Raw genomic sequence first — 55,529 nt, 5'->3', positions numbered from 1 at the left:
CGCATCAGCGTCCTGTTCGCCATGCTCCGCGACGGAACCTTCTACGAACCGAGAAGCCCTCGACTCGCTTGACGAAGGACATAGAGGCACCCCCCCGCTCCCTTCCGGTGCCCCGCCCCCTCTCGGTGCCCCGCTCCCTCCCGGTGCCCCGCTCCCTCCCGATCCCGGTCAACTGCCGGACCCCTTCCCTTGCCCGGCTGTTCACGGCTCAATACCAGGGTTGCGCGCACACCCCTGCACCACCCGCGCCACCCCTGCACCACTCATGCCAGCCCTGCACCACCCATGCCAGGTCGCCACGACACCTCGGGAGCAGCAGCATGTGCGAGGACCACACCGGGATCGGCAGACGCGCCGTGTTCGTGACGGGCGCCGCCGCCGCGCTTACGTTGGGAACCGTGAACTTCGCGTCGGCCGAGGGCCGGGACCGGGAGACGGAAGGAACGAGCGGGACGAGCAAGGCGAGCGGGACGAGCGAGACGAAGACGGTGCGCGGCACCCTGCCCCCGGGGTCGCCGGACTTCGTGTACGTGCCCGTGGAAGTCCCCTCGGGGGTACGGGAGATCAAGGTCGCCTACACCTACGACCGGCCGTCCGTGCCGGCCGGCACGCCGGGCAACGCGCTCGACATCGGCCTGTTCGACGAGCGCGGCACCGAGCTGGGCGGCCGGGGTTTCCGGGGCTGGTCGGGCGGGGCGCGCACGGAGTTCTTCGTCCGCGCCGACGACGCGACCCCCGGCTACCTCCCCGGACCGGTGCGGCCGGGCACCTGGCACATCGTGCTCGGGCCGTACACGGTGGCCCCGCAGGGGCTGTCGTACGAGCTCACGGTCACGCTGACGTACGGGGAGCCCGGTGAGGCCCGCACCCCCGTGTACCCGCCGTCCCGCGCGAAGGGCCGGGGACGGGCCTGGTACCGGGGCGACTGCCACCTGCACTCGTGGTACTCCGACGGCCGCCGCACCCCGGCCGAGATCGCGGCGCTCGCGCGGGCGGCGGGGCTGGACTTCATCAACTCCTCCGAGCACAACACCCACTCCGCGCACGCCCACTGGGCCGACGTGGCCGGGGACGACCTGCTGGTGATGCTGGGCGAGGAGGTGACGACCCGCAACGGGCACGTGGTGGCCCTCGGCACCGATCCGGGCACCTTCGTCGACTGGCGCTACCGGGCCCGCGACAACCGCTTCGGCCGGTTCGCCCGGCAGATCCGGCGGGCCGGGGGCCTGGTGGTCCCGGCCCACCCGCACGCCACCTGCATCGGCTGCACCTGGAAGTTCGGCTTCGGCGAGGCGGACGCGGTGGAGGTGTGGAACGGGCCGTACACGCCCGACGACGAGGTGGCGCTGGCCGACTGGGACGGCATGCTCGTGGCGTCGGTGCAAGGCGGCCGGGACGGCTGGATCCCGGCGATGGGCAGCAGCGACGCCCACCGCGACCCGGACGTGGTGGGGCTGCCGCAGACCGTCGTCCTCGCCGACGACCTGAGCCGGGAGGCGATCCAGGAGGGCATCCGGGCCGGGCGGTCCTACGTCGCCGAGTCGGCGAAGGTGTCGCTGTCCTTCACGGCGTCGGGCCCGCGGGGCGAGCACGCCGGGATCGGCGGGCGGCTGCGGGTGGAGCGCGACGCCCCGGTCACCGTCCGGCTGGAGGTGGCCGGGGCGCCCCGCTGCACCGTCCGCCTCGTCACCGACCAGGGCGTCCTGCACACCAGCGCCCCGCTGCCGGTCTCCGGCTCCGGCACCGTCGAGTGGCGGACCACCGCCTCGTACGCGGCCTACGTCCGGGCCGAGCTGCGGCACGAGGCGGCGGCGGGCCCGGTGCCGGGGGCGCTGGCGGCGTTCACCAACCCGATCTTCCTGGGCCGCCGGTAGGAAAGTCCCGCGGGTCTCAGTCCTCCACGACCAGCGCGGGCGTGCTGGTCGTGAGGACCTCGCCGCGGAAGAAGGCCGGGCTGCGGCGCCGCATCACCAGCATGATCACCAGGCCGAGCAGCAGCAGCCCGACGCCGATGACGAAGACGGAGCCGACGCCGAAGACGGAGGAGCCGCTGCCGTACTCGGGGTTCCACATGTCGTACAGCGTCTTGCAGAAGACGGCGGTCAGGCTCACGCCGCCGAGCAGCGGCAGGACGCCCTTGAAGAACGCGTCGCGCGCGGAGCGGGTCAGCTCGCCCCGGAAGAACCAGGCGCAGGCGAAGGCCGTCAGCGCGTAGTAGAAGCAGATCATCAGGCCGAGCGCGTAGATCGTGTCGACGAGGACGTGCTCGCTGACGAGGGTCATGACCGTGTAGAAGACGGCCGTGGCGACACCGGCGGTGACGGTCGCGCGGCCCGGCGTGCGGAACTTCTCGTGCACGCGGGCGTAGGAGGCGGGCAGCGCCTCGTACGCGGCCATGGCGAGGACCGTGCGGGCCACCGGGATGAACGTCGTCTGGAGGCTGGCGGCGGCCGAGGCGAGCACGGCGACGAAGAGCAGGATGCCGAGGCCGTCGCCCATGACGGGGCCGGCGAGGGCGGCGAAGACGTTGTCGGAGGTCTCGGGGTTGGCCAGGCCCAGGCCCTCGGTGCCCGAGCCGACGGCCATCTGGGCGGCGACGGCGGTGACCAGGTAGGAGCCGACCAGCACGACCATGGAGATCAGGGCGGCGCGGCCCGGGGTCTTCTCGCTGCCGACGGTCTCCTCGTTGGCGGTCAGGCAGGCGTCCCAGCCCCAGTACATGAAGATCGACAGGGAGAGGCCGGCGCTGAAGGTGGCGAACGAGCCGACCTCGAAGGGGTTCAGCCAGGACCAGGAGAAGTCCAGGTGGCCCGGGAAGGACCCGGAGCCGGCCTTGCCGAAGGCGAAGACGACGAAAAGGGCGAGCACCACGAGCTGGAGTGCCACCAGCGCGTACTGCACGCCCTTCGTCGCCGTCATGCCCCGGTAGCTGACCGCCGTGGCGCCGGCGATCAGCGCCAGGCAGGTCACGATGTGGACGGCCTTGTTGCCGTCCAGGTCCGCGACCGCGTCGCTGCCGGTGAGCTCACCGGCCAGCAGCCAGAAGTAGGAGGTGGCGACACCGGCGAGGTTGGACAGGACGATCACCGTGGCGATCACCAGGCCCCAGCCGCACATCCAGCCGACGCTCGGCCCGAAGGCCTTCACCGTCCAGGTGAAGGAGGTGCCGCAGTCCGGCACCGCCTTGTTCAGCTCCCGGTAGGCGAAGGCGACCAGCAGCATCGGCAGGAACCCGACCAGGAAGATCGCCGGGAGCTGGACGCCGACCTCGCCGGCGGTGGAGCCGAGGGTGGAGGTGAGGCAGTACACCGGGGCGACCGTGGAGACGCCGATCACCGCGCTGCCGAGGAGGCCGACGGAGTTCCCGCCGAGCCCTTTGCCCCGTACGCCGTCGGCCTCGTCGCCGACCGGGGGCCGCGTTACCGCCTGTGTCATGGCACAGGACGGTAAATTGTGCGATTTCCATGGAAGGGGTGAGAAGTCAGAAGACGGAAACCCTTGGGATACCTGGGATTCGCAAGTCGATCCGAGAAACCTCCATGGATCATACGGCCAGAATTATCCGACGGTTCACACTTGCAAGGCCGTGCGACCTCCACGAGGAATGCGGGAATCGCAGCGCCGCCCGGAATGCCCGATTCCATTTTTCCCGTGTGAGCTGCGCCACACAGCGCCGGGAGCCGTTCCGGAGGCGCGCGCGGACCGCGATCGTGGGGGCCATGCCCGACCTCGCCGACCTCCGGTTCCGCGCCGCCACCACCTTCCAGCGCCGGGTCGCCAACCCGCTGCTGCGCCGCCTCCCCTTCCAGACGGTGCTGGAGACCACCGGCCGCGTCTCCGGCCTGCCCCGCAGGACCCCGGTGGGCGGACGCCGCGTCGGGGACTCCTTCTGGCTGGTGTCGGAGTTCGGCGAGCGGTCGCAGTACGTCCGCAACATCCGCGCGGACCCGCGGGTGCGGGTGCGGATCGGGGGCCGCTGGCACACCGGCACCGCGCACCCGCTCCCCGACGACGACCCGGTCGCCCGCCTGCGCACCCTGCCCCGGTTCAACAGCGCGGCGGTCAGGGCGTTCGGCACGCACCTGATGACGGTCCGCGTGGACCTGGACCGCTGACGGCCGGCCACTCCCCCCTCCGCTTGTCCGTGTCCGTGCGAAGAGGATGTGCAGACCTTGTGCCCTCCCCCCGCCCCGCCTGTGACCGGGGTCTCGCACGGCTGACGGAGTCGCCATGAACAAGGCAAACTGACGTAGTTGCTCAGGATGTCTAGGGGGACGGCATGGACGGTGTACCGCGCGTACCGGAGCAGCGAGGCCCCGGCTCCCCGGAGAAGCCGGGGGCAGCCCTGCGCTTCGGCGTGCTCGGCCCGGTGCGCGCCTGGCGCGGCGGCGAACCGGTCGCCACCGGTTCCCCCCAGCAGCGCGCCCTGCTCGCCGCCCTGCTGCTGCGCGAGGGCCGCACGGCCACCGCGGCGGAGCTGATCGACGCCCTGTGGGGCGAGGACCCGCCGTCACAGGCGCTGGCGGCGGTACGGACGTACGCGTCGCGGCTGCGCAAGGTGCTGGACCCAGGCGTCCTGGTCAGCGAGTCGGGTGGCTACGCCGTACGCGGGCTGGTCGAGGGCGCCCTCGACCTGGCCGCCGCCCAGGACCTGGCCGCCGAGGCGGAGAAGGCCCGCACCGCCGGCGACCTGTGCCGCGCCCGGGAGCTGCTGGGCCGGGCCCTGGAGCTGTGGGACGGGGAACCGCTGGCGGGCGTGCCGGGCCCCTACGCCCAGGCCCAGCGGGTCCGCCTGGAGGAGTGGCGGCTCCAGCTCCTCGAATCCCGCCTGGACATGGACCTGGAGCAGGGCTGCCACGCGGAGGCGGTCTCGGAACTGACCGCGCTCACGGCGGCGCACCCGCTGCGGGAGCGGTTCCGCGAGCTGCTGATGCTGGCGCTGTACCGCAGCGGACGCCAGGCGGAGGCCCTCGCGGTGTACGCCGACACCCGGCGGCTGCTCGCCGACGAGCTCGGCGTCGACCCACGCCCGGGGCTGCGGGAACTCCAGCAGCGCATCCTCCGGGCGGACCCTGGCCTGGCGGAGCCGTCGGCACCGGCCGCCGAACCGGCCGCAGCGCCGGTCCGCCCGGCCCAGCTCCCCGCGACCGTACCGGACTTCACCGGACGCGCGGGCTTCGTACGGGAACTGAGCGAGGTGCTCGCCCGTGCCGACGGCCGGGTGATGGCGGTGTCCGCGCTGGCCGGCATCGGCGGCGTCGGCAAGACGACCCTCGCCGTCCACGTCGCCCACCAGGCGCGGCCCACCTTCCCCGACGGGCAGCTGTACGTCGACCTCCAGGGCACGGGCCCGAGGCCGGCGGAACCGGAGACGGTGCTCGGGTCCTTCCTGCGCGCGCTCGGCACGGCGGACTCGGCGATCCCCGACTCCCTGGCGGAACGGGCGGCCCTGTACCGCTCCGTCCTCGACGGCCGCCGCGTCCTCGTCCTGCTCGACAACGCCCGCGACGCGGCCCAGGTCCGCCCCCTGCTGCCCGGCACCGACGGCTGCGCCGCCCTCGTCACCTCCCGCGTCCGCATGGTCGGCCTGGCCGGGGCCCACCTGGTCGACCTGGACGTGATGTCCCCCGACGAGGCGCTGGCCCTCTTCACCAGGATCGTGGGCGAGGAGCGGGTGGCGAGCGAACGCCAGGCCGCGCTGGACGTGGTGGCGGCGTGCGGCTTCCTGCCGCTGGCCATCCGCATCGCCGCCTCCCGCCTGGCGGCCCGCCGCACCTGGACGGTCTCCGTCCTCGCCGCCAAGCTCGCCGACGAACGCCGCCGCCTGGACGAACTCCAGGCCGGCGACCTCGCCGTCAAGGCCACCTTCGAACTCGGCTACGGCCAGCTCGAACCGGCCCAGGCGCGCGCCTTCCGGCTGCTGGGCCTGGCCGACGGCCCCGACATCTCGCTGGCCGCGGCGGCGGCCGTCCTGGACCTGCCGGCGGAGGAGACCGAGGACCTGCTGGAGTCCCTGGTCGACATGTCCCTGCTCGAATCGGCGGCGCCCGGCCGCTACCGCTACCACGACCTCGTACGGCTCTACGCGCGTGCGTGCGCCGAACGGGACGAGCAGCCGCCGAGCGAGCGCGAGGCGGCGCTGTCGCGGCTGGTGGACTTCCACCTCTCCACGGTCGCCGGGGTCTACCTGATCGAGCGCCCCGGGGACCGGCTGGTGGACCACCTGGAGCGCACCGACCATCCGGGGCTGGCGTTCGCGGACCGGCACGCGGCCCGGGAGTGGCTGTACGCGGAGGCGGTCTCGCTGCTGGCCTGCGCGCGGCAGGCGGCGGCCCGGCCCGGCACCCTGCGGCGCGCCGTCGACATGCTGTGGGCGGCCGTCGACCTGGCCGAGTCGGGCGCCAACTCCAAGGAGTACGAGGCGGTCGCCACGCTGCTGCGGGACGCCGCGCGGGAGGCGGGGGACCCGCGCGCGGAGGCGCGCGCCCTGACGGCGCTGGCCTTCGTCCACCACATCTCCGGCAGCCGCTTCGACGTGGCCCTGCGGGAGGCCGAGCGCGCCGCCGAGCTGGCCCGCACCGCCGCCGACCCGCTCACCGGGTGCTGGGCCGCCAACATCAGCGGCGTGGTCGCGCTCTACCAGAGCCGGCACGAGGAGGGCGAGGCGCACTTCAACCGCGCCATCGAGGACTTCCGCGCCCTGGGCGACCGTCCGGGCGAGGCCAGCGCGCTGTGCAACCTGTCGCGCATCCACCTGGCCACCGGCCGCACCGAGAGCGCGGTCGCCCTGGCCCGGCAGGGCGCGGCGATGTACGACGACATGAACCACGCCCTGAAGGGGGCCAACGGCCGGTACGCGCTGGGCCTCGCGCTCACGCAGAGCGGGCGGCTGGCCGAGGCGACGGAGTGCCTGGAGCGGGCCCTGAGCGTGTTCCGGGGCAGCCGCCAGCGCCTGTGGGAGGGCATGACGCTGTTCCGGCTCGCCGAGCTGGACCTGGCCGCCGGGCGCCCGGCGGGGGCCGCGGCCAACGCCGAGGCGGCGCTCGCGCTGCTGCGCGGCATCGGCGGGGACTGGCGCCACGGCAACGTCCTCACCGTCCTCGGACGCGCCCTCAACGGCATCGGCCAGCGCGACCGGGCCCACGTCTGCTGGCGCGAGGCCCTGGAGATTTTCGAGGCCCTGGGCGCGCCGGAGACCGACGAGGTCAGGAGCCTGCTGGCGCCGGCGTCCGTGGCCTGACCCGGCGGCACCGTCCGCCTGGGCGGCGGGCGTTCATCGTTCGTTTATCGCCTCCCGGCATCCTCAATCATGTCGAGTCGTCGCCTCGGGGGGAGCCTCGTGGGGGGGCAACAGGGGGCAGGCGAATCGGCCGGCGGCCGGACCTCTATGGTGTACCGGCCCGACGGGGGTCCGACCCGGCAGCCGCGGGGGTGCTGCCGGGCGGTCCCCGTCCTTCCGACGCACCGACACCACAGGGGAGCCGAGCAGATGACCTCGAACACCAACGGGAACGTCCACGCCACGGACGAGCCGGCCGCCGACGCCACCACGGACAACGTCCACGCCACCGGCGAGCCCCTCGCCGTCAAGAACGTGCACGCCACCAGCGAGCCGCTCAAGCCCACCGCCGCGAGCACCACCGGCGACGCCACCACCGACAACGTCCACGCCACCGACGAGCCGGTCTGACGGGGACCGGCTCCGCAGGGGGACCGGCCGCGGCGGCGCGGAGGGGGAGCCGCCGCGGCCGAGGCGTGTCCGGCCGGCCTCACGGCACCGGAGCAGTCTGAACACCCGGGCCTCGGCGAGGCGGTGAAACCTCCCTGGGCCTTGAAGACTGCCGCCCCTGCATCGATGTGGCGGCCAACGTGCACGGCGAGGAGAAAGCACATCTCGTCCTCCAAGCACTCAAGCGCATCTCCGGCAAGAGCCCTCACCTGGTGGAAGCCGGGCCCGGCGGTGGGACCGCCGTTGCCCACCGCGCCCCGCCCTGCGGCTCGTCGGCCCCTCCGAACCACCCGAGGAGCACCCGACCGGAAGCTCACGCTGAGCCTCCGCCTCAGGACAAGAACAGCCGTTTGGTGACAGTGACTGTCCGGCGTCCCAAGTCCGGGAACTGGTCCCGGTCGCCTGGAACTGCTCATCCGAAAAGGAGAGCAACTCCAGAGCGGTGATCATCGGCTTGGGGAGCCGGATGGTCGTCATGACGCCGGTGGGGCATGCATCGAGTACGGCGCACGGCGGCTGTGGCGTCTGGGCTGTCCCGACACCGCGGCTCTGCGGCGGAATTCGGCGCAAGGACCATAGAGGGAAACCTCATGGGGAGTAACGTTCCTAGTGGACGCTAGGAGGTACCGGTATGCCCCGATGGAGCGACTACACCACAGGCGAGCGCATCAAGATCCTTCGCGGGCGGGAAATTCGCCAGAGTGATCTCGCGGAGATGACCGGGCTGTCGCTGCCCACGATCCAGCAGGCCGAGCAGGACAAGCGGCTCACCCTTCAGACGCTCATGAAGATTGCTGCCGCGTTCGGCGTCGACACTTCCGTCATCCTCGGGCAGCAGGCCCCGCGCCGCGCCATGGAACAGAAGGACCGCGCCATGATGCGCGCCCTGTCCCGCGCCGTCCACGACACGGCCGCCGGCCTCCTTCCCGACGACGCGGACCCGGCCACCCTCGAAGACCTCGCCGAGATCACCTCGCGGACATGGGATCTGTACTGGGCCGGCCGCTACGCCGAAGCAGGGGCGGTCGCGGCTCCGTTCATCACCTCGGCGGCGGCCCGTCTGCGCGAGCAGCCCGTCGGTGAGCAGGCCGCCGCATGGGGTGTCCTGTCGGACGCCTACCGGCTTGCCGGGTACGTGGCGAACCTGATGGGTGGCCGGGACCTGGCGTATGCGGCGATCGGACAGGCACAGATGGCGGCGCAGAACGCGGCCGACGATCTGCGGCAGGCCCTGGTCGCCTCCGGGCGTGCCTGGGTGTATCTGCGGGACGCGCGACTGGCGGAGGCCCTGGCGCTGGCGGAGAAGGCGGCTGTGGACATCGAACCCCGGTTCTCCCGTGCCACGAAGGAGGAGCTGGTCGCGTACGGTTCCCACGTCAACTTCGCCGCGGTCGTCGCCTCCCGGATGGGCGACAAGGACCGGGCCGCCGACTACCTCTCCCAGTCCCATGCGACCGGGGTGCGGATGGGCGCCGAACACCGTGCCCATGGCACCTTGTTCGGCCCGGTGTCGGCCACCACCCAGGCTGTCGGAATCAACGTGGCGCTCGGTCAGACCGGCAAGGCGCTGACCCTGATCGACGGCCTGCACGACAATGACCTTCAGGCCCTGTCGGGTGCGGCCCGGAACCGGTACGCCATGGACAAGGCCATGGCACAGGCGGACGCGAAGATGTGGGACGCGGCGCTGGACACCCTGGAGCAGGCCCTGCTGGAGGCGCCCGAGTGGGGACGTCACCAGGCCCTGCCGAGCGTGATCGTGCAGAAGGTGGGCAAAGCCTCCACGGCGCGGCTGCGGCGCGTGTCTGAACTGATCGGGGTGACCCCGGCCGGAAGTGCGTCCGGATTTCTGCCGGCCACGGCAAAAACCGCTCTGTAACTCGTAACAGTGGTAACGGCGCCCGGGGAATCGGTGAGCAACGCTCGTATGCCACGTATTACCTGACAGTTCGTCGACCTCTACAGCCCCGCGCCCCGTACGGCTCGCGGATTGACGGATCCGCGAAGTCGTACGGGGCGCTTCTTCATGCCGACTCGCTGTAGCGAGACCGTTGCCGCATGCGGAGGACACCAGCCCAACGGGCCCGGCGCCGGGCCCTCGCCACCGCGGCCGACGGTGGCATCCAGCGCGTCAGCGTGGTCCTGTACGCGTGTGCCCCGGCAGGAGCCGCCGAGCGGATACTCACCGACCTGCGTAGGTACGCGAGTGCCCGTGACTGGACGTCGGCCGGAGAGTTCGTCGATCACGTCAGGATCTCCGAGCCGATCGAACAGCGCCCGGGATGGGCGGCACTCGCCGCGCTCATCGAAACCGGAAAGGCGCAGGGCATCGTCACTCCGACGCACCGCATGTGCGGGTTGCGCGACGCGGAACAGGTCCGGCTCGACAGCTGGCTCGCCGCGCACCGCGCGTTCGTGGTCAACGTCGGACACCCGGGCCGCCGGCTGACGGCCGGAGCCTGAACCCCACCACCATCCACTCGCCGCACACGGGACCCCGCACTCGACGAAGCGAGTGCGGGGCCTGACCCGGCTGCCGGGCGAACGGCCCCGGGGCGCGGCCAACGCTCAACGAGGGAGCGTCGACAGATGAAAGCTACAGCCCGCGAAAAGCGCGGCGCCAAGATGACCTTGCGCGTCTACCGGGTCGACGCCGACGGCGCGGTCGTCGAAGACCGCGGCACCGTCAGCGTGACGGACCGGACGGGACCGCCGCCGCTGCACTCCGGCTTCCCGCCGTGCGCGTGCCCGCGCCACCGGGACGAACAGGCGGAAGACCGGTGAGCACCGCACGTCAGCACAGCGAAACCGCGCCCGTCGACCTGGAGTTGATGCGCGAGACGGCCTCCCTTCTGGTGACTCCCGACGCCCTGGCGGTGGAACTGCCCCCGGCCGCGAGGGAACTGGACGCGGTCACCGCCAGACTGCGCGGCCACCTGGAGCTGCTCGTCCGGGAAGTGGAGGCAGCGGCCTGCGACCTGCCCGACTCCAGCATCCGGAAGTACTGCGCACTGGCCTGCGCCGGAGAGGCCCGCGGCAAGCTCCGGACGGAACCGACACCCCGGTACGGCGGCGAACTCGGCCACGCCCGGCGCCTGGCCCGCGTCCTGAACACCCTGTGCGACCACTACGAGGAGCTGGGCGCGCGGTGACGGCCCTGCCGGCCCGCCGAGTGGCGGCAGAAGGCCGCTGGGACGACCGGCCTTGACCAAGGAGACGTCTGAACGCACGAGGCACCCGCACCCTCAAGACCCCGATGACAGAATGAGATGCCGGGAGTTCACCCGGTGAGGCAGTGAAAGAAGTATTCGGGTGCAGTTCTCCGCGGTGCTTTCCTGGTCCGGTTTCAAGGCCTGGGTCTTCGGGCCCGACCATCACGCCGTCGCTCGTGAGGCGCGCGGGCTGGCCTCGTCCGCCCTGCCCGCCGGGGAGCGGCTGGTGGACTCCCACGTCGTGGTGATCGGTGAGGGGGTGCCGACACCACCGGGACGCCTGAGGGCGGACGTGTTCCCGGATGCCGGGTCGGCCACCGATCGCCGGCTGGATCGGGCGGCCAAGGCGGAGCGTTTCCTGGACCGCATGAATCCGGTGAACGCGGTGGTGGACGCGTTCGATGATCGCGGCGGAAGAGCAGAGCAGACGCTGTCCGGGGGCTGGGAGAGCGCTGCAGGGCAGTTGGCTTGTGCACTGCAACCCCGCGCAGGAAGCAATTTCGTGTCGGTCCTCCTCCTCGGGGACCGCGGTCTGCACGTGGTCCACGTCCAGAAGTCTCCGAACGGGCACAAGGCGGGGCCGGGGACGCACTACGGGTGGGGTGTGCCGCTGAGGCGTGTGACGTGGTTCCGGAAGCGGAACGGCGCGAAACACGGCACCCATGAGATCGGTTTCGACGACGGCTCCTGGGTGAGGGTCCTCTTTCCCGTTGCGGGCTGGGGAACGCTGGTGGAAGCACTCGCCGGTCTCGACGGCGGCTCAAGTCCGGTGCGATGAGAGCCGGTGGGCGTTCCCGCCTGCCCGACCCGCGCCGCCTGAGGGGCCGGCATCACCCGCTGTCGTACGTCCTGGCCCTGGCCGCCTTCGCGGCCCACCGAGTCGTGAAACACACCGGAAAAACAGCACTCGGCGCAGTCGGTCTCACCGGTGACCCTGTCGGGCAAACTTCCCAGGAGGGCTTGGTGGGAGTTGCGGGCATCGGCGCACAAGAAGTCGACGACCGACTGGCGGGGAACCGCAATCCCAGCACGCCCACCCGCGAAGAAATGGGAATCGCCAACCCCTCGAACCACGATCAGCAAACGGTGGAGCCTCGGTTCCGGAACAACCCCTTCGGCTGACCACTCGTCTGATCAGAGAGACACACAGGATGAACAAGGACTGCCGAGATCAGGTCCAACCGCACCTCCAGCACGGGGAACGGCTACTCGCGTTCTGCGAGTGCGAAATGGCACCCGGGGTGCCAGAGCGGCCCGTCTGGCTGCGCGCAGCCCCCCAGGAGTCGGAGCTGGAGCGCCGGATCAAGGCTCGACTTCCCAGGGTTGTACAGAGGTTCCTGCAGCCGAGTGCCCCGAAGTCCGCCACCCGGTTGGAACGGACCATGGAGAATGCCGACCAGGCGATCGACGATGCCCTTACACGGGCAGCCCACGGCAAAGGCATGGACGGTGGCTGGGAGAGCCAGGCCGGGCAATTTCTGGTGACGCACTACGCTGCCGCGCGTTTGCCCGCCTCGACGCTGGCGGTCGCGTTCACCGATCGCAGGATCCTCGTGCTCGCAGACCGCGCAAAACTCTGGCAGACCGATCGAGCGTTCGAACTGCAGTGGGAGGCTCCGCGGTCTACTGTCCTCGAGGTCCGTGCGGCCTCTAAGGGAGTTTTCCAGCGAGGCCGCTTCGAGCTCGTGTTCGCAGACGGTTCATGGATCGCGTTGGTGGCGTCAGTGCCGACGCATATGGAGTCGTTCGTTGCGCAGGTGGACGGCTGAATCACCTCCGCGCCCGCGCAGGACCGATCCGGACAGCGCCCCGGCGTGGAGATAGGGGGGTGAGGAGGCACCCTGCGCAGGGTGCCGTCGTTCTCGCGGCCGGTTCGACAGGGCCGGTATGGGCTGATATTCAGCTCGCCGTGTCCGATCCAGCCCGCCCCGATGAAGCGCCCCACCTGCTGGACCGGCTGTCCCGCCTGCCCGACCCGCGCCGCCTCCGGAGCCGGCGTCACCCGCTGTCGTACGTCCTGGCCCTGGCCACCTGCGCGGTCCCCGCCGGAGCGAAGCCGCTCACCGCAATAGCCGAGTGGGCCGCCGATGCCCCTGCCCGGCTCCCTCCCCGCTGCAGAGCCACGCTGCGCGCCCCGGACCGGCCCCACCAGGCGCCCAGCGAGGCGACCGCGCGCCGGACTCACCGGAGGCGGTCGCGGCGGCGCGGAGGGGGAGCCGCCGCGGCCGAGGGGTGCCCGGCCGCCGCCCGCCGTCGCCCGGATCACCGGTTCCCCGGCCCGAGCGCGCACCGGCCGCCCTTCGCGCCGCGCCCGCCCAGCTCGCACCACACCGTTTTGCCCTCCGCCCCCTGCCGCACCCCCCATCGCGACGCCACCGCGTCCAGCAGCGCCAGCCCGCGCCCTGACTCGTCCTCCTCCGACGCCCGCAGGAGGACGGGAAGCGCCCGCGGATCAGGGTCGGTGACCTCGATCCGCGTGCCACCGTCCGCGCGCACCACCCGCACCCACGTCCCCTCCCCCACGTGCCGGATGACGTCGCCGACGAGTTCCGTGACGCACAACTCGATGTCGTCGCACGGCTCACCGAACCGCTCGCGTACGGAACGGCGCAGCCCGGCCAGGGCCTTGGGCAGCGCGGGCAGCCAAACCCGCAGGCAGCGCTCCGTCACCGCCGCGCCGCCTTCCGCAGCACCGCCGCCAGCCGCCGGGCCGTCGCGGTGTTGCAGTTGCCGAGTGCGATCAGCCCGGCCGGGGGCCGGTAGGCCGCCGCGAAGCTCGGCAGGTCCACGCGGAGGGACGGAAGCGTGATGCCGTGGGCGGCGAGGGCGTCGCGGAGCTCCTCGGCGCAGCGGGACGTCTCGTCCCCCGTGGGACGGTCACCGGTGGGGTCCTGGGGCGATTCCATGGACGTACGCCTTTCCTGTACCGACTGTGATGGATCAGTCACACCCTGGCGTCCGGATGCGTACCGTGGAAGCGTTTCGGCTTCCCGCGCGTGAACGGCGGAAGCCCACGCGGCAGTTGTGGAATCGGTGGTGAGCGGCGGTGCGGCGCAAGGACATCGACGGGTCGGAGAGCGTCCCGAGCTTCTACGGCAAGGAGTTGCGCTGGAAACGGGAGCAAGCCGGGCTGACGCTCCAGCAGTTGGCCGAGGGCAGCTTCTACGGGCTGAGCCACCTCAGCGAGATCGAACGCGGTGAGCGCCGCATGCCCCGCGATCTCGCCGAGCACGTGGACCGGTTGCTCGGCACCGACGGGTTCTTCGCACGGCGCTGCGAGGACGTGCGCAAGGCACGGCGGAAGGGGCACGCCAAGTACTTCGAGAAGGTCCTGGAGTCCGAGCGGCACGCCGAGAGCATCGAGGAGTGGTGTCCCACCCTCTTCCCCGGCCTGCTCCAGACCGAGCCGTACATCCGCGCCGTCATCCGGGCCACCCACCCGCTGGAGTCACCGGAGAAGACCGACGAGAAGGTGCGGGCCCGGCTCGGCCGCGCCCGGATCTTCGACGACGACACGACTCCCGAGTACTGGGTCGTCCTCCACGAGTCCCTGATCCGGCACCCGATCCTGCCGCCGGCGGAGATGGCCGAGCATCTGGACCGCGTGGTGGAGCTGGCCCGGCGGCCCCGGATCACTCCCCAGGTACTGCCGTGGAACCGCGGGGCGCATCCGCTCATGCAGGGAACGGCCAAGGTCATGACGTTCCCCGATGCCCCGCCGCTGATCTATACGGAGTCCCCGTACAGCGGCGACACCATCGACGAACCGCCTCTCGTGAAGCAGTATCGCAAGGCATACGATCGGCTCAGGGCCGCCGCTCTGCCGCCGGAGGCGTCCCTCGCGATGATCGAGGAAGCGGCTGAGGACTACCGAAATGACAGACACCGTCATTGACTTGAGCGCCGCGCGCTGGCGGAAGAGCAGTCACAGCAACGGTGACGGCGGCGACTGCGTCGAGGTCGCCGCCAACCTCCCCGGCGTGGTCCCGGTCCGGGACACCAAGCACGCCGGGGACGGTCCCGTCCTGCTCTTCCGTACGGATGCCTGGTCCGCGTTCCTCGCCGGGACGGCACGCGGTCACCGGGGCTGATCAGTTCACCGGTGCCGCCTCCGGTACGACCTCGCAGTGGTCGAGCGCGGCCGTGGAGCCGTCGAAGGGGACCTCGGCCGTCCGGGTCTCCGCGGCGGACAGCGTGACGTCCTGATACACGGAGTCGAGGGTGCGGTGGGTCTCGTCGTCCGTGAAGTCCACGCGTACGCGGAAGGTGCCCCCGCGCGCGTTCGGGTTGGTGACCTCCACGACGGCGTAGGGCTTGGTCGCCGTCGCGCAGCTCACCAGTTCCGCCTCCGCGTCCCGCAGGTGCGACCGGCTGGAGCTGCCGCCGGTGCCGCCGGTCCCGTCGCTGACGTAGTCGTCGTCATCGTCGTAGTCCCGGTACGAGCCGCCGCCCCCGCCCGACGAGGACGACGAACCGTCGTGGTCCTGGCCGGAGCTGCTGCAGCCGCCCCCTCCCCCGCCGTCGCCCCCGTGGCCGCCGCCGTGCCCGCGCCCCGAGGAGAAGCCGGTCAGGGCGAGGGCCGCCAGGGCCGACACCACCGTGAACCTGAATGCTCGCCCGCGCCTGTTCATGCCGTCACGGTATCGGCGATCTGTCACAGACATGTCATAGGGCTGCCACGTGCTTTGCTCGAACACTGCGCGTGCCCTTCCGTCACTGTCGTACCGTGAGCGTGGTACAGCCCGCGGAAGGAGCAGCATGACCGCGCAGCACATCGAACCCGGTGGACCGCTGATCCCCCGGCCCGAGCGGACGCCGGCCGCCCTTCGCGTCGCGCTCGCGCAGGTCGCTCCGCACCGGCTGGCCGAGATGGAACGGCAGAAGGACGAGGCCATCGCACTCGCCGCGCGGACCGGCAGCCTCGGCCCGATCACCCAGTTCCTGGAGACGTGGGCCGTGGCCATCGAGATCGCGAGGACTCCCGTGACAGCCGCACGCCTGCGGGCGGCCGAGTACACGGCACAGAGCGTGGAGCGGTCCGACCCGGCCTGGCGCGCCGCCATGGACGAGATCCACGCCCTGCACGCCTGGGCCCGGAAGTCGCTCGCCGATGAGTGACTGGCGCTGGGAGTACGATCCGGACGAAACGCACGTCGTCGGCGGGGACTCGCCTGCACCACCCGCGTTCATCGCCGAGGTGGAGAAGCGCGCCGACGAGATCGTACGGGCCGCGGAGGCCCTGCACTTGGACGGCAGCGGCTATCGGGGCGTCGGAGAGGGAGTGCAGACCGCTTACGTGCCTGGCGGGATGTTCCTCTACCTGACCGTCCCCCGTCACGAATGCGTCTACATCCTCCAGGTCACCGTCTGGCCCGCCTGACCGTCCCTCCTCCCCGAACGATCCGAAGGGCCGACCCCGCGCCGGACACCTGCCCCTGGACGCAGGCGAAGCCCGGCACGGCCCCACCGGCCCCGCCGGTCAGGACGTGCGGGCCGTCCCCGTCCCCTTCTCCGCGTCCAGCGCGTACACGCAGCGGTCCTTGCTGCACGCGTACACGATGCCGTCCTTCACCACCGGGGAGCCGGTGATCTCGCCGCCCGTCGCCAGCTTCCAGCGCAGGCGGCCGTCGTCGGCCTTCAGGGTGTACAGGAGGTGGTCGGTGGAGCCGAAGTGGATGCGGCCCTCGGCCACCGCGGGCGCGCCCACGATGTCGCCGCCCGCCTGGAAGCGCCACTTGGGCGTGCCGGTGACCGCGTCCAGGGTGTACAGGCCCTTGCCGCTGCCGACGTGGACGTGGCCGGCGGCGACCAGCACCGGTTCGACACAGGCGCGGGACTCGGTGGCGATGCGCCAGCGGTCGCGGCCGTCGGCGGCGTCCAGGGCGTACACCGTGCCGAGGTAGTCGGCCAGGTAGACCCCGCCGCCGGTGACGGCCGGGCCGGGGACGAAGGCGGGCGGGGAGAGGAAGACCGCCGGGGCCTCGAAGTGCCACCTGACGCGCCCGCTCCCCACGTCCAGGGCGACGACGCGGGTGCCGGCGGAGACGTACACGCAGCCGTCCGGGCCCGGGGCCGGGCGGACCGGCACCCCGCCGCAGGAGGCGGCGTCGCCGATCGGGTACGACCAGCGCTCCTCGCCGCTGCGGGCGTCCAGGGCGCGCAGGCGGGCGTCCTGCCAGACGTACACCGTGCCGTCGTGGACGACCGGTCCGGCCTCCGGCGACTCGAAGTCGGTCTGGCAGCCGGTGAGCTCCCACAGCTTCCGGCCGGTCGCGGCCTCCCACGCCTGGACGCCGCCCCCGCGCGTGCCGGTGACGACCGTGCCCCGGTCGGCCTTGAGGGAGTACACCCAGGCGTCGGTGGGCAGGCGCCACAGGTCGGTGCCCTCGCGGGCGTCGAGCGCGAAGAGGGTCGGGCCGTCGGAGGCGTGGATGCGGCCGTCCGCCACCGCCATCGACCAGGCCACGTCCCGGGTCTTGAAGCGGCGGCGGCCGGTCGCCACGTCCAGGGCGTGCACCTCGAAGGAGGTGACGTAGACCAGGTCGCCGACGACGGACGGGGTGCCCCAGACGTCGTTGGACATGCGGAAGCGCCAGGGGCGCCAGCCGGGCACCGCCGTCTCGGGGGCGGGGGGTGCCGCCGGGGCGGGCGGGGCGGCGGGTACGGCCGCCACGGCGGGGTCGGCGCCGTTGACGCCGGGGCGGGGCTTGGACCAGGAGGCGGCCAGGGCGGACTCCGGCGCGGGCGCCCGGACGGCGGTGACGCGCATGTCGGCGACGCGCGGGCCGGGGCCGATGGGCACCATCGCGCCGGCCAGCCGGACCGGCCCGGTGTCGGGGGACCCGACGGGCTGCGGCACGGGCACGGGCGCGGGCGGCTGCGGGGGCGGGGCGGGCACGGCGGGTGCCGGGACCGCCGGGTCGTGGGAGGGCGGAGGCGGCACCGGGGGCCCTGGGACCGCTCCCCCGCTGCGGGCGCCGCCGCGGGTGGTCTGGCCGGGCGGGCGGCCGTTGCGGCGGGCCTCGATCAGGCCGACGGCCCGCTCGGGCAGCCACGCCGACGCCGTACCGCTGTCGTCGGTGCCGGAGCCGAACAGGTGCGGCGCGAGCTGGGCCTGGAGGTCGGCGGGGGTGGGGCGGGCCGCCGGTTCCATCTGCATGCAGGACTCGATCAGCGGGCGCAGCTCCTCGGGGAGCCCGTCCAGGTCGGGTCCCTCGCGCAGCAGCATGAAGACCGTCTCCACCGGGTTGGCGCCGTGGAAGGGGGCGTGCCCGGTGGCGGCGAAGACGAGGGTGGAGCCGAGGGAGAACACGTCGCTGGCGCCGGTGACGCTGCGGGAGTCCTTGGCCTGCTCGGGCGACATGTAGGCGGGGGTGCCGACGGCGACGTTCGTCATCGTCAGACGGGTGTTCGACACGCCGGAGGCGATGCCGAAGTCGATCACCCGGGGGCCGTCCTCGACGACGAGGACGTTGGACGGCTTCAGGTCGCGGTGGACGAGCCCGGCGCCGTGGATCGACTGGAGCGCCTCCGCGATGCCCGCCGCCAGCCAGCGCACCGCCTGCGCCGGGAGCGGGCCGCACTCGTTCACTATCTCTTCCAGGGAGGGCGCGGGCACGTACGCGGTGGCCAGCCACGGCACGGCGGCGCGCGGGTCGGCGTCGACCACGGCCGCCGTGTAGAAGCCCGAGACCGCGCGGGCCGCCTCCACCTCGCGGGTGAAGCGGACCCGGAAGAGCTGGTCCTCGGCGAGTTCCGTCCGCACCGTCTTGATCGCCACGCGCCGGCCGGACGCCGAGCGCGCCAGATAGACCAGCCCCATGCCGCCGGCTCCCAGCCGTCCCAGCACCTCGAACGGCCCGATCCGCCGCGGATCGTGCTGCGTCAGCTGATCCACCACTTGCCTGCCACCTCCCCGTACGAGCCGCGCCACCCACATATGTAACGCGGCCGAAGTGCAGCGTCTCACCACCGCACCGCCGTGGCGGCACGCACCCCGATTCTTCCTGTCCGGGCCGCTGGTGGCGAACCCGGGGAGGAAGGGGGTGTCCGGCACCATATAGGGGCATACGGCGCGTGAAGTGGCGTGATGCGGAGGCGGCCGGCGCCGGACCCGGGCCGTCAGCGCTGCAGCAGCGCGAACGACGCCCCCTGGTCGTCGGCGACCACGGCCGCCCGCCCGTACGAGGTGTCGAACGGCGGTACCTGCACCCGCCCGCCGAGCCGGACGGCCGCGGCGAGGGCGGCCTCGCAGTCCTCGACCCCGAAGTGGATGAGGAAGTGGGGCGGCATCTCGGCGGGGAAGACGCCGGAGAGGGGGGCGCGGCCGAAGTCGGGCTCGGCGACCGGGCCGAAGAGGGCGTCGTGGAAGAGGCCCCCGTAGAAGGCGTTGGCGGCCTCGGTGTCGGTCGTGTACAGCTCGGCCCAGGTGAAGGTGCCCGGCTCGTGCCGCCGCCCGAAGCCGGGGTGGGCGGCGGGCTGCCACAGGGCGAAGACGGCGCCCTGCGGGTCGGTGACCAGGGCGGCCGTGCCCAGCTCGCCGACCGGCAGGGGGGCGCTCACGACCTGCCCGCCGGCCCGGGTGATCCGCGCGGCCAGCGCCTCGGCGTCGGGGGTGGCGAAGTACACCGTCCATACGGTGGGGAGCCGGCCGTCCGGCTTGTGCGCGAGGCCGGCGACGGGCTCGCCGTCCAGCAGGGCCCACACCGGGGAGCCGGGCGCCCGGGTGCGGCCGTCCGTCTCCGCGCGGTCCTCGAAGGTCCATCCGAAGAGCTCGCCGTAGAACCGTCTGCCCGCCTCGACGTCGGGGAGCTGCGCGTCCACCCAGCACGGAACGCCCTCCGGGCAGCCGCCCTCCGCGGCCCGGGGAGCGCTGTCGCCGGATGCACTGTTTTCGGCCATGCCGTCAAAGTAACCGGGCGCCGCGCACCGCGCAGACCAGGCACACCAGCCCCTTCACGCCCGTGCACCCCATTTGCAGTCGGCCGAATAGCGCCCCGATGCCCCCTCGGTAAGCTGACGGCATGACAGGACAAGTGCGTACCGTCGACGGCCGCGTGGCCGGCCGGCGAGGGCAGGCGACCCGGCAGAAGCTGCTCGACTGCCTCAGCGAGATGCTCAGCTCCTCCCCCTACCGGGATGTCAAGGTCATCGACGTCGCGCGCAAGGCGGGCACCTCGCCGGCGACCTTCTACCAGTACTTCCCGGACGTCGAGGGCGCCGTCCTGGAGATCGCCGAGCAAATGGCCTCCCGGGGTGCCGGATTGGCGGGCCTGGTGGAGGGCCGGTCCTGGGCCGGAAAGGCGGGCTGGCAGACCGCGCAGGAACTCGTCGACGGGTTCCTGGACTTCTGGCGCAAGAACGACGCGATCCTGCGCGTGGTCGACCTCGGTGCCGCCGAGGGCGACAAGCGGTTCAACAAGATCCGCACGAAGATCCTCAACTCGGTGAACAGCTCTCTCGCGGACGCCGTCGCCGAGCTTCAGTCCAAGGGCCGGGTCGACAAGGACGTGAGCCCGGCGGCGATCGCGGGCGCGCTGGTCGCGATGCTCGCCGCCGTGGCCTCGCACCAGAAGGTCGTCTCCTCCTGGGGCGTGAAGCAGGCCGAACTGAAGCCCAACCTGGCGCTGTTGGTCCATCTGGGGGTCACCGGGAAGAAGCCGGCGAAGTAGCGCGGGCGCCCCGGGCCTCTCCGGGCCTCTCCGGGCCTTTCCCCCGCACCCCACCCCAAGTCCTGTCTGGCAGGCGGCGGTCCACCCGAGTGGGCCGCCGCCTGTCGCGTTGTGGCGGTGGGGCCGGTGATGTCCCCGGAGGGGAACACCGCGCCGCTCCCCCGGCGTTGCCGTGGCACCGGCACGACACCGATCCGCTGGAGGAGACCGCGATGGCCCTGACCCGCGAAGAGCGTGAACAGTTCCTGGCCGAGCCGCACATCGCCGCGCTGGCGGTCGACGCGGGAGCGGGCCGCGCCCCGCTGACCGTGCCGATCTGGTACCAGTACGAGCCCGGCGGCGAGGTGTGGATCATGACCGGGCTCGACTCCCGCAAGAACGAGCTGATCGGCAAGGCGGGCCGGTTCTCCCTGATGGTCGACCGGCTGGAGCCCACCATCCGGTACGTGTCGGTCGAGGGCCCCGTCGTCCGGACCGTCCCGGCCACCGTCGAACTGCTCCGGGAGATCTCGGCCCGCTACCTCCCGGCCGAGAAGGTCGACGGGTACGTCGACTTCGCCTGGAAGAACCACGGCGAGCAGGTCGTCGTCCACATGCGGCCCGAGCGGTGGGTGTCGTCCGACCTGGGTTCCGTGTGAGGGGTCTGGTGTGAGGGGTCTGGTGTGAGGGGCTCGGTGTGAGCGCTGCCGCCGGGGCCGCGACAATCGGGGCATGGGAACGGATCTGCACGAGCTGCTGAGGTCGCTGCGGGTGTGGGACCCCGAGGTCACCGAGCTGCCGCCGTTCGACCCGGACACCGCCCCCGCCGCTCCCCTGCCCCTGTTCACGCGGTGGTTCGCCGACGCGGTGGCGGCCGGGCAGCGCGAGCCGCATACCGTGTCGCTGGCGACGACGGACGAGGACGGCCTGCCGGACGTGCGGATCGTGATGCTGCACGGCGCGGACGAGGACGGCTGGTCCTTCGCCACGCACGTCGGCAGCCGCAAGGGCCGCCACCTCGCCGCCCGCCCGTACGCCGCCCTCGCCTTCCACTGGCCGGTGCTCGGCCGCCAGGTGCGCCTGCGCGGCCCGGTCGCCGTCGCCCCGCCCGAGGAGGCGCAGGCCGACCTGCACGCCCGCTCGGCCGGTGCCCTGGCCGCCGCCCTCACCGGCCGGCAGAGCCGGGAACTGGGCTCGCTGGAGGAGCTGGCGGAGGCGTCGGAGGCGGCGTGGGAGCGGGCCGTGCGCGCACCGGACACGCCGGTTCCGTCCTGGACGCTGTACCGGCTCCGCCCCGACGAGGCGGAGTTCTTCCAGGGCGAGCCCCGGCGCCGCCACGTGCGCCTCGCCTACCGGCGCGCCGGTCAGGGGTGGGACCGGCGGCTGCTCTGGCCGTGACCGGCCGGTACGGCGGGCGCTACGGCACCGCCGGCTCGGGGTCCGTGGCCAGCCGGGCGTGCAGGTGGGCGTCGCGGAAGGCGTCGCGGCGTTCCTGCTGGAAGAGCGCGCCGCGCATCGTCCCCTCGTAGCGGAACCCGCAGCGCTCGGCGACCCGGCAGGACGCCTCGTGGCCGAGGGCGTGGTCCAGCTCCATGCGGTGCGTCCCCAGCTCGCCGAACGCCCAGCGGGCCGCGAGCAGCAGCGACCGGGAGGCGACGCCCCGGCCGCGGGCCTCGGGGAGCACCCAGTAGCCGACGCACGCCCGCTTCAGCCCGTGGTCTATCTGGTTGACGCCTATGTGGCCGAGCGTCGTGCCGCTGTCCGCGTCCGTGATCCGGAACGACACCGACCGGCCGTCCGCCGCGTCCAGTGCCCGCGCGCGCAGCATCTCGCGCGCGCCGTCGATGTCCGTGACCGGCCTGAGCGGGGTGTTCCAGCGCCGGAAGTCGGGGTCCCGCACGCCCCGCAGCCACGCCTCGGCGTCGGCGTCGGACTCGGGGTCCCAGGCACGCAGGCGCAGGCCGTGGCCGTGCGGCTCGGGGACGGCGGAGGACAGGGAGCGTTCACATGTACGGGCCATCGGCTCATTCAATCCGGGTCGCACCCGGCGGCGTCAAGGCCGTGAGTCCCCTCTGCCTTCCGTCCGAATCCCCTCCCGGCCCTCCGTCCTCCGGCCGGTCGTCGCCCCTCCGTCGGCGTCCGGTCGCCGTCGGGCCGGGCGGCCCGCGACGGAAAAGACCACGACCACGGACAACGGACAACGGACCACGCCCCCGGATCTCAGTCCCGGGTCAGGATGTGCAGCTCCCCCGCGTCCGGGTCGCCGAACAGGACGAACAGCTCGGGCCGGCGCTCGGTGCCGCCGATCGTCCAGTAGGTGTCCTCCCCGCATCCGCCGCCCGGCCGGACGACCACGCCGTCCCGTTCCCCGGGGCCGTCCTCGGGGTAGGGGTCGGCGCGGCCCTCCCGGTCGAGGGACCAGGTGCCGGTGCCGTCGCACACGGCGAACGTGCCGTCCGCCCACGCCTCGGAGGAGCCGGACCGCTCCGGCAGCCGGGACAGCCCGGCCCGGCCGCCGGGATCCAGCCGCAGCACGGCCCCGTCCTCGCCGCGCCAGGTTCCGGCGAGCTGGGCGGCCGAGAGCACCGGGGGCTCGTACGCGTCGATCAGACCCATGCGGTCGGCCGCCAGCAGGCCGCCGAAGGCCACGGCGAACAGGGCGACGGCCGCTCCTCCCGCCCGGAACCAGACGCCCCAGCACCCCCAGGCCCGCCCCGGTGCGCGACCACGCCGTCGGACGTACGCGAGGGCGAGCACGGGCAGCACGCCGAGAGCCGTGAGCCCCACGGCGGTGGCGGCGAAGCCGCCTGCCCCCACGGCGTCCGCCAGGGCCGCCCAGGCGGACGCGACCAGCGCGGCCCCGGTCAGGTGCCGGACCCACTCGGGGCCGGGGACGCGGCGGCCCGCGGCGCGGGCGAGGAGGGCGGCCGGCGCGATGTGCAGGACCGTGTGGAGCAGCCCGAGGAACGGCAGGTACAGCGGGGCGAACAGGACCAGGCAGGCCAGGCCGAACGCCCCGCCGTACCCGACGCCGTAGTCGTCGCCGGTCGACGACACCACCCACCAGATCAGCCCGGCCGCCGGCAACTGCCCGGCGCACACCGCGGCGGCCGTGTACGTCTCGTCGTACGACCAGGCCGGCCCGGCGTCCCGCAGGCGCCGGCGCATGTCTCCCCACCCCACGGAGGGGGAGCGTACGCGGCGGCTCTCAGGCCGCGGTCACCGGTACGGCCCCGGCCGGCCGCCGCCGGATCACCAGCGCCATCAGCGCCGCCGCCGCGCACAGGCCGCCGGAGGCGTACCAGACCACGTCGTAGGAGCCGAACGCGTCGCGGGCGACCCCGCCGAGGAAGGCGACCAGGGCGGCGCCGACCTGGTGGGAGGCGAGGACCCAGCCGAAGACGATCGCGCTGTCGTCGCCGTACTGCTCGCGGCAGAGCGCCAGGGTGGGCGGCACGGTGGCGACCCAGTCGAGGCCGTAGAAGACGATGAAGAAGACCATCGGCGGGTGGACCGTGGGCGCCAGCAGGAGGGGGAGGAAGACCAGGGAGACGCCGCGCAGGGCGTAGTAGACCGCGAGCAGGCGGCGCGACTCGAAGCGGTCGGTGAACCAGCCGGAGGCGATGGTGCCCACCACGTCGAAGACCCCGATGACGGCGAGCAGCGAGGCGGCGGCCGTGACCGGCATGCCGTGGTCGTGGGCGGCGGGCACGAAGTGGGTCTGGACGAGGCCGTTGGTCGAGGCGCCGCAGATCGCGAAGGTGCCCGCCAGCAGCCAGAAGGGGCCGGTGCGCGCCGCCGAGAACAGGACGGTGAGCGCCCGGCGCGCGGCGCCGGGGACGGGCGCGGGCTTGGGGACGAACTCCTGGGCGCCGTACGGTTTCTGCCCCACGTCCGCCGGGTGGTCGCGCAGCAGCAGCCAGACGAAGGGGACGACCGCGAGCGCGGCGAGCGCGACGGTGACGGCGGCCGGGCGCCAGTGGTGCGTCTCGACGATCCAGGACAGCAGAGGCAGGAAGATGAGCTGGCCGGAGGCGGAGGCGGCGGTGAGGATGCCGCTGACCAGGCCGCGCCGCTCGGTGAACCAGCGGTTCGTCACCGTCGCGGCGAAGGCCAGCGCCATCGAGCCGGACCCGAGCCCGACCAGCAGGCCCCAGCACAGCACGAGCTGCCAGGCGGCGGTCATCCACACCGTCGCGCCCGCGCCGGCCGCGATCACCGTCAGCGCGACGGCGACCACCCGGCGGATGCCGAAGCGGTCCATCAGGGCCGCCGCGAAGGGGGCGGTCAGCCCGTACAGCGCGAGGTTGACGGAGACGGCGGCGCCGATCGTGCCGCGGGACCAGCCGAACTCGTCGTGGAGCGGGTCGATGAGCAGGCCCGGCAGGGAGCGGAAGGCGGCGGCGCCGATGATCGTCACGAAGGTGACGGCGGCGACGAACCAGGCCCGGTGGACGCGGCGCCGGCGGGCCGGGCGGGCGGTCCCGGACGCCGGGGCCGCGGCTGCGGATTCGGTTGTCTGGGTCACGTCATAGAGCTTCCGGGCCGCGCTCCGCCGCATCGAGTGGCCCGAGGGACAGCGTTCGCTAGGATCGGGCCATGACGGACCGAGCCACCTCCGAGGAGCGGGCGTCCCGGGCGCGCCCGCACCGCGTCGTCGTCCTCGCCCTCGACGGGCTGCTCCCCTTCGAACTGGGCATCCCGCAGCGCATCTTCGGCCGCGCCCGGGACGACCGCCGGCGCAGGCTGTACGAGGTCGTCACCTGCTCGGTCCGGCCGCCCGGCCCGGTCCGGACCGACGCCGACTTCGCCATCCTGGTCGAGAACGGCCCCGAGGCCCTGGCCACCGCCGACACCGTCGTCGTCCCGGCCTCCTACGAGCTCGGCCCGGTCTACGAGGAGGGCGTGCTGACCGAGGAGCTGGCCGCCGCGCTGGCCCTCGTCCGGCCCGGCACCCGGCTCGTCGCGATCTGCACCGGCGGGTACGTCCTCGCCGCCGCCGGCCACCTCGACGGCCGCCCGGCGACCACGCACTGGGCCGCCGCCGAGCACTTCCAGCGGCTCTTCCCCAAGGTCCGGGTCGACGCGGACGTGCTGTACGTCGACGACGGCGACGTGCTGACCTCGGCGGGGGTGGCGGCCGGGATCGACCTGTGCGTGCACATCGTGCGCCGGGACCACGGCACCGCCGTCGCCAACGACGTGGCCCGCCGCACGGTGGTGCCGCCCTACCGGGACGGCGGGCAGGCGCAGTACATCGAGCGGCCGGTGCCCGAACCGCAGCAGGCGTCGACGACCGGCGCCCGCGCCTGGGCGCTCGGCCGGCTCCACGAGCCGATCCAGCTGCGGGACATGGCCGCCCAGGAGTCCATGTCGGTCCGCACCTTCACCCGCCGGTTCCGCGAGGAGGTCGGGGTCAGCCCGGTGCAGTGGCTCGTCCAGCAGCGCGTCGAACGGGCCCGGCACCTGCTGGAGTCCACCGACCTGTCCGTCGACCGGGTGGCCCGGGACGCCGGTTTCGGCACGGCGCAGTCGATGCGGCAGCATCTGCAGGCGGCGCTGGGGGTCACCCCGACCGCGTACCGGCGGACGTTCCGGGCGCGGGGCGACCGCCCGTCCGCGGCCATGTCCCGGGCGTCGCGCGGAGGTTGACGCGGGAAGGCCCGTGACCGGGGCTGCCCGTGTCGCCGCCCGGCCGGCCGGCGGCGCGGTGCCGTCCGCCCCCGAGCAGGGCATCACGCGCCGCCATCCGACCCCGGCGTTCCCGCCCCGGTGCCGCCGGGGACCGGGGGAACCACGCCGAATCACGACCCGCACTCGCCGAGGGCTCCCGTCACCGCACCCTCGTCGTCCCCTCACGGCGAATCGCTGAACACCAGCGTGAGGAAACGGTCACGAACCGTCAACGGCGGGGGCGCCCTTCTTCCCTGGCACGGGGTTCACAAGGGCCGCGCACGGAAGCAGGGACCCGGCGCATCGGTGCGCCCCGCCACCGGAAGGCGCGGCTCCGCCCGCCCTGGCCGCTACACCGCCTCGAAGGCCGGCGTGGAGACCGGCGCCGGGGCGTCGCCGCCGGTCTCCGCGCAGGTCTCCGCGCCGGCCTCCACGCCGTACGCCGCGCCGCCCCGGCAGGCCGTCGCGGCCTTCCCGTCCCGGCCGCAGCGGTCGAGTTCGCACCAGATGCGCTTGCCGTCCCCCTCGCGGCTCCAGCCCCAGCGGTCGGCGAGGCCGTCGACCAGGGCGAGGCCCCGTCCGCCGGTCTCGTCGTCGTCCACGCACCGCGGCACGGGGGCCCGGTCGCTGGCGTCGGCCACCTCCAGGCGGACCGTCGCCTCGTCCGCGTCCGAGCCCGGCAGACACAGGCGCAGGACGGCGGGGCAGCCGGTGTGCACCACGGCGTTGGTGACGAGCTCGGAGACGAGCAGGACCAGCGTCTCGGCGAGCGGTTCGTCGTCCCGTATCCCGGAACCGGCGAGCCGCGAGCGGGCCCATTTCCGGGCCCGCCCCACCTCCGCGGGGTCGGGTCGGATCTCCAGCTGCACTTGAAGCACCTGCACCGCTCACACCATCCGAACCGGCGGACACTTAGGCTCGCGCCTCATGAGGGCCACGATCGTAGCCATCTTCTGCATGGCCAGAACGACGGCCGGGACGACAGGGGTCACGGAACGTGAGCCCCTTGTGGGACAGCATGGTTGACGTACAGTCACCCCAACAAGCGCTTCGGGCATATTCCAGCGCGAAGGAGTACCCGTGGGGCATACTGTGCGACGCTCGCCGCGAGGAGTCGAACAGACGACGGCACACGGCCGTCCCGCCCTGCGAACAACGGCACGCGCCGGCCGATCCGGAGCCGCCCAGGGGGCGGCACCGGCACGGTTCGCGCTCGGGGCCACTCGCATCCCACCCAAGGTACCGGAGCCCGGCGCCGACTCCGGACCGTGACCGGCCGCGAGCGGGAAACGATCCGGCATCTACGCTGCGTGACGACCCGGGCCGTACAGGGGTGCAGGAGGCTCACTCGGACACGGTGAAGTAGCGGGCGAAGGCCGGCACGACGTCCGGCTCCGTCACCGTCCCGTCGCCGTCGGCGTCGAGCGCGGCGGCGGCCGGCCGGGCCGCCTCGCGGGGCACCCCCAGCGCCACCAGCACGCGCACGGCGTCCTCGACCGTGACCGCGCCGTCGCCGTCGGTGTCGGCGACGTCCAGGGCCGCGTGCAGGAAGGGGCGGGCGATCTCGGTGAACCGGTCGGGGTTGTCGCGCAGCCGCTTGACCGCGCCGCTCACGAACTCCTCGCGCGTGATGCGCTGGTCGCCGTCCCGGTCCGCCATGCCCGCCATGCCCTGCCAGAACGCCTCGGCGCCGCCGTACAGCGCCTGCCCCTTGTCGGACCGGGCCGCCATGCCGAACTCCTGGAGCAGCGCCTTGGCCGCGCCGTTGAAGTCCTCACGGTCGATGTACCCGTTGCCGTCCTGGTCGAAGGTGGCGAACCGGTCGGCGATCCTGCGCTCGTACTCGCTGCTGTCCATCTCTCTTCGGGCCGCCTTACGTCGGAGGGGTGCGTCTCGGTCGGAGCGTACGTCGACGGGGGCCGTCCCGGCTCCGGAAAGGCGAGGGATGTACCGGAACCGGGGGAATTCCGGGACAGGGGTGCGGCGGAGGACGGGAACCTAGGCGGCCGGCGTGTGCGGCTCGTCACCGGTCGCGGAGGCGAGGTCGGGGTGGACGTCGAACAGCCGCCGCACGCCCAGCGCGCCGAGGACGCGGTTGACGTGGGATCCGTCGGCCGCGCCGCGGGCCGGCAGGATCAGGCGCAGCCGGCCCTGGCAGGAACGGATGAGGCGCCGGGCGGCGACGAGGACGCCGACGCCGCTGGAGTCGCAGAACAGGACCTCGGAGAGGTCGAGGACGAGGCTGTGGCGGCCTTCGGCCACCACGTCGTGCACCCGCTGACGCAGCACCGGCGACGTCACCAGATCCAGCTCGCCCGACACCTGGAGCACGGCCCATCCGCCCTGCTCGGCCGCGTTTACATTGAACGTCACCACCATGCCTTTCGCTCGCCGGGACGTCCGGTTCGGGCCCGCCGGGCCAAAACGGAAGCAGTACCTACGCTTCTTGGGCGCGCGCCTGCCCACCGGCCGTTCCCGCAAACACCGCGCTGGAAACAGACTCCGATCAAAAAAGTCTTGATTAAGTCGCTTTCGATCCTATTCGATCGAATCTGGTCATAGAGCGGGGAGGTGCGGGGAACCCAAGGAGCCTGCGGAGCACGCGCATTACCACCTACCGGGTCCCTGGGGGCGCGTATTGCCACAAAGGGGCGTGCGTTGTCGGACGTGCCGACTACATTCGAGGTGACGGCGGACACAGGCCGGACGCCGCGAGGTGAGCGGCCGGGCCGCCGGACACGGACAGGGGGTGAGGGGGCCGCATGACGGACGGGAACGCACCGCTGCACTGGGACCGCAAGATGCAGCAGCGGCTCGCGCGCGGGGAGGCCGCCGCCCTCGGCGAGCTGTACGACAGGTTCGCCTCGCTCGTGCACGGCCTGGCCCACCGCGTCCTCGGCGACGAGGGGGCCGCCGACGCCATCACCCGCGACGTCTTCGCCCACCTCTGGGAGCACCCGGACGCCTACGACCCCCGGCAGGGCCCCCTGCGGACCTGGGTCGCCACGCTCACCCACCGCCTGGCCGTGCAGCGGCTGCGCGCCACGGAGACCGCCGCGCTCGCGCGCGGGGGCCCGGGCAGCGCCGAGGAGCTGGAGCACAAGGTGCGCCGCGCCTCGGTCGCCGCCCGCGCCGACTACATCGTCCAGGCCATGCCCGCTCCCCTGCGCGCCGCGCTGGAGCTGGCCTACTTCCAGCGCCGCGACTACCGCCAGGCGGCGGCCGACCTGGGCGTCACGGAGGACGAGGCCCGCCGCCGCCTGCGCCTGGGTCTCCAGCTGCTCTCCACCGCGCACGAGGCCGGCGGCTCCGGAACGCCGCCCGGGTACGGAGGCGCGGCATGAGCGGAGCGGAAAGCTTCGAGACGTACGACGACGAGCACCCGCCCGGGGGCGGCGTCCCGGAGCAGTGGGGCGCACCCGCCGTCCGGGCGGTCCGGGACGGCCGCACCCCGCCGGCGCGGACCGCGCCCGCCGTGCTGGAGCACCGGGTGCTCCAGTCGCTGCTGGGGGCGTGGGCGCTGGCCGCCTGCTCGGCGGAGGAGGCGGCGGCCGTCGAGGAGCACCTGCGCGGCTGCGGCGCCTGCGCCGACGAGGCCGGGCGGCTGCGTGACGCGGTCGGGCTGTTGCAGCGTCCGGAGAGCCTCGACCTGGACCCGGCCCTGCGCACCCGCGTCCTGGAGAGCTGCCTGGAACGGCGCCCGCCGCGCATCCCCGTGCCCGGGTGGGCGGTCCCCTACGACGCCGAGACGGCCCGGCTGGACGCGCTGCTCCAGGACATCGGGGACGCCGAGTGGCACGCTCCCGTCCGGCTGCGCTGGTTCGGCGCCGACGGCGCGACGAGCCGCCGGACGACCGTCGCCGGGGTCATCGCCCACCTGCTGTCCGTCGACGGGCTGGTCGCGGTCGCCCTCGGCCTGCCCGATCCGCTCGGCGGCATCCCGGCACCGGCCCCGGCACCGGCGTCCCGTACGGAGGCGTACTGGCGGGCCTCCCGCCTCCCGCCCACCCGCGCGGTGCGGGCGCCCTGGCGGGAGCAGACGCACGCCCTCGTCCGGACGGTGTCGTTCACGGGGAGCGGGACGGGCCGGATGCCGGTCTCGTACGGCGACTTCGAGCTGCCGCTGCACGACGCGATGCTGGACCGGGCCTTCGAGTGCTGGGTGCACGCCGAGGACATCGCGGACGCGGTGGACTACCCGTACGAGCCGCCGTCCCCGCGTCACCTCAACCGCATGATCGACCTCGCGGCGCGGATGCTGCCGACGGCGCTGGCCGCGCGGCGCCGGGACGGGCTGGCCGCGCCCGGCCCGCGTCGGCACCTGGTTCCGGCGGGCGAGCCGGGGCGCAGTCTGCGGCTGGAGATCGAGGGGTCCGGCGGCGGCGAGTGGCTGATCCCGCTGGACTCCCCCGCGGCGGTGGGCTCCGCCGCCCACGAGGTGGCCCACGTGGCCCTGGACGGCGTGGAGTTCTGCCGCCTGGCCGCGGGCCACGTCCCGCCGGAGGAGGCCGCCGCCGGGAAGGTCGGGGACCGGGAGGCGATCCGGGACGTGCTGTTCGCGGCGGCGAGCCTGAGCCGGATGTAGGGAGCGGAGCCTCTGCCCCTCGGGCCCCTGGGCCTTCAGGCCCTTGAGCCCTTGAGCCCTTGAGCCCTTGGCCCTTGGCCCTTGGCCCTTGGCCCTTAGGCGAACACCACCGTCCGGCGCCCGTTGAGGAGGATCCGCCGCTCGGCGTGCCACTTCACGGCCCGGGCCAGCGCCTGGCACTCGACGTCCCGCCCGATGGCGACGAGCCCCTCGGGGGTGACGTCGTGGCCGACCCGCTCGACCTCCTGCTCGATGATCGGCCCCTCGTCGAGGTCGGCCGTCACGTAGTGCGCGGTGGCGCCGATCAGCTTCACGCCGCGCGCGTGCGCCTGGTGGTAGGGCTTGGCGCCCTTGAAGCTCGGCAGGAAGGAGTGGTGGATGTTGATGATCCGCCCGGCCAGCCGCTTGCACAGGTCGTCGGAGAGGACCTGCATGTAGCGGGCGAGCACGACGAGTTCGACGCCCTCCTCACGCACGATCTCCAGCAGCCGCGCCTCGGCCTGGGCCTTGGTGTCCTTCGTCACGGGGATGTGGTGGAAGGGGACGTCATAGGACGCCACCAGTTCGGCGAAGTCGGTGTGATTGGACACCACACCGGCGATCTCCACCGGCAGCGCGCCGATACGGGCCCGGAAGAGCAGGTCGTTCAGGCAGTGGCCGAACTTGCTGACCATCAGCAGGACGCGCATCTTCTCGTCGGCCCGGTGGATCTGCCAGTCCATGTGGAAGGAGTCGCCGATCGCCGCGAAGCTGGCGCGCAGCTTGTCCACCGTCACCGGCGCCTCGGCCGAGAAGTGGACGCGCATGAAGAACAGTCCCGTGTCGTGGTCGCCGAACTGCTGGCTGTCCTCGATGTTGCAGCCGGTCATGAACAGGTAGCTCGACACGGCGTGCACGATGCCCTGCTTGTCCGGGCAGGAGAGGGTGAGGACGTACTGGGCGGCCGGGGCCGCGGCTCGGGTGGACTGCTCGTTCATGCAGGACAGGGTCCCATATCCGGCGCCCGCGCCGACGGCCGTCCCGCTACGCGGACCGGGTCAGGACCCGCAGCGCCTCCAGGCTGCGCGGCGCCGTGTCCGGGTCGTCACCGTCGGCGGTGGCCAGCCGCAGGTGCGCGTCACGCGCCGCGCGCACCGCGTCCGGCCAGGACGGGTGGGCGAGGTAGGTCTGGACCGGGGCGTCCGGCCCGACCTCGTGCATGATCCGCAGCACGCGCAGCACGGCGGTGTCGACGAGCGCCGCCTCCTGCGAGTCGCGGAAGATCGTGCCGATGTACTTCTCCGCGGACCAGTGATCCAGCCAGGTGTCCTCCACCAGCCGGTACACCGCGTCGGTGACGTCGCCGTAGCCGTCCACCCCGGCCAGCCAGACGTCCCGCTGGAAGGCGGGGTCGGAGAGCATGTGCAGCGCGGAGCGCACATGGCTGCGCCAGCGCCACCACGGCATGTCGTTCAGTGGCATGCCGCCCATGGTGGAGGAGCGGCGGCCGCGACGGGAAGTGTTCTCCGAACCTTGCACGGTCATCGATCGTACGTTCCCCTCCACACGTTCCCCACCGGCCCCCGCAATTCACCTCCGTGTCACCACGCATTGACCGGAGGTCACTTCCAGGTTAGCCGTGTGACGGAATCGTGTGGGTCCATGACCGGAAGGCGACGCAAGCGCAGCACCACCCTTCTCCGCCTCCTCACCCGGCCCGCCAGAACCGGCGTCCTGACCGCGGGCGCCCTGGCGGCCTGCGCGTCGCTCGTCGCCGGCTGCGGGATCGTCCCCGGTGCCACGGGGGGCTCCGGGGACGCTCCGATCACCGTCATGACCTGGGCCCCGCAGGACACGGGCGCCACCAACAAACCCGGCATGCCGGCCTTCGCCCGCGCCTACGCCCGCTGGATCAACGCCCGAGGCGGCATCAACGGGCACCCGCTCCACGTCCTGACCTGCAACGAGCACAACGACAGCATCGCCGCCGCCCGATGCGCCCGGCGCGCGGTCAAGGAGAACGCCGTCGCGGTCGTCGGCTCCTACAGCCAGCACGCCGACTCCTTCTTCCCCGTCCTCGAAAGCGCCGGCATCCCCTACATCGGCGGCTACGGCATCACCAACACCGAGTTCACCAGCCCCCTGTCCTACCCGGTCAACGGCGGCCAGCCCGCCCTGCTGGCCGGCCTCGGCAGCGCGCTCGCCCCCCGTTGCGGCCCCGTCACCCTGGTGCGCCCCGACACCATCGCGGGCGACCACCTGTCCGCGCTGCTCGACTCCGGCCTGGCGGCGGGCGGGCACGCACCGGCCGGCGACCAGCGGGCGCCGGAGGACGCCACCGGGTACGGCGCCCAGGCGCAGCGGGCGCTGCGGGAGGCGACCGCCGATCCGCTGAAGGAGGGCTGCGTGGTGCCCGTCCTCGGGGACCGCACCGGCACCTTCATGGACTCCTTCCGGCGCGTGCGCGAGGACTACCCCGAGGTCCGCACCGGCACGGTGCTCGGCAGCGTCGACCAGACGACGATCACCGCGACCGGCGGCGCGTCCGGCCCGTACGAGGGGTCCTACGTCACCGGGTGGTACCCGGTCGCGAGCGATCCGCGCTGGAACGGGATGAAGCAGGTGATCCGGCAGGAGGCGTTCGGCGACAACAGCATCGACGCCGCGGACGCCGGGGTGCAGACCACCTGGATCGCGTACACCGTGTTCAAGGAGGTCGTCGAGGCGCTCGGCGACCGCGAGGTGACCGCCGACGCCCTCACGCGGGCCCTCGACGACGGGCTGAAGGTCGGCACGGGCGGGCTCACACCGGAGCTCCGGTGGCGGTTCCAGGACAAACTGGCCTCGGTGGGCTTCCCGCGCCTGGTCAACACCGACGTCACCGTTCAGGTCGTCCGGGACGGACGCCTGGTGTCGGCCAGGAAGGGCGCCGTCGACACGACGAGGACGCTGCGGGAGGCCGAGGTGGCCTGAGCCGGACCACCCCCCGGCTCAGGCTCGGTCAGAACTCAGACCTCAGAGCCCTGGGCCCTGGGTCCTGAGCCCTGGGTCCTGAGCCCTGGGCTCAGAGCTGGGACCCCTGGCGCTGGGTCAGGCCCATCTCCCGCGCGATCGCGTTCCACAGGCGGGCGGCTTCCTTCTTGTGGGTGTTCGCGGTCTCGCTCGCCTGGTTGCCGGCCTGGGTGCTGCCGGTGGTGCGGGCGTGGCCCTTCTTGCAGCCGTTCTTGCCGGCGACCTGGTCGGCCCAGGCGGCGTAGTGGTTGTCGGCCGAGGCCGACGCCTGCCACGCCTTGGTCAGCTCGCCGGTCAGCGCGGCGTGGTTCGGCAGCCGGTCCACGGGCAGCTGCCGCAGCCGGGTGACGAGGCCGGTGCGCTGCGCGGCCGCGTCCCGCAGAGCCTTGGCGGCCTGGGGGAGGTTGTCGCAGGACCGCACGTCGGCCACCGCCTTGATGACGGCGGCCCGGCTGCTGCCGCTGTCGGCGAGCAGCTTGTCCAGCTCCTCGGCCTGCTGCCGGGCCGGATCGACGGTCGGCGGCGCGGAGGACGTCGCGGCGGTCGCCGGGGCCGTCGCCGAGACGGGCTGCTTGCCGTCGTCCCCGTCGTCGTCCCCGCCGCCCCCGCCGGCGAGCAGCGCCCCGGCCCCGACGCCGACGACGGCGAGGCCCACCCCGATGGCCGCGAGCAGCGGCACCCGCGAACCGGTCCGGCCGCCGCGCCCGCCCCGGCCGCCGTCGCCGTAGCCTCCCGGACCCTGCGGGGCGTACCCGCCGGGGCCCTGCGGGGCGTAGGCGGCCGGGGCCGCGGCGTACGGGGGCTGCGGTGCGTCGACGAGCGGAAGCTGCTGGGTGGAACCGGCCGGGCCGTCACCGCCCGGGGTGTCACGGAAGAGGTTGTCGAACTCGGCGGGCGGATGCCGGTCCGCGCCCCCGCCGGGCGCGGCACCGTACGGCGCGCCGGCGGGCTGCCCGCCGGGCACGGGCGCGATGTACTGCGTGGCCTCGGCGTCCGGCCCGGAGGCGGGCGGCACGGGACCGGCCGCGGCACCCGGCGGGGAGCCGTGCGGCACCCGGCCCAGGAACCGGGTCTCCTCGGACGGCGGGCCGGCCGGTCTCTCGGGCGGCAGCACCCCCGGGGAGACCGGCGGTATGTACTGGGTCGCTCCGTCGTCCGCGGACGGCGCGACGGGCCGCAGGTACTGCGTGGCCGCGTCGGTCCCCGGGACCGGCGGCAGGTACTGGGTGGCGCCCTCGTCGGCGGGCGGCAGGGGCGCGGACGCCGGCCCGCCGTACCCCTCGCCGCCCGCACCGCTCGCGCCGTTCCCGCCGTACCCGGGAGCGGGCGGACCGTACGGCTGCCCGGCGGCGCCCTGCGCCTGACCCGCGGTCCCGTACGACGGACCGGCCGCACCGTAGGGCTGCCCGGCGGCACCCTGCGTCTGCCCGGCGCCTCCGTAAGACGGACCGGTGGCGCCCTGCGCCTGGCCCGCGGTCCCGTACGGCTGCCCGGCGGCACCCGGCGCCTGACCCGCGGCGCCGTACGACGGGCCGGCGGTGCCGTAGGCCGGGCCGCTCTGTCCGTACGCCGGGCCGGGCGCGGGGGGCGGCGCCGGGGTGCCGTACGCCGGGGGCTGCGCGCCCTCCGGGGGCAGCGGGCCCGGGCCCGGCTGGTCCCAGGGCTGGGCGGGCGGCGCCTGCCAGCCCTGGTCCGGGGCGCCGGGGGCCTGCCCCTGCTGCCGGTCCGGGGCGCCGGGGGCCTGGTTCTGCTGCTGGTCCGGGCCCCACGAACGGTCCCAGGACGGTCCGCCGGCCGGTCCGCCGGCCGGGCCCGTCCCTCCCGGCGGCAGGGGGCCGCCGCCGGAGGGCAGCACGACGCCCTCGCGCACGGGGCCCGCCGAGGGCTGCTCGCCCTGTCCACTCTGCGTCACCGGGACTCCTACGAATGGGGGATCTTCGGAAGCGTCGGCTCACGCTACCGGGTCCCCGGAGCCCCGTGCCAAGCAGTACGGGCGTGATCTTGTCCCCTGCGAGCCCTGTAACGGAACCGGGCCGCCGGACGCTGTTTATGCCTCCTCCCTCACATCCCGTGCACGTTTTCCACGGGTTCACTCACCGGCACCCGGAATGTTCACCACCCGGGCGCCGGTGCGGTCACGCGGCCACCTGGAGGTCGAGCCGGGCCCCGAACTCCCGTACCACCGGCTCCTCCCGGTAGGGCTCCAGGCGCTGCTGGAAGTCCTCCAGGTACTCGGCGCCGCGGTTGGAGCGCAGCGTCTCCAGCAGCTCCACCGCCTTCAGGCCGGTGTCGCACGCCTGCTCGATCTCGCGCTGCTGCACCTGCGCGGTGGCCAGCAGCACGTAACCGATCGCCCGCCTGCGCGCCCGCGACTCGGGATGCCCGGCCAGGGCCTCCCGGGCGTTGCGCGCCGCCGCCTCGGCCTGGCCCAGGTCCCGGTGGCAGTGCGCCAACTCGTCGGCGAGATAGGCCTCGTCGAAGTGGGCGATCCACGCCGGGTCGTCACCGGAAGCGGCGTCGGCCGCCTCCAGCGCGCTCACCGCGCGCCCGGCCGCCGCCTGGGCCGCCCGCGCGTCGCCCATCAGCGCGTGCCCGCGCGCCTCGGCCGCGTGGAACATCGACTCCGCGCGCGGGGTCACCCGCCCGCGCGCTCCCTCCTGCGCCGCGCGCGCCAACTGCGCGATCTCGCGCGGGTTTCCGAGCTGCGCGGCGAGGTGGCTCATGGAGGCGGCGAGCACGTACCCGCCGTACCCGCGGTCGCCCGCCGCCTGGGCCAGGCGCAGCGCCTGGATGTAGTACCGCTGGGCGAGCCCGGGCTGTCCGGTGTCCACGGCCATGTACCCGGCGAGCTCGGTCAACCGGGCGACTGCGGCGAACAGTTCGCGCCCCACCGCCTCGCGGTAGGAACCCGCCAGCAGCCCGGAGACGACGCTGTTGAGGTAGTGCACGACGACCGGGCGCACATGCCCGCTGCCGTACTGGTGGTCCAGCTCCACCAGGGCCTGCGTCATCGCCCGCACCGCCGCCACGTCGGACTGGCCGACCCGCGGCCCGGCCGCCCGCGCCACCTGGGAGTCGGGCGCGGAGATCAGCCAGTCGCGGCTGGGCTCGACCAGCGCGGAGGCGGCGACGGACGCCCCGGACAGGAAGTCCCGGCGCCCGACGTCGCTGCGCCACAGCTCGCAGACCTGCTCGATGGCCCCCAGCACCGTCGGCGAGAACTGGAGGCCGACGCCCGAGGCGAGGTTCTTGCCGTTGGCCATGCCGATCTCGTCGATCGTGACCGTACGGCCCAGCTTGCGGCCGAGCGCCTCGGCGATGATCGCGGGCGCCCGGCCCCGCGGCTGCTGTCCGCGCAGCCAGCGGGCGACGGACGTCTTGTCGTAGCGCAGGTCGAGGCCGTGCTCGGCGCCGACCATGTTGACCCGGCGGGCGAGCCCGGCGTTCGAGCAACCCGCTTCCTGGATGAGCGCCTGCAGCCGTTCGTTCGGCTGCCGCGCGACGAGAGGCCTTGCGGCCATGGCGTACCCCCTGAGGCTGCGGTGCCTGCCCACGCACCGGGTTGTCGTGTTCTTCCGCGGCCGAACCCCTCGCGTCCCGGCGAAAGGATCCGGCTGTGAAGATCAATGCCCCGTCCATGTGCCGAAAATGCGAAGCTTGCGAGTATTGCCGGGGTAACGGCTGGTGCCGCCCCAGACGTGGTTACCCAGCCCCGGCCACGGACCCTCGCGCGCGCCCCCGCACGTGCAACCATGCGCCCCGAGAGCCGAATCGGTGCTCCTCCCCCGCGCAAAAGGGCACGGTGCAGGCCCGAAGGGCCTTCGCCGCACGGGTGGTGGCGGGAGACGGGCGGGCGCCCGTAACCCCGGATGGGCGCGGGAGTTGAGTTCCACGTGGAAGAGACGATCCCGGGAACCCAAGCCGCTCAGATTCCGCAGCAGCGCGGTACGTCGCTGCTGGAGGCCGCCGTCCGCTACGCCGAGGAACGCCACTGGGACGTGTTCCCCGGCACCTGGCTGGAAGCCGCCGACGGGACACAGCGCTGCTCCTGCGGTGACCCGGCGTGCGCCGTCCCCGGCGCACACCCGGCGCGTGCGGACTGGGCGACCCAGGCGACGGGCAGCGCGACCGTGGCCCGCCGCATGTGGCAGAAGCAGCCGGCGGCGTCGATCCTGCTGCCCACCGGGCGGACGTTCGACGCGATCGACGTGCCCGAGACCGCCGGCTTCCTCGCGCTCGCGCGGATGGAGCGGATGGACCTGACGCTCGGCCCGGTCACGCTGACCCCGGACCGGCGGATGCAGTTCTTCGTGCTGCCAGGGGCCGCGGCGAAGGTGCCGGACCTGGTGCGCAAGCTGGGCTGGTCCCCCTCCTCCCTCGACCTGACCGCGCTCGGCGAGGGCGCGTACGTGGCCGCCCCGCCCACGCGGTTCGGCACGCGCGGGGCGGTGCAGTGGGCGTGCCGTCCGACACCGGCGAACCGGTGGCTGCCGGACGCGGAGGAGCTGATCTCGCCGCTCGCCTACGCGTGCGGCAGGGACCGGTAGCCGGCGCCAGCCGCCCCGCCCGGTCACGGCGTCCCGCCCGGTCACGGCGTCCCGCCCGGTCACGGCGTCCTCGCACTCCCCCGGGCGGCGCCGTCCCGCCGTAGGGTTCACCTCGACGGAGGGAGAACGCGGTGAGCGGTAGTGCCGTACGGGTGCGGGGGCTCTGGAAGCGGTTCGGGCAGCAGGTCGCGGTGGCCGGGATCGATCTGGAGCTGCCCACGGGGAAGTTCATCGGGCTGGTCGGACCGAACGGGGCCGGGAAGACCACCACGCTGTCGATGGCGACCGGACTGCTGAGGCCCGACCAGGGCACCGTCGAGATCGTCGGGCACGACGTGTGGCGGGACCCGGCCCAGGTGAAGGCGCGGATCGGGGTGCTGCCGGAGGGCCTGCGGCTGTTCGAGCGGCTGTCCGGGCGGGAACTGCTCGCCTACACGGGCCGGTTGCGGGGCCTGCCCGGCGCGGAGGTCGACAAGCGGGCCACCCAGCTGCTCGACGTCCTCGACCTGGCCGGGTCCCAGCACAAGCTGGTCGTCGACTACTCGACCGGCATGCGCAAGAAGATCGGGCTGGCGGCGGCGCTGCTGCACAACCCCGAAGTGCTCTTCCTGGACGAGCCGTTCGAGGGCGTCGACCCGGTCTCGGCACAGACCATCCGGGGCGTCCTGGAGCGCTACACCGCCTCCGGCGCCACCGTCGTCTTCTCCTCCCACGTGATGGAGCTGGTGGAGTCGCTGTGCGACTGGGTGGCCGTCATGGCCGCCGGGCGCATCCGCGCCACCGGCCCGCTCGCCGAGGTGCGCGGGGAGGCCGCCTCGCTCCAGCAGGCGTTCCTGGAACTCGTCGGGGCGCGGGGCCGGGACGCCGGCTCCGACCTGGACTGGCTGGGCGGCGGGTCCCGATGAGCGCCGCGGAGTCCTCCCTGACGCCCGTCTTCGTCCGGCTGAAGCTGTCGCTGCTGCGCAACGGGCTGCGCCAGTCGAGCGGGCGGCGGGCGGCCTACGTCGCCTCCGTCGCCGTCACGCTGCTGTTCACCGCGCTCCAGTTCGTCGGGCTGGTCGCGCTGCGCGGGCACGCGCACGCCGCGTCGCTGATCGTGCCGCTGGTGGCGGTGCTCGCCCTGGGCTGGGCGGTGATGCCGCTGTTCTTCCCCGGCGGGGACGAGACCCTCGACCCGACCCGGCTGGTGATGCTGCCGCTGCGGCCCCGGCCGCTGGTGCGGGCCCTGCTCGTGGCCTCCCTGGTCGGCATCGGGCCGCTGTTCACGCTGTGCGTGCTCGCCGGTTCCGTGATCGCCGTCGCGCACGGCGGGGCGGCGTTCGCCGTCGGCGCGGCCGGCGCCGTGCTGGCGCTGCTGGTGTGCGTGGCGCTCGCGCGGGCGGTCGCCGCCGCCAACGTACGGCTGCTCACCAGCCGCAAGGGGCGGGACCTGGCGGTGCTGAGCGGTCTGGTCGTCGCCGTCGGGGCGCAGGTGGTCAACTTCGGCGCGCAGCGCATCGGCGCGTCCGGGCTGTCCGAGCTGGACCCGCTGGGCGACGTGCTGCGGTGGGTGCCGCCCGCGTCGGCGATCGGCGCGGCGGACTCGGCGGGCGACGGCGCCTACGGGGCGGCCGCCGCCCAGCTCGCGCTGAGCGCCGCGGCGCTGGTGGCGCTGGTGTGGGTGTGGGCGCGGCACCTGAACCGGCTGATGACCGCGCCCGACGGCTCCACGCTCCAGGCCGGGGAGCGGCCCGCCCGCGAGCGCGGCCCGTCGGGGCTCGCCCGGCTGCTGCCCCCGGGCCGCACCGGCACCGTCATGGAGCGCAGCCTGCGGTACGTGTGGCGCGACCCGAAGACCAAGGCGGCGTGGGTGACCTCGCTCGCCATCGGCCTGATCGTGCCGGTCTTCAACGCCTGGCAGGGCACCGGCTCGGTCTACTTCGCCTGCTTCGCCGCCGGGATGCTCGGCATCCAGATGTACAACCAGTTCGGGCAGGACACCTCCGCGTTCTGGATGGTCGCCCTGACGATCTCCTCGCGGCGGGACGCCTACGTCGAGCTGCGCGCCCGCGCGTTCGCCCTGCTGCTGATCACCCTGCCGTACGCCGTCCTCGTCACCGTGGTGACGACGGCGATGCTCGGCGACTGGCGGTCCCTGCCGGAGGTCCTCGGCCTGTCCTTCGCGCTGCTCGGCGCGATGCTGGCGACCGGCGCGTGGACCTCCGCCCGCTTCCCGTACTCCATCCCGCAGGAGGGCTACAAGAACGTCGCTCCCGGGCAGACCGGGCTCGCCTGGATCTCGATCTTCGGCGGGATGGTCGCCGCGGCGCTGCTGTGCGCGCCCGTCATCGCGCTGACGGTCTGGCTGAACGCCGGCGCGGGCGGCGACGCGTGGCTCTGGCTGCTGCTGCCGGTGGGCGCGGTGTACGGGGCGGTGCTCACGGCGGCCGGGCTGCGGCTGGCCGCGCCGCGGACCGCCGACCGCCTGCCGGAGATCCTGGCGGCGGTCAGCAAGGGGTGACGGCGCCGGCGGGCGCGCGGGGTCAGCTCTCCCGGAGGCCGTCCAGGAACGGCTCGATCGCCGCCCGCCAGGCCTCCGGCTGGTCGTAGTGGACGAGGTGGCCGGCGTCGGCCACCTCGGCGTACTGCCCGCGCGGCAGGACGCGGACCATCTCCTGCGCCTCGGCACGGCCCAGTTCGCCGTCGAGGCCGCGCACCACCAGGGCCGGGCACCGGACCTGGGCGAGCTCCTCCCAGTGGGCGTCGTAGACCCATGCCTCGCGGGAGCGGAGCATCTGCTCCGGGTCGAAGACGGGCCGCCAGCCGTCCGGGGACTCGGCCATCACCTCGGCGTAGAACTCGCCCCGGGCCGGATTGGGCCGCTCCACCCACGGGTCGTCCTCGCCGAACCACTTGCGTACGTCGGCGAGCGTGGCGAAGGGGACGGGCCAGGCGCGGAACCACTCGGCCCACTCGCGCTGCGAGGCGGCGCCGAGCGCGGAGGCCCGCATGTCGCAGATGATCAGCCCGCGGACGAGGTCGGGGCGTTTGGCGGCGAGCTGCCAGGCGGTCAGCGCGCCCATGGCGTGGCCGATGACGACGGCCGGGGCGAGGCCGAGCTGTTCGAGGGCGGCCTCGGCGTCCTCGACGTACGCCTCCCGGGTGTACGCCCCTTCCGGGGGCTTGTCGCTGCGTCCGTGGCCGCGCTGGTCGAGCGCGACGGCGCGGTGGCGCCCGGACAGCCAGCGGGCCGTGGGCGCCCAGTGGGAGGCGCGGCCCATCAGGCCGTGGAGTAACAACACCCCCGGCGAGCCGCCCCCGTCCCCGTCTCCCTCCCCCTGACCGCCCCGCACCGGGTCGGTCTTGGGCGGGTCGCCGAACTCCCAGGCCGCGAGGCGTACGCCGCCCGCCCCGGTCACGTCGATGCGCCGCGCCATAGCTCCTGGCACCCCCAAGCTCCGCTCGGACCGCCCGTCCCGTCCGGACCGGCCGGTCCTGTGAACCGTGTCCTGCCTGCCGTGCTGTTGCCGTGGTCCCGCCGTGTCCGCTGCTCACGACGCCCGTGACGCCCGCGACGCCCGCGACGCCCGCAGCCTATCGAATGGACATTCGAAAAAGGCGTCCCGGTGGGCAACACCCCTCCTTCGAGTGACACCTCTCGGGGATTGGCCGCCGCCACCGGGGGGAGATCTTCCTCAGGAGGCGGACCGCTCGGGGAAACCGGTCCGCGGGGGATGACCCTGAGAGCTCGGGGCTCCGGGTCAGCACAGGGGAGGACAGGCCCCGGCGCCATGCGGCGCCGGGGCCTCCACCGTCTCGACGGTCCACCCTTCCCCCCTCCGGCAGGCGGCCCTCACGTCGTACGCCTCACGCGACAGCCTCGCACGCGAGGCGACCCGGCGCTGCGGTTCGGCGCACCGGATCCCGGATGCGACGGGACCGGAACCGTGCCGCAGCGTCCTCCGCCGCCACGGCGGCCGATGCCCGCGGCAGGCGGCTCAGCGCTTGGCGACGAACACGTGGGAGGCGACGTCCGCCTCCAGCTCGGCGGCCTCGCCGCCGCTGCCCACCAGGACACCGCCGGCCGACTCCGTCACGCTCACCACCGAGCCGGGCTGCACGCCCGCCCGGCGCAGCGTGTACATCAGCTGCGCGTCCGTCTGGATCGGCTCGCCGATCCGGCGCACCACGACCGTCTTGCCTTCCATGCCCGGGTCGAGCTCGGCGAGCGACACCATGCCCTCGTCCAGGAACGGATCGGCGCCGTCCTTCTCGCCCAGCTCCTCCAGGCCCGGGATCGGGTTGCCGTAGGGGGACTCGGTGGGGTGGCGCAGCAGCTCCAGCACGCGGCGCTCGACGGCCTCGCTCATCACGTGCTCCCAGCGGCACGCCTCGGCGTGCACCTGCTCCCACTCCAGGCCGATCACGTCCACGAGCAGGCACTCCGCGAGCCGGTGCTTGCGCATCACGCGGGTGGCGAGCTGGCGGCCCTCCTCGGTGAGCTCCAGGTGCCGGTCCGGGGCGACGGACACCAGACCGTCGCGCTCCATCCGCGCCACCGTCTGACTGACCGTCGGGCCGCTCTGGTCGAGCCGCTCGGCGATCCGGGCACGCATGGGGACCACGCCTTCTTCCTCCAACTCGAGGATGGTGCGGAGATACATCTCCGTGGTGTCGATCAGTCCGGACATACGTGCCCCTCGATGAGATCTGCCGGAGGCTCGACGGCTCTCCGGCACGCGTGCGCTGGCCCTGCAGTCAATTCTGACGCATACCACCGACAACCGTGTCCCGTCGGTGGAAGGCCGGGGGCGGACGGGGGCGGACGAGGGCGGACGGGGGCGGATGAGGTCCGACGAGGTCGGACGAGGTCGGACGGGGTACGCGGGGGTACGGCGACGAGGCCGCCCGCCCTGCGCGGGCGGCCACCCGCGACCCCCTTTCCGGCCGTATTGACAGCGCACTGGTCCAGACCGCACCGTGATCCGCGACGCAGCCACACCGAAGGGGCCCCGCATGAGCGACCGCAAGCTGGCCGGCCAGTTCCTCGACGCGGCGATCGGCCTGCTGGAACGCGTCCGCGACGAGGAGGCCGAGCCGATCGCGGCCGCCGGCACGCTCCTGGCCGACACGGTCGCGGCCGGGGGCCGCCTGTTCGCCTTCGGCGCCGGTCACTCCTCCCTCGCCGCCCAGGATGTCGTCTACCGCGCCGGCGGCCTCGCCCTGATGAACCTGCTCGGCGTCCCGGGCACCACCGGTGTCGACGTGATGCCCGCGACCCTCGGCTCCGCCCTCGAACGCGTCGACGGCCTCGCGAGCGCCGTCCTGGACTCCTCCCCCGTCCGCGCGGGCGACGCCCTGGTGATCGTCTCCCTGTCGGGCCGCAACGCGCTGCCCGTGGAGATGGCCGTGAACGCCCGCGCGCTGGGGGTGAAGGTCATCGGCGTGACCTCGGTGGCCTACGCCCGCGAGACCAGGTCCCGGCACGCCTCGGGGACGTTCCTGAAGGACCACTGCGACGTCGTCATCGACTCCAAGATCGCGGTCGGGGACGCGGAGCTCACCCTCGACACCGTCCCCGCCCCCTTCGCCCCCGCCTCCACGGTCGTCACCACGGCCCTCCTCCAGGCCGTGCTGGCCACGACCGCCGGCGCCCTGGCCGACCGCGGCATCGAACCGCCGCTGCTGCGCTCCGGGAACGTGGACGGCGGCCACGACTGGAACGGGCGGGTGCTGGAGCAGTACCGGGACCGGATCTTCTACCGGCACTGAGGCCCCGGCTCCCTCCGGGCCGGGCGGCCGGTCGGTCGGGCGGGCGGCCGGTCGGGCGGGCTCGGGTGGGCGGTCGGGCGGTCGGGCGGGCTCGGGTGGGCGGCCGGTCGGGCGGTCGGGCGGTCGGTCGGGCGGTCGGGCGGTCGGTCGGTCGGGCTCACCGAAACGGGTTCAGCGGGCGGGGGCTAGGACTTGTCCAGCGCTCCGGCCAGGTCCAGCGCCACCGCGATCCGCACCGCCACGTCCTCCGCGTACGCCGTGTCGGACCGCTCGAACGGGCTGCGCCCGGCACCCCGCAGGAACGTCACCACCCCCAGCGTCCGCCCCCGGCTGCGCAGCACCGCGCACAGCGCGTGGACCGCGTCCGGCGGCCACTGCCGGGCCAGCGCCCAGGCGCGCGCCCGCTCGGCCGGGACCGCGCCGGCACCGGCCCGCACCGACCCGGCCCGCACCACGCACTGCACCGCCGGGTGCCCCTCGCCGTACCGCAGGGGGAGTCCCGCCATGCCGGGCTGCCGGCTCGGGCCCGGCGCGCCGGAGGGCGTGGCCGCCACCCGCACCAGACGCACCGGCTCCGCCTCCTCCGTGTCCGTGTCCGTGTCCGGTGGCGCCGCGCCCGCCACCCGGTCGATCAGGGCGTGGTCGGCGAATCCGGCGAGCGCGAAGTCCAGATGGACCGTCGCCGCCTCCACCGGGTCCTCGCACTCGGCCGCCGCCCGGGCCGCCCGGTGCAGCTGGTTGGTGCGGAACCGCAGCAGGGCCGCCTCCTGCTCGGCCTGCCGGGACTCGGTGACGTCCTGGAACAGCCAGCCCACCCCGAGCGGCACCGGCTCCTCCGCCAGCGGTGACGACAGCCGCAGGAAACCGCTGCGCCAGCAGCGCCGCCGCTCCCCCTCCGGGGTGCGCACGCCCACCCAGATCTCGGCGGGCGCGGGCGGCGGGCCCTCGGCCAGGACATGCGTCAGCGCGCTCTCCAGCTCCTCCACGCCCTGGGAGAGCAGCTCGCCGAGCGGCCGCCCCAGCACGGCCGAGCGCCGTACGCCCAGCGCCCGCGCGGCATGGGTGTTGACGACCGCGGGTCTCAGGTCGGCGTCGACGAGCACGACACCCCAGCTCGCGTCCTCCAGCAGGGCCTCGCTCAGCGCGATGGAGCGCTCCAGGTCGATCTGCGTGTGCACCTCGCTGAAGGCGCAGTACACCCCCGCGGGCTTGCCGTCCGGGCCGCGCACGGCCGCGGACTGCGTCCGCACCAGCACCCGGCCGCCGTCCTTGGTCAGCAGCGCGAACTCGTGCACCTGCCGCCCCGGGGCGTGCATGGCGGACATCAGCCGCTCCTCGACCTCACCGGCGTCCGCGCTGCGCACGGCCCATCCGGCGAAGCCCCGCCGCCCCACGGCCTCGGCCGCGCTCCAGCCGAGGATCCGCTCCGCCTCCCGGTTCCAGTGCGTGACGACGCCGTCGGCGTCGAAGGCGCACAGGGCCGCGTCCATGCCGTCCAGCAGCGCGGCGAGCAGGTCGGACCCGTCCCGCTCGGGCTGCTCCGGCCCGGTCCGCTCGGGCTCGTCCGGCCCCAGCTCGTCGGTGGTCCCACTACGCCGGGAAGCACTCACCTGGACCCCCTGCAGGCTGCGTCCGCCGTTCGGCACGTCGGTTCGCTCACTGGTCTTCATTCAACTCGAACGTGACCCAGCGCACATCAGGTTCCCGCAAGATTGCCGGGAATCGCGCGCGGGGGAAGCCGTCCCGCACGGAAAAAACGGTTGAGCGGCGGCCGGACCGGTTCCTAGGGTGTGAGGTACACGAGAAGGGAGGTGGTTCGGCAGATGTATGGAAACCGGACGCGTGAGGTGGCTGCGGGCTAGCGGCCCGGCACCCCACCGAGTGCGGTGCCGGACCCGCACGTGACAGACGCGTGCAGCCGGCCCAATCCCGAGCAGTCACCCGACCCGCGAGTCGCCGGTACGTCCGGCCGGCTCCTCCGCTGGAGGAACCCGACTCGCGGGTCGTCTGCGTCTACGGGGACCGTCTACGGGTTCCGTCTACGGGCCCGTGAGCGGGCTCGTCAGCGGGGCCCGTCAGCGGGCGACGGCCGTGATCTCGTCGTATCCCTCGATCTCGCGCGGGTCGCGCGGGCCGGGGCCGATGTAGCGGGCGGAGGGGCGGACCAGGCGGCCGGTGCGCTTCTGTTCGAGGATGTGGGCCGACCAGCCGGCCGTGCGGGCGCAGGTGAACATGGACGTGAACATGTGGGCCGGGACCTCGGCGAAGTCCAGGACGATGGCCGCCCAGAACTCGACGTTGGTGGCCAGGACCCGGTCCGGGCGGCGGTTGTGGAGCTCCTCCAGGGCCGCCTTCTCCAGGGCCTCGGCGACCTCGAAGCGGGGGGCGCCCAGTTCGCGGGCGGTGCGGCGCAGGACGCGGGCGCGGGGGTCCTCGGCGCGGTAGACGCGGTGGCCGAAGCCCATCAGGCGCTCGCCCCGGTCGAGGGTCTTCTTCACGTACGCCTCGGCGTCCCCGGTGCGCTCGATCTCCTCGATCATGTGCAGGACGCGGGAGGGGGCGCCGCCGTGGAGAGGGCCGGACATGGCGCCGACGGCGCCGGAGAGGGCCGCGGCGACGTCGGCGCCGGTGGAGGCGATGACGCGGGCGGTGAAGGTGGAGGCGTTCATGCCGTGCTCGGCGGCGGAGGTCCAGTAGGCGTCGACGGCGGCGACGTGCTTGGGGTCGGGCTCGCCGCGCCAGCGGATCATGAAGCGTTCGACGACGGACCGCGCCTTGTCGATCTCGCGCTGCGGGACCATGGGCAGGCCCTGGCCGCGGGCGGACTGGGCGACGTAGGACAGGGCCATGACGGCGGCGCGGGCGAGGTCCTCGCGGGCCTGCTCCGCGTCGATGTCGAGCAGGGGCTTCAGGCCCCACACGGGCGCGAGCATGGCGAGGGCGGACTGCACGTCGACGCGGATGTCCCCGGAGTGCACGGGGATCGGGAAGGGTTCGGCGGGCGGCAGGCCGGGGTTGAAGGCGCCGTCGACGAGCAGGCCCCAGACGTTGCCGAACGACACGTGGCCGACCAGGTCCTCGATGTCGACGCCGCGGTAGCGCAGGGCGCCGCCCTCCTTGTCGGGTTCGGCGATCTCCGTCTCGAACGCGACGACTCCTTCGAGCCCGGGTACGAAGTCGGACATCAGGCGGCTCCTCGTGATGTGGCGGTCGGCTGGCGGACGTGGTGGCCGTCCGGCGGATCCGCGGTCCTGCGGCGACTCGCGGTCCTGGACGGTCCCCCCTGTGATGCCCCGCACGGCCGGCGATCATCCCACCGGCCCGGGACCAGCACGATATCTCCGAGTGCCACTCTTGGGGAGGGTTCGCGGCACTCAGTGCCACACAGTGACGCGGACCACCGGACCACGCGGGAGCGTGACGGCAGGCCCTCGGAGGACATCTCGTCCGGCGAAGCCGGTGTGTTGTGCGACGTCGTGCCGGCGGGGCAATCGATCCCGGCGAGCCCGGCCTCCACGGTCCGCGCAACGGCATCCGTCCGGAGCCTCGCGGGTGGTGAGCTCCAGCCGGACCTCTCTGGCGAGACCCGTAGGCGAAGGTTCCCTATTGCCGCAGCGCGGCTGGGAACGTCCCGGGCCGAGTGAACTCACGCGATGGAGAAGCACTCTCATGGCGAACGGGGCCGGTAACTCAGGCGACAACATGGTGGCCGGCCGGACCAGCAGGAGCGAAGAGCGATCGCTGCTGGTAGCGACTAGGGGGCTTCTGACGGCGTGAACGCGCCGGATGGCTACAAGTCCGACTTCATGCTTCAGGTCAGCGCCGAGGGCAACTTCCGCCTTCGCGGCCCGGGTGGTGACACCGGCCTCGGGGCCCCTCCAGGGCATGAGGCAAGATGACCGCGTGACCGACCGAGACGCCGTTCCCTTCGATCTCGCCTCGATGCGCAAGCAGTACCGGGCCGAAGGGCTTGCCGAGGCCGACCTGGCCGCCACCCCCGTCGAGCAGTTCGCGCGCTGGTTCCGGCAGGCCGCGACGGAGGGCGGGATGTTCGAGCCGAACGCCATGGTCGTCTCCACGGCCGACGCCGCGGGGCGGCCCAGCTCCCGCACGGTGCTGCTGAAGCACTTCGACGAGCGGGGGTTCGTCTTCTACACCAACTACGGCTCCCGCAAGGCGCGCGACCTGGCGGAGAACCCGCACGTCTCGCTGCTGTTCCCGTGGCATCCGATGGCCCGCCAGGTCATCGTCACGGGCGAGGCGCGGCGTACGGGGCGGGACGAGACGGCCGCCTACTTCCGCACCCGGCCGCACGGCTCCCAGCTCGGCGCGTGGGCCAGCACCCAGTCGTCGGTGGTCGCCTCGCGCGCCGAGCTCGACGCCGCGTACGCGGAGCTGGCCGCCCGGTACCCGGAGGGCGAGCAGGTGCCGGTGCCGCCGCACTGGGGCGGGTTCCGGGTGGTGCCGCGATCGGTGGAGTTCTGGCAGGGGCGGGAGAACCGGCTGCACGACCGGCTGCGGTACGTGGCCGGGGCGGACGGGGGCTGGCGAGTGGAGCGGCTCAGCCCGTGACGCCCGGCGGGACTCCGTGACGCCCGGCGGATCTCCGAGACGCCCGGCGGATCTCTGTGACACCCGGCGGATCTCCGAGACGCCCGGTGGGTCTCCGAGACGCCCGGTGGGTCTCCGAGACGCCCGGTGGGCCTTTGTGTCGTCCCGGTGGGCCTTTGTGTCGTCCCGGTGGGCCTTTGTGGCACCCCGGTGGGCCTTTGTGGCACCCCGGCCGCGGGGCCGGGGTGGTGGCACCCCGGCCGCGGGGCCGGGGTGGTGGCACCCCGGCCGCGGGCCGGGACCGGGAAGGGCCCGTCCCGGGCCCGTGGCGGGGTGTCTCAGCCGTCCAGGGTCCGGTCGAGCAGGTCCGCCCACTGGGCGACCACCCGTTCCCGGCGGGCGGTGTCGTCGGTGAGGAGGTTGGCGAGGCCGAGGCCGCGGGCCATGTCCAGCAGGCCCTGCACGGTCTCGCGGACGCCGGGGCGGGATTCGTCGGCGCCGAGGAGGTCGACCGCGATGCGGTGGGTCTCGCGGCCGACGCGGGCCTCCAGCTCGGTGACGCGGGACCGCAGCTGCTCCTCGTTGGAGGCGGCGACCCACAGGTGGAGGGCGGCGCGGAAGAGCGGGCCGGTGTAGAGGTCGACGAGGGCGGCGACGACGGCCCGGCGGCCGTCCGCCGCGGCGCCCTGCGGGAACAGGGCGCGCAGGGCGAGGGAGCGTTCCTCGGCGACGTACTCCACCGCCGCGGTGAACAGGTCCTCGCGGGTGGGGAAGTGGTGCTGGGCCGCGCCTCGGGAGACGCCCGCGCGTTCGGCGACGACCGAGACCGTCGATCCCGCCCAGCCGTGTTCGGCGAGGCAGGCCACGGCGGCTTCCAGGAGCCGCTGCCGGGTGACCCGGCTGCGGTCCTGCTTGGGGACGCGTTCCGTGCGGTCGGCCGTCATCGCACCACCGGTTCCGGCCCCCGCCGTTCTGCTCACACCACCCACTGCGGATCCCGTCGTTCGAGGAATGCCGTCATCCCCTCGCGGGCGTCCGCGGAGGAGAACAGCCTGGCCGAGAGCGCGGTCAGGCCGGCCGCGTCCCGGTCGAAGGACTCCAGCACCCTAGCCGTGAGCAGCCGTTTCGTCGCGGCCAGGGCCTGGGGTGAGGCGCGGCGCACGCCGTCCAGGACGGGCTCCAGTACGGCGTCCACGTCGTCGCCGTACGCGGTGAGCAGGCCCATACGGGTGGCCTCGGCGGCGTCGAAGCGTTCCCCGGTGAGGAAGTGGCGGGCGAGGGCGCGCGGGTCGGTGCGGGGCAGGAGGGGGAGGGAGATCAGGGCGGGGGCGACGCCGATGCGGACCTCGGTGAAGGCGAAGGTGGCCGTGGTGGACGCGGCGGCGATGTCGCAGGCGGCGAGCAGTCCGAGGCCGCCCGCGCGGGCGTGGCCGGTGACGCGGGCGATGACGGGCCGGGGCAGCTCGACGATCTGCCGGAGCAGGGCGGCCAGCGCGTCCGGGGCGGGCGGGTCGCGCAGGTCGGCGCCGGCGCTGAAGGCGGTGCCGGTGTGGGTGAGGACGACCGCGCGGACGCCGTCGTCCCCGGCGCAGCCGGCGAGCGCGGCGGCGAGGTCGGCGACGAGGGCCGCCGACAGGGCGTTGCGGTGGCGGGGCGCGTCCAGGGTGAGGGTGACGACGCCCCGCGCGTGCGCGTGGCCGACGGTCGTCATGGCTGCTCCCTCGGGCCGGGTGCGGTCGCTGCTCGCACGGTTCCTCCTCTCGGGCGCCGGGGGCGGTCTCAGTACGACTTGGGCAGGCCGAGGGTCTGGTGGGAGACGTAGTTGAGGATCATCTCCCGGCTGACCGGGGCGATGCGCGCCACGCGGGCGGCGGTGATCAGCCTGGCGAGCCCGAACTCCCGCGTGAGGCCGTTGCCGCCGAGGGTGTGCACGGCCTGGTCGACGGCCTTCACGCAGGCTTCCCCGGCGGCGTACTTGGCCATGTTGGCGGCCTCGCCCGCCCCCGTGTCGTCGCCGGAGTCGTACAGGTACGCCGCCTTCTGCATCATCAGGCGGGCCAGTTCGAGGTCGATGTGGGCCTGGGCGAGGGGGTGGGCGATGGCCTGGTGGGCGCCGATGGGGGTCTTCCAGACGGTGCGTTCACGGGCGTAGTCGAGGGCGCGGGAGAGCGCGTGGCGGCCCACGCCGATCGCGAAGGCGGCGGTCATGACGCGTTCGGGGTTGAGTCCGGCGAAGAGCTGGAGGAGGCCCGCGTCCTCTCCCCCACTGCCGAAAGCGTGGGAGGTGCCCCCACCGACGAGCGCGTCGGCGGGCAGCCGTACGTCGTCCAGGGTCAGCTCGAACTGCTTCTCGGCGGCGTGCAGTTCCATCTCGATCGGCCGGCGCTCGAAGCCGGGCGTGTCGCGGGGGACGACGAACAGGCAGGGTTTGAGGCGGCCCGTGCGGGTGTCCTCGGTGCGGCCGACGACGAGGGTGGCGTCGGCGATGTCGACGCCGCTGACGAAGACCTTGCGGCCGGTGAGCAGCCAGTCGGTGCCGTCGCGGCGGGCGGTGGTGGTGATGCGGTGGCTGTTGGAGCCGGCGTCGGGCTCGGTGATGCCGAAGGCCATCGTGCGGGTGCCGTCCGCCAGGCCGGGGAGCCACCGCTGTTTCTGGGCCTCGGTGCCGAAGCGGGCGATGACCGTGCCGCAGATCGCCGGGGAGACGACGAGCATCAGCAACGGGCAGCCCGCGGCGCCCAGTTCCTCCAGGACGATGGAGAGCTCGGTGATGCCGCCGCCTCCGCCGCCGTACTCCTCGGGGAGGTTGACGCCGAGGTAGCCGAGTTTGCCGGCCTCGGACCACAGGGCCTCGCGGTCGTGGTCGCGGCCGTGGCGCCTGCCCAGGGCGGCGACGGCGGAGCGGAGGTCCTTCTGTTCCACGGATTCGAGGAGGGCGGTCATGGGGCTCCTTCTGTCTGTGGCTGTCTGCGGCGGTCGCGGCTGTCTGGGGGCGTATGGGGTGCCTGGAGTATCTGGAGTGCCCGAGGTGCTTGTGATGCCGGGGGTATCGAGGATGTCGGGGATGTCTGTGGGGGTTCGGTGGTCGCTCGCGCTCACGCGGCGGGGCCGTGTGTCCGGTGCGGCCCCGCGCCCCTAGGGCGACTTCACCACCGCCAGCACCATGCCGGGCTCCACCTGCTGCCCCGCGGTGACGTGCAGGGCCGACAGGGTGCCGGTGGCCGGGGCGGTGATCTTGTGTTCCATCTTCATCGCCTCCAGCCAGAGGAGGGGCTGTCCGGCCTGGACGGCCGCCCCCTCGGCCAGGCCGCCGGCGACCCGGACGACCGTGCCGGGCATGGGGGCGAGGAGGGAACCAGGGGCGTGCTGGGGGGCCGGGTCGGGGAAACGGGGCAGGGCGGTGAGGCGGGTGGTCCCGACGTGGATCTCGTCGCCGTAGCGGGCCACCTCGTAGCGGCGCCGTACGCCGTCCACGTCCAGGACGACGATCCGCGCGTCGGCGTGCACGACCCGTACCCCGTCCGCCTCCGGGCCGGTCCGGGTGTGCCGGTAGCGCACCTCGTGCTCCTCGCCGGCCAGGGCGTACCGCTTGACCTGCGGCTGCGAGGGCAGGTTGCGCCAGGCGCCGCCGAAGCGGGAGCGGCCGTGGGCATCGGCGAGGGCGGCGGCCAGGGGGGCGAGGGGGTCGGGGGCGGGCGCGGTCAGCGCGGGCAGGTGGCGGTCGTAGAAGCCGGTGTCCATGCGGGCGGAGGCGAACTCCTCGTGACGCAGGGAGCGGACGAGCAGGTCGCGGTTGGTGACCGGGCCGTGGACCGCGGCCCGCTCCAGGGCCGCGGCCAGCTTGCGGACGGCCTGGGCGCGGGTGGGGGCGTGGGCGACGGCTTTGGCGATCAGCGGGTCGTAGTGGACGCCGATGTCGTCGCCGTCGGTGTAGCCGGTGTCCAGGCGGACGCCGCCGGGGACGGCGAGGCGGTGCAGGCGGCCGGTCTGCGGGGCCCAGCCGTTCGCCGGGTCCTCGGCGTAGAGGCGGGCCTCGACGGCGTGCCCCTGCGCGCGCGGGGGGTCGCCTTCGAGGGCGTGGCCCTCGGCGACGCGGATCTGGAGGGCGACCAGGTCGACGCCGTACACGGCCTCGGTGACGGGGTGTTCGACCTGGAGGCGGGTGTTCATCTCCAGGAAGTGGGCCGTGCCGTCGGCGACGAGGAACTCGACGGTCCCGGCGCCGGTGTAGCCGACGGCGCGGGCGGCCCGGACGGCCTGTTCGCACAGGTCCCGGGTGAGCGGTGCGGTCAGTCCCGGTGCCGGGGCCTCCTCGATCACCTTCTGGTGGCGGCGCTGGAGGGAGCAGTCCCGGGTGCCGAGCGTCCACACCGTGCCGTGCGTGTCGGCGAGGACCTGCACCTCGACGTGGCGGCCGTGCTCCACGTACGGCTCGGTGAACACCTCGCCGTCGCCGAAGGCGCTCGCGGCCTCCGCGCGGGCGGCGGCCAGCGCCGCGTCGAGGTCGCCGAGCCGCCGGACCACCCGCATGCCGCGTCCGCCGCCGCCCGCGGCGGCCTTCACCAGCACCGGCAGGTCGGCCTCGGTGACCTGCCGCAGCGGCTCGACGCCCAGCAGTTCCTTGGCGCGGGTCTTGGACGCCATCGCCTCGATCGCCTCCGGCGGCGGCCCGATCCAGGTCAGGCCCGCCGCCAGGACGGCGCGCGCGAAACCGGCGTTCTCCGAGAGGAAGCCGTAGCCGGGGTGCACGGCGTCCGCGCCCGCCGCGACGGCCGCCTGCACGATCGCGTCGCCGCGCAGGTACGTCTCGGCGGGCGTCGCCCCCGGCAGCCGTACCGCCGTGTCGGCCACGCGCGCGTGGAGGGCGTTCTCGTCGGCGTCGGAGAAGACGGCGACCGTCCGGATGCCCAGCTCGGCGCAGGTACGGAAGATCCGGCAGGCGATCTCGCCCCGGTTGGCGACGAGGACGGAAGCGATCATGGGTTCCCTCACATCCGGAAGACGCCGAAGCCACCCCGCGCGCCCTCGTAGGGGGCGGTGTGGATCGCGGACAGGCACAGGCCGAGGACGGTGCGGGTGTCGCGCGGGTCGATGACGCCGTCGTCGTACAGCCGCCCGGACAGGAACATCGGCAGCGACTCGGCCTCGATCTGCCGCTCGACCATGGCGCGCAGCGCGGCGTCGGCCTCGTCGTCGTAGGGCCGGCCCTTGGCCGCCGCCGACTGGCGGGCGACGAGGGACAGCACGCCCGCGAGCTGCTGCGGGCCCATCACGGCGGACTTGGCGCTGGGCCAGGCGAACAGGAAGCGCGGGTCGTAGGCGCGCCCGCACATGCCGTAGTGGCCGGCGCCGTACGACGCTCCCATGAGGACGGAGAGGTGGGGGACCTTCGAGTTCGAGACCGCGTTGATCATCATGGCGCCGTGCTTGACGATGCCGCCCTGCTCGTACTCCCTGCCGACCATGTAGCCGGTGGTGTTGTGCAGGAAGAGCAGCGGGATGTCGCGCTGGTTGGCGAGCTGGATGAACTGGGCGGCCTTCTGCGACTCCTCGCTGAACAGCACCCCGCGCGCGTTGGCGAGGACGCCGACCGGGTAGCCGTGCAGGGCCGCCCAGCCGGTGGTGAGGCTGGTGCCGTACAGCGGTTTGAACTCGTCGAAGTCGGAGGCGTCGACGATCCGGGCGACGACCTCGCGCGGGTCGAAGGGGGTGCGCAGGTCGCCGGGGACGATGCCGAGCAGCTCCTCCTCGTCGTACTTCGGCGGCTCGGCGAGCGGCGGTTCCGGGTACGCCTTGCGGTGGTTGAGGCGGGCCACCACCCGGCGGGCCTGCCGCAGCGCGTCCGGTTCGTCGAGGGCGAAGTGGTCGGCGAGGCCCGAGGTGCGCGCGTGCATCTCGGCGCCGCCGAGGGACTCGTCGTCGCTCTCCTCCCCGGTGGCCATCTTCACCAGCGGCGGCCCGCCGAGGAACACCTTCGCCCGTCCCTTGACCATGATCACGTGGTCGGACATGCCGGGGATGTAGGCGCCCCCGGCCGTGGAGTTGCCGAAGACGACGGCGATGGTCGGGATGCCGGCCGCCGACAGCCGGGTGAGGTCGCGGAAGATCGCGCCGCCGGGGACGAAGATCTCCTTCTGGGAGGGCAGGTCGGCGCCGCCGGACTCGACCAGGCTGATGCAGGGCAGCCGGTTGGCGAGGGCGATGTCGTTGGCGCGCAGGGCCTTCTTCAGCGACCAGGGGTTGGAGGCGCCGCCGCGCACGGTCGGGTCGTTGGCGGTGATCAGGCACTCGACGCCCTCGACGGTCCCGATGCCGGTGACGAGGGAGGCGCCGACGGTGTACTCGCTGCCCCAGCCGGCCAGCGGGGACAGCTCCAGGAACGGTGTGTCCGAGTCGAGGAGCAGCTCGATGCGTTCGCGGGCGAGCAGCTTGCCGCGCTTGCGGTGCCGCTCGACGTACTTCTCGCCGCCGCCCGCGAGGGCCTTGGCGTGCTCGGCGTCCAGGTCGGCGAGCTTGGCGAGCATCGCGTCGCGGTTCGCCCGGTAGTCGGGGCCCGTGGTGTCCAGGGCGGAGGTCAGGACGGTCACAGGAGGGCCTCCGGGATGTCCAGGTGGCGGGAGCGCAGCCATTCGCCGAGCGCCTTGGCCTGCGGGTCGAAGCGGGCCTGGGCGGCGGCGCCCTCGCCGAGGAGGCCGTCCACGACGAAGTTGAGGGCGCGCAGGCCGGGGAGGGTGTGGCGGGTGACGGGCAGGTCGCGGGTCTCGGGGAGCAGCTCCCGGAAGCGGCCGGTCGTCAGCTCGTGCGCGAGCCAGCGCCAGGCGTCCTCGGTGCGGGCCCAGA

General features: G+C 73.7%; 52 protein-coding genes and 1 pseudogene (1 of these 53 cut by a window edge). 27 read left to right on the top strand and 26 right to left on the bottom strand.

Features of this window, described 5'->3' with window-relative positions:
- Positions 1–320: 320 nt before the first annotated feature.
- Entirely contained in the window at positions 321–1,874 is a 1,554-nt protein-coding gene (locus tag ABZ340_RS02560; protein WP_358779889.1) for a CehA/McbA family metallohydrolase, read from the top strand.
- Positions 1,875–1,890: 16 nt separating this feature from the next.
- Here the strand turns inward: ABZ340_RS02560 and ABZ340_RS02555 are convergent, their stop codons facing one another.
- A complete protein-coding gene (locus tag ABZ340_RS02555) occupies positions 1,891–3,435 on the bottom strand; it encodes an APC family permease (RefSeq protein WP_358779888.1) in 1,545 nt (514 codons plus the stop codon).
- Between the two features lie 284 nt (positions 3,436–3,719).
- On the opposite strand from ABZ340_RS02555, the gene ABZ340_RS02550 reads away from it, so the two are divergent.
- From ABZ340_RS02550 to ABZ340_RS02505, 10 genes and pseudogenes are all read left to right on the top strand, one after another.
- A complete protein-coding gene (locus ABZ340_RS02550) occupies positions 3,720–4,115 on the top strand; it encodes a nitroreductase/quinone reductase family protein (protein WP_358779887.1) in 396 nt (131 codons plus the stop codon).
- A 164-nt stretch (positions 4,116–4,279) separates the two neighbouring features.
- Positions 4,280–7,240, top strand: a complete 2,961-nt coding sequence (locus tag ABZ340_RS02545) for a BTAD domain-containing putative transcriptional regulator (protein ID WP_358779886.1) — start codon at positions 4,280–4,282, stop codon at positions 7,238–7,240.
- 249 nt (positions 7,241–7,489) lie between these two features.
- Positions 7,490–7,690: a hypothetical protein gene (locus ABZ340_RS02540; protein WP_358779885.1), complete on the top strand. Its 201-nt coding sequence runs from the start codon at positions 7,490–7,492 to the stop codon at positions 7,688–7,690.
- Positions 7,691–8,360: 670 nt separating this feature from the next.
- Positions 8,361–9,608 (top strand): helix-turn-helix transcriptional regulator, encoded by a 1,248-nt coding sequence (locus ABZ340_RS02535; RefSeq protein WP_358779884.1) that lies wholly within the window; start codon positions 8,361–8,363, stop codon positions 9,606–9,608.
- Positions 9,609–9,787: 179 nt separating this feature from the next.
- Positions 9,788–10,192, top strand: a complete 405-nt coding sequence (locus ABZ340_RS02530) for a hypothetical protein (RefSeq protein ID WP_358779883.1) — start codon at positions 9,788–9,790, stop codon at positions 10,190–10,192.
- 126 nt (positions 10,193–10,318) lie between these two features.
- Positions 10,319–10,513 (top strand): hypothetical protein, encoded by a 195-nt coding sequence (locus tag ABZ340_RS02525; protein WP_358779882.1) that lies wholly within the window; start codon positions 10,319–10,321, stop codon positions 10,511–10,513.
- Positions 10,510–10,881 carry a DUF6415 family natural product biosynthesis protein gene (locus tag ABZ340_RS02520; RefSeq protein WP_358779881.1) on the top strand — a complete coding sequence of 124 codons (372 nt, stop codon included), beginning with the start codon at positions 10,510–10,512 and terminating at the stop codon, positions 10,879–10,881. The genes ABZ340_RS02525 and ABZ340_RS02520 overlap by 4 nt, the downstream gene beginning before the upstream one ends.
- A 160-nt stretch (positions 10,882–11,041) precedes the next feature.
- Positions 11,042–11,719, top strand: a complete 678-nt coding sequence (locus tag ABZ340_RS02515) for a hypothetical protein (RefSeq protein ID WP_358779880.1) — start codon at positions 11,042–11,044, stop codon at positions 11,717–11,719.
- A gap of 604 nt (positions 11,720–12,323) precedes the next feature.
- Positions 12,324–12,710, top strand: a complete 387-nt coding sequence (locus tag ABZ340_RS02510; protein WP_358779879.1) for a hypothetical protein — start codon at positions 12,324–12,326, stop codon at positions 12,708–12,710.
- A pseudogene (locus tag ABZ340_RS02505) lies at positions 12,644–13,111 on the top strand (transposase family protein); the annotation flags it as partial. The gene ABZ340_RS02510 and the pseudogene ABZ340_RS02505, both read left to right, overlap by 67 nt.
- 92 nt (positions 13,112–13,203) lie before the next feature.
- On the opposite strand, the gene ABZ340_RS02500 reads toward ABZ340_RS02505, so the two are convergent.
- Complete coding sequence (locus tag ABZ340_RS02500) at positions 13,204–13,611, bottom strand: ATP-binding protein (RefSeq protein ID WP_358779878.1); 408 nt, start codon at positions 13,609–13,611, stop codon at positions 13,204–13,206.
- On the bottom strand, positions 13,608–13,847 hold the full coding sequence (locus ABZ340_RS02495; protein WP_358779877.1) for a hypothetical protein: 240 nt from the start codon (positions 13,845–13,847) through the stop codon (positions 13,608–13,610). Before ABZ340_RS02495 ends, ABZ340_RS02500 begins: the two co-directional genes overlap by 4 nt.
- A 140-nt stretch (positions 13,848–13,987) precedes the next feature.
- Here ABZ340_RS02495 and ABZ340_RS02490 point away from each other — a divergent pair, with 140 nt between their 5' ends.
- Both ABZ340_RS02490 and ABZ340_RS02485 read left to right on the top strand, forming a co-directional pair.
- Positions 13,988–14,836: a helix-turn-helix transcriptional regulator gene (locus ABZ340_RS02490; protein ID WP_358779876.1), complete on the top strand. Its 849-nt coding sequence runs from the start codon at positions 13,988–13,990 to the stop codon at positions 14,834–14,836.
- Positions 14,817–15,032, top strand: a complete 216-nt coding sequence (locus tag ABZ340_RS02485) for a DUF397 domain-containing protein (protein ID WP_358779875.1) — start codon at positions 14,817–14,819, stop codon at positions 15,030–15,032. Before ABZ340_RS02490 ends, ABZ340_RS02485 begins: the two co-directional genes overlap by 20 nt.
- On the opposite strand, the gene ABZ340_RS02480 is transcribed toward ABZ340_RS02485, so the two are convergent.
- Positions 15,033–15,572 carry a hypothetical protein gene (locus ABZ340_RS02480; RefSeq protein ID WP_358779874.1) on the bottom strand — a complete coding sequence of 180 codons (540 nt, stop codon included), beginning with the start codon at positions 15,570–15,572 and terminating at the stop codon, positions 15,033–15,035.
- Positions 15,573–15,699: 127 nt separating this feature from the next.
- On the opposite strand from ABZ340_RS02480, the gene ABZ340_RS02475 reads away from it, so the two are divergent.
- Both ABZ340_RS02475 and ABZ340_RS02470 read left to right on the top strand, forming a co-directional pair.
- Entirely contained in the window at positions 15,700–16,059 is a 360-nt protein-coding gene (locus ABZ340_RS02475; protein WP_358779873.1) for a hypothetical protein, read from the top strand.
- Positions 16,052–16,321, top strand: a complete 270-nt coding sequence (locus ABZ340_RS02470; protein WP_358779872.1) for a hypothetical protein — start codon at positions 16,052–16,054, stop codon at positions 16,319–16,321. Before ABZ340_RS02475 ends, ABZ340_RS02470 begins: the two co-directional genes overlap by 8 nt.
- A gap of 99 nt (positions 16,322–16,420) precedes the next feature.
- On the opposite strand, the gene ABZ340_RS02465 is transcribed toward ABZ340_RS02470, so the two are convergent.
- Complete coding sequence (locus ABZ340_RS02465; RefSeq protein WP_358779871.1) at positions 16,421–18,841, bottom strand: PQQ-binding-like beta-propeller repeat protein; 2,421 nt, start codon at positions 18,839–18,841, stop codon at positions 16,421–16,423.
- A 221-nt stretch (positions 18,842–19,062) separates the two neighbouring features.
- Positions 19,063–19,842, bottom strand: coding sequence for a VOC family protein (locus ABZ340_RS02460; protein WP_358779870.1), 780 nt, complete (start codon positions 19,840–19,842; stop codon positions 19,063–19,065).
- Positions 19,843–19,976: 134 nt separating this feature from the next.
- On the opposite strand from ABZ340_RS02460, the gene ABZ340_RS02455 reads away from it, so the two are divergent.
- The 3 genes from ABZ340_RS02455 (at position 19,977) to ABZ340_RS02445 (ending at position 21,989) form a co-directional block, all read left to right on the top strand.
- Positions 19,977–20,612 (top strand): TetR family transcriptional regulator, encoded by a 636-nt coding sequence (locus tag ABZ340_RS02455; RefSeq protein ID WP_358779899.1) that lies wholly within the window; start codon positions 19,977–19,979, stop codon positions 20,610–20,612.
- A gap of 212 nt (positions 20,613–20,824) precedes the next feature.
- Entirely contained in the window at positions 20,825–21,250 is a 426-nt protein-coding gene (locus ABZ340_RS02450) for a pyridoxamine 5'-phosphate oxidase family protein (RefSeq protein ID WP_358779869.1), read from the top strand.
- A gap of 73 nt (positions 21,251–21,323) precedes the next feature.
- On the top strand, positions 21,324–21,989 hold the full coding sequence (locus ABZ340_RS02445; RefSeq protein WP_358779868.1) for a pyridoxal 5'-phosphate synthase: 666 nt from the start codon (positions 21,324–21,326) through the stop codon (positions 21,987–21,989).
- 19 nt (positions 21,990–22,008) lie between these two features.
- Here ABZ340_RS02445 and ABZ340_RS02440 read toward each other — a convergent pair whose 3' ends face one another.
- The 3 genes from ABZ340_RS02440 to ABZ340_RS02430 form a co-directional block, all read right to left on the bottom strand.
- A complete protein-coding gene (locus ABZ340_RS02440) occupies positions 22,009–22,611 on the bottom strand; it encodes a GNAT family N-acetyltransferase (RefSeq protein WP_358779867.1) in 603 nt (200 codons plus the stop codon).
- 200 nt (positions 22,612–22,811) lie between these two features.
- Positions 22,812–23,774: a hypothetical protein gene (locus ABZ340_RS02435; protein WP_358779866.1), complete on the bottom strand. Its 963-nt coding sequence runs from the start codon at positions 23,772–23,774 to the stop codon at positions 22,812–22,814.
- Positions 23,775–23,799: 25 nt separating this feature from the next.
- On the bottom strand, positions 23,800–25,119 hold the full coding sequence (locus ABZ340_RS02430; protein WP_358779865.1) for an MFS transporter: 1,320 nt from the start codon (positions 25,117–25,119) through the stop codon (positions 23,800–23,802).
- Between the two features lie 71 nt (positions 25,120–25,190).
- Between ABZ340_RS02430 and ABZ340_RS02425 the strand changes: the two genes are divergently transcribed.
- Entirely contained in the window at positions 25,191–26,243 is a 1,053-nt protein-coding gene (locus ABZ340_RS02425) for a helix-turn-helix domain-containing protein (protein ID WP_358779864.1), read from the top strand.
- Between the two features lie 371 nt (positions 26,244–26,614).
- Here ABZ340_RS02425 and ABZ340_RS02420 read toward each other — a convergent pair whose 3' ends face one another.
- From ABZ340_RS02420 to ABZ340_RS02410, 3 genes are all read right to left on the bottom strand, one after another.
- Complete coding sequence (locus tag ABZ340_RS02420; protein ID WP_358779863.1) at positions 26,615–27,133, bottom strand: ATP-binding protein; 519 nt, start codon at positions 27,131–27,133, stop codon at positions 26,615–26,617.
- A gap of 475 nt (positions 27,134–27,608) precedes the next feature.
- On the bottom strand, positions 27,609–28,121 hold the full coding sequence (locus ABZ340_RS02415) for an EF-hand domain-containing protein (RefSeq protein WP_358779862.1): 513 nt from the start codon (positions 28,119–28,121) through the stop codon (positions 27,609–27,611).
- A 141-nt stretch (positions 28,122–28,262) separates the two neighbouring features.
- Complete coding sequence (locus tag ABZ340_RS02410; RefSeq protein ID WP_358779861.1) at positions 28,263–28,643, bottom strand: STAS domain-containing protein; 381 nt, start codon at positions 28,641–28,643, stop codon at positions 28,263–28,265.
- Positions 28,644–29,026: 383 nt separating this feature from the next.
- On the opposite strand from ABZ340_RS02410, the gene ABZ340_RS02405 reads away from it, so the two are divergent.
- Both ABZ340_RS02405 and ABZ340_RS02400 read left to right on the top strand, forming a co-directional pair.
- The gene (locus tag ABZ340_RS02405; protein ID WP_358779860.1) at positions 29,027–29,608 is read left to right on the top strand and encodes a sigma-70 family RNA polymerase sigma factor; all 582 of its coding nucleotides are present in this window, start codon (positions 29,027–29,029) and stop codon (positions 29,606–29,608) included.
- Positions 29,605–30,849 carry a maleylpyruvate isomerase N-terminal domain-containing protein gene (locus ABZ340_RS02400; RefSeq protein WP_358779859.1) on the top strand — a complete coding sequence of 415 codons (1,245 nt, stop codon included), beginning with the start codon at positions 29,605–29,607 and terminating at the stop codon, positions 30,847–30,849. The genes ABZ340_RS02405 and ABZ340_RS02400 overlap by 4 nt, the downstream gene beginning before the upstream one ends.
- Positions 30,850–30,944: 95 nt before the next feature.
- Here ABZ340_RS02400 and purU read toward each other — a convergent pair whose 3' ends face one another.
- Both purU and ABZ340_RS02390 read right to left on the bottom strand, forming a co-directional pair.
- The gene (gene purU / locus ABZ340_RS02395; protein ID WP_358779858.1) at positions 30,945–31,826 is read right to left on the bottom strand and encodes a formyltetrahydrofolate deformylase; all 882 of its coding nucleotides are present in this window, start codon (positions 31,824–31,826) and stop codon (positions 30,945–30,947) included.
- A 46-nt stretch (positions 31,827–31,872) separates the two neighbouring features.
- Positions 31,873–32,373: a hypothetical protein gene (locus tag ABZ340_RS02390; RefSeq protein ID WP_358779857.1), complete on the bottom strand. Its 501-nt coding sequence runs from the start codon at positions 32,371–32,373 to the stop codon at positions 31,873–31,875.
- A 117-nt stretch (positions 32,374–32,490) separates the two neighbouring features.
- Between ABZ340_RS02390 and ABZ340_RS02385 the strand changes: the two genes are divergently transcribed.
- The gene (locus ABZ340_RS02385; RefSeq protein ID WP_358779856.1) at positions 32,491–33,801 is read left to right on the top strand and encodes an ABC transporter substrate-binding protein; all 1,311 of its coding nucleotides are present in this window, start codon (positions 32,491–32,493) and stop codon (positions 33,799–33,801) included.
- Positions 33,802–33,892: 91 nt separating this feature from the next.
- Here the strand turns inward: ABZ340_RS02385 and ABZ340_RS02380 are convergent, their stop codons facing one another.
- Positions 33,893–35,752 carry a hypothetical protein gene (locus tag ABZ340_RS02380; protein ID WP_358779855.1) on the bottom strand — a complete coding sequence of 620 codons (1,860 nt, stop codon included), beginning with the start codon at positions 35,750–35,752 and terminating at the stop codon, positions 33,893–33,895.
- A 223-nt stretch (positions 35,753–35,975) separates the two neighbouring features.
- Positions 35,976–37,361 carry a transcriptional regulator gene (locus tag ABZ340_RS02375; RefSeq protein WP_358779854.1) on the bottom strand — a complete coding sequence of 462 codons (1,386 nt, stop codon included), beginning with the start codon at positions 37,359–37,361 and terminating at the stop codon, positions 35,976–35,978.
- A gap of 372 nt (positions 37,362–37,733) precedes the next feature.
- On the opposite strand from ABZ340_RS02375, the gene ABZ340_RS02370 reads away from it, so the two are divergent.
- From ABZ340_RS02370 to ABZ340_RS02360, 3 genes are all read left to right on the top strand, one after another.
- On the top strand, positions 37,734–38,387 hold the full coding sequence (locus ABZ340_RS02370) for a bifunctional DNA primase/polymerase (RefSeq protein ID WP_358779853.1): 654 nt from the start codon (positions 37,734–37,736) through the stop codon (positions 38,385–38,387).
- A 131-nt stretch (positions 38,388–38,518) separates the two neighbouring features.
- A complete protein-coding gene (locus ABZ340_RS02365; RefSeq protein ID WP_358779852.1) occupies positions 38,519–39,292 on the top strand; it encodes an ABC transporter ATP-binding protein in 774 nt (257 codons plus the stop codon).
- Entirely contained in the window at positions 39,289–40,887 is a 1,599-nt protein-coding gene (locus ABZ340_RS02360; RefSeq protein WP_358779851.1) for a transporter, read from the top strand. The genes ABZ340_RS02365 and ABZ340_RS02360 overlap by 4 nt, the downstream gene beginning before the upstream one ends.
- A gap of 22 nt (positions 40,888–40,909) precedes the next feature.
- Here the strand turns inward: ABZ340_RS02360 and ABZ340_RS02355 are convergent, their stop codons facing one another.
- Both ABZ340_RS02355 and ABZ340_RS02350 read right to left on the bottom strand, forming a co-directional pair.
- On the bottom strand, positions 40,910–41,803 hold the full coding sequence (locus ABZ340_RS02355; protein WP_358779850.1) for an alpha/beta hydrolase: 894 nt from the start codon (positions 41,801–41,803) through the stop codon (positions 40,910–40,912).
- A 561-nt stretch (positions 41,804–42,364) separates the two neighbouring features.
- Complete coding sequence (locus ABZ340_RS02350; RefSeq protein WP_358779849.1) at positions 42,365–43,057, bottom strand: metal-dependent transcriptional regulator; 693 nt, start codon at positions 43,055–43,057, stop codon at positions 42,365–42,367.
- Positions 43,058–43,382: 325 nt separating this feature from the next.
- On the opposite strand from ABZ340_RS02350, the gene ABZ340_RS02345 reads away from it, so the two are divergent.
- On the top strand, positions 43,383–44,138 hold the full coding sequence (locus tag ABZ340_RS02345) for an SIS domain-containing protein (protein ID WP_358779848.1): 756 nt from the start codon (positions 43,383–43,385) through the stop codon (positions 44,136–44,138).
- A gap of 185 nt (positions 44,139–44,323) precedes the next feature.
- Here the strand turns inward: ABZ340_RS02345 and ABZ340_RS02340 are convergent, their stop codons facing one another.
- Together ABZ340_RS02340 and ABZ340_RS02335 are read right to left on the bottom strand one after the other, a co-directional pair.
- The gene (locus ABZ340_RS02340) at positions 44,324–45,748 is read right to left on the bottom strand and encodes a PAS domain-containing protein (RefSeq protein ID WP_358779847.1); all 1,425 of its coding nucleotides are present in this window, start codon (positions 45,746–45,748) and stop codon (positions 44,324–44,326) included.
- Positions 45,749–46,213: 465 nt separating this feature from the next.
- The gene (locus ABZ340_RS02335; RefSeq protein ID WP_358779846.1) at positions 46,214–47,323 is read right to left on the bottom strand and encodes a citrate synthase 2; all 1,110 of its coding nucleotides are present in this window, start codon (positions 47,321–47,323) and stop codon (positions 46,214–46,216) included.
- Positions 47,324–48,023: 700 nt separating this feature from the next.
- Between ABZ340_RS02335 and pdxH the strand changes: the two genes are divergently transcribed.
- Positions 48,024–48,710, top strand: coding sequence for a pyridoxamine 5'-phosphate oxidase (gene pdxH, locus ABZ340_RS02330; RefSeq protein ID WP_358779845.1), 687 nt, complete (start codon positions 48,024–48,026; stop codon positions 48,708–48,710).
- Positions 48,711–49,027: 317 nt separating this feature from the next.
- On the opposite strand, the gene ABZ340_RS02325 is transcribed toward pdxH, so the two are convergent.
- From ABZ340_RS02325 to ABZ340_RS02300, 6 genes are all read right to left on the bottom strand, one after another.
- Positions 49,028–49,633 (bottom strand): TetR/AcrR family transcriptional regulator, encoded by a 606-nt coding sequence (locus tag ABZ340_RS02325; RefSeq protein ID WP_358779844.1) that lies wholly within the window; start codon positions 49,631–49,633, stop codon positions 49,028–49,030.
- A 32-nt stretch (positions 49,634–49,665) separates the two neighbouring features.
- Entirely contained in the window at positions 49,666–50,400 is a 735-nt protein-coding gene (locus tag ABZ340_RS02320) for an enoyl-CoA hydratase family protein (RefSeq protein WP_358779843.1), read from the bottom strand.
- A 68-nt stretch (positions 50,401–50,468) separates the two neighbouring features.
- On the bottom strand, positions 50,469–51,632 hold the full coding sequence (locus ABZ340_RS02315) for an acyl-CoA dehydrogenase family protein (RefSeq protein WP_358779842.1): 1,164 nt from the start codon (positions 51,630–51,632) through the stop codon (positions 50,469–50,471).
- Between the two features lie 192 nt (positions 51,633–51,824).
- Positions 51,825–53,669 carry a biotin carboxylase N-terminal domain-containing protein gene (locus tag ABZ340_RS02310; protein WP_358779841.1) on the bottom strand — a complete coding sequence of 615 codons (1,845 nt, stop codon included), beginning with the start codon at positions 53,667–53,669 and terminating at the stop codon, positions 51,825–51,827.
- 8 nt (positions 53,670–53,677) lie between these two features.
- Positions 53,678–55,276: a carboxyl transferase domain-containing protein gene (locus ABZ340_RS02305; protein WP_358779840.1), complete on the bottom strand. Its 1,599-nt coding sequence runs from the start codon at positions 55,274–55,276 to the stop codon at positions 53,678–53,680.
- On the bottom strand, positions 55,273–55,529 hold the end of the coding sequence (locus ABZ340_RS02300; protein WP_358779839.1) for an acyclic terpene utilization AtuA family protein. It continues 1,417 nt past the right edge of the window; the window shows 257 of its 1,674 coding nt (coding positions 1,418–1,674); the start codon falls outside the window, past its right edge; its stop codon occupies positions 55,273–55,275. The genes ABZ340_RS02305 and ABZ340_RS02300 overlap by 4 nt, the downstream gene beginning before the upstream one ends.

Source organism: Streptomyces sp. NPDC006134 (assembly GCF_040628835.1).
GTDB lineage: Bacteria > Actinomycetota > Actinomycetes > Streptomycetales > Streptomycetaceae > Streptomyces.
Note: the sequence above shows the minus strand (reverse complement) of the source record. Positions and strands in the feature narration are given on the sequence as shown.

What these genes read in the sequence shown, in the direction of transcription:
- ABZ340_RS02550 (WP_358779887.1), top strand. Translation starts at nt 3,720, where the DNA reads ATGCCCGACCTCGCCGACCTCCGGTTCCGCGCCGCCACCACCTTCCAG.
- ABZ340_RS02450 (WP_358779869.1), top strand. Translation starts at nt 20,825, where the DNA reads ATGGCCCTGACCCGCGAAGAGCGTGAACAGTTCCTGGCCGAGCCGCAC.
- ABZ340_RS02440 (WP_358779867.1), bottom strand. Translation starts at nt 22,611, where the DNA reads ATGGCCCGTACATGTGAACGCTCCCTGTCCTCCGCCGTCCCCGAGCCG.
- ABZ340_RS02410 (WP_358779861.1), bottom strand. Translation starts at nt 28,643, where the DNA reads ATGGTGGTGACGTTCAATGTAAACGCGGCCGAGCAGGGCGGATGGGCC.
- ABZ340_RS02320 (WP_358779843.1), bottom strand. Translation starts at nt 50,400, where the DNA reads ATGACGACCGTCGGCCACGCGCACGCGCGGGGCGTCGTCACCCTCACC.
- ABZ340_RS02470 (WP_358779872.1), top strand. Translation starts at nt 16,052, where the DNA reads ATGAGTGACTGGCGCTGGGAGTACGATCCGGACGAAACGCACGTCGTC.
- ABZ340_RS02385 (WP_358779856.1), top strand. Translation starts at nt 32,491, where the DNA reads ATGACCGGAAGGCGACGCAAGCGCAGCACCACCCTTCTCCGCCTCCTC.
- ABZ340_RS02560 (WP_358779889.1), top strand. Translation starts at nt 321, where the DNA reads ATGTGCGAGGACCACACCGGGATCGGCAGACGCGCCGTGTTCGTGACG.
- ABZ340_RS02350 (WP_358779849.1), bottom strand. Translation starts at nt 43,057, where the DNA reads ATGTCCGGACTGATCGACACCACGGAGATGTATCTCCGCACCATCCTC.
- ABZ340_RS02485 (WP_358779875.1), top strand. Translation starts at nt 14,817, where the DNA reads ATGACAGACACCGTCATTGACTTGAGCGCCGCGCGCTGGCGGAAGAGC.
- ABZ340_RS02405 (WP_358779860.1), top strand. Translation starts at nt 29,027, where the DNA reads ATGACGGACGGGAACGCACCGCTGCACTGGGACCGCAAGATGCAGCAG.
- pdxH (WP_358779845.1), top strand. Translation starts at nt 48,024, where the DNA reads ATGAGGCAAGATGACCGCGTGACCGACCGAGACGCCGTTCCCTTCGAT.
- ABZ340_RS02355 (WP_358779850.1), bottom strand. Translation starts at nt 41,803, where the DNA reads ATGGCGCGGCGCATCGACGTGACCGGGGCGGGCGGCGTACGCCTCGCG.
- ABZ340_RS02360 (WP_358779851.1), top strand. Translation starts at nt 39,289, where the DNA reads ATGAGCGCCGCGGAGTCCTCCCTGACGCCCGTCTTCGTCCGGCTGAAG.
- ABZ340_RS02460 (WP_358779870.1), bottom strand. Translation starts at nt 19,842, where the DNA reads ATGGCCGAAAACAGTGCATCCGGCGACAGCGCTCCCCGGGCCGCGGAG.
- ABZ340_RS02345 (WP_358779848.1), top strand. Translation starts at nt 43,383, where the DNA reads ATGAGCGACCGCAAGCTGGCCGGCCAGTTCCTCGACGCGGCGATCGGC.
- ABZ340_RS02510 (WP_358779879.1), top strand. Translation starts at nt 12,324, where the DNA reads ATGGAGAATGCCGACCAGGCGATCGACGATGCCCTTACACGGGCAGCC.
- ABZ340_RS02530 (WP_358779883.1), top strand. Translation starts at nt 9,788, where the DNA reads ATGCGGAGGACACCAGCCCAACGGGCCCGGCGCCGGGCCCTCGCCACC.
- ABZ340_RS02375 (WP_358779854.1), bottom strand. Translation starts at nt 37,361, where the DNA reads ATGGCCGCAAGGCCTCTCGTCGCGCGGCAGCCGAACGAACGGCTGCAG.
- ABZ340_RS02545 (WP_358779886.1), top strand. Translation starts at nt 4,280, where the DNA reads ATGGACGGTGTACCGCGCGTACCGGAGCAGCGAGGCCCCGGCTCCCCG.
- purU (WP_358779858.1), bottom strand. Translation starts at nt 31,826, where the DNA reads ATGAACGAGCAGTCCACCCGAGCCGCGGCCCCGGCCGCCCAGTACGTC.
- ABZ340_RS02415 (WP_358779862.1), bottom strand. Translation starts at nt 28,121, where the DNA reads ATGGACAGCAGCGAGTACGAGCGCAGGATCGCCGACCGGTTCGCCACC.
- ABZ340_RS02315 (WP_358779842.1), bottom strand. Translation starts at nt 51,632, where the DNA reads ATGACCGCCCTCCTCGAATCCGTGGAACAGAAGGACCTCCGCTCCGCC.
- ABZ340_RS02445 (WP_358779868.1), top strand. Translation starts at nt 21,324, where the DNA reads ATGGGAACGGATCTGCACGAGCTGCTGAGGTCGCTGCGGGTGTGGGAC.
- ABZ340_RS02525 (WP_358779882.1), top strand. Translation starts at nt 10,319, where the DNA reads ATGAAAGCTACAGCCCGCGAAAAGCGCGGCGCCAAGATGACCTTGCGC.
- ABZ340_RS02425 (WP_358779864.1), top strand. Translation starts at nt 25,191, where the DNA reads ATGACGGACCGAGCCACCTCCGAGGAGCGGGCGTCCCGGGCGCGCCCG.
- ABZ340_RS02495 (WP_358779877.1), bottom strand. Translation starts at nt 13,847, where the DNA reads ATGGAATCGCCCCAGGACCCCACCGGTGACCGTCCCACGGGGGACGAG.
- ABZ340_RS02390 (WP_358779857.1), bottom strand. Translation starts at nt 32,373, where the DNA reads ATGACCGTGCAAGGTTCGGAGAACACTTCCCGTCGCGGCCGCCGCTCC.
- ABZ340_RS02325 (WP_358779844.1), bottom strand. Translation starts at nt 49,633, where the DNA reads ATGACGGCCGACCGCACGGAACGCGTCCCCAAGCAGGACCGCAGCCGG.
- ABZ340_RS02400 (WP_358779859.1), top strand. Translation starts at nt 29,605, where the DNA reads ATGAGCGGAGCGGAAAGCTTCGAGACGTACGACGACGAGCACCCGCCC.
- ABZ340_RS02475 (WP_358779873.1), top strand. Translation starts at nt 15,700, where the DNA reads ATGACCGCGCAGCACATCGAACCCGGTGGACCGCTGATCCCCCGGCCC.
- ABZ340_RS02540 (WP_358779885.1), top strand. Translation starts at nt 7,490, where the DNA reads ATGACCTCGAACACCAACGGGAACGTCCACGCCACGGACGAGCCGGCC.
- ABZ340_RS02310 (WP_358779841.1), bottom strand. Translation starts at nt 53,669, where the DNA reads ATGATCGCTTCCGTCCTCGTCGCCAACCGGGGCGAGATCGCCTGCCGG.
- ABZ340_RS02555 (WP_358779888.1), bottom strand. Translation starts at nt 3,435, where the DNA reads ATGACACAGGCGGTAACGCGGCCCCCGGTCGGCGACGAGGCCGACGGC.
- ABZ340_RS02480 (WP_358779874.1), bottom strand. Translation starts at nt 15,572, where the DNA reads ATGAACAGGCGCGGGCGAGCATTCAGGTTCACGGTGGTGTCGGCCCTG.
- ABZ340_RS02535 (WP_358779884.1), top strand. Translation starts at nt 8,361, where the DNA reads ATGCCCCGATGGAGCGACTACACCACAGGCGAGCGCATCAAGATCCTT.
- ABZ340_RS02335 (WP_358779846.1), bottom strand. Translation starts at nt 47,323, where the DNA reads ATGTCCGACTTCGTACCCGGGCTCGAAGGAGTCGTCGCGTTCGAGACG.